The sequence below is a fragment of the Pseudomonas sp. S31 genome (genome assembly GCF_016648105.1).
Lineage (GTDB): Bacteria > Pseudomonadota > Gammaproteobacteria > Pseudomonadales > Pseudomonadaceae > Aquipseudomonas.
On sequence record NZ_JACVVE010000026.1, the window covers coordinates 1 to 56,719 of the forward strand.

Sequence of the window (56,719 nt, forward strand, 5' to 3'; positions counted from 1 at the left end):
GCAAAAATCCTTCCTATACTCCCCCTGGCATCCCACATGCCGTCTGCCCAAAAAAATCGCGAAACCTCACATAACAACAACCGAGGTGGCAAATGGTCTGGCAGCAAATCTACGATCCGTTCGCAAGCCCCTGGCTCTCCACCCTCATGGCCGCCGTCCCGGTGGTGGTCATGCTCGCGGCGTTGGCCTTCTTCCATATCAAAGCCCATATCGCCGCGTTGCTAGCCCTGGGCTCGGCGTTGGTGATCTCGATCCTGGCCTTCGACATGCCGGCCAACATGGCCGGCTCGGCGGCGCTCTACGGCGCGGCCAACGGCCTGCTGCCGATCGGCTGGATCGTGCTCAACATCATCTTCCTGCACCGCCTTACCACCGAGAACGGCTCGTTCAAGGTGCTCCAGGGCTCCCTGGCGCGCATTACCGACGATCGCCGCCTGCAGTTGTTGCTGATCGCCTTCTGCTTCGGTGCCTTCTTCGAGGGCGCAGCGGGCTTCGGCACGCCGGTGGCGGTAACCGGCGCGATCCTCATCGGCCTGGGCTTCTCGCCACTGGCGGCCTCAGGCCTGGCGCTGATCGCCAATACCGCGCCGGTGGCCTTCGGCGCGCTGGGCACGCCGATCATCACCTTGGCCAAGGTCACCGGCCTGGACGAAATGGAACTGTCGGCGATGGTCGGCCGGCAACTGCCGTTCTTCTCGGTCATCGTGCCGTTCTGGCTGATCTGGGCGTTCGCCGGGTGGCGCAAGATGCTCGAAGTGTGGCCGGCGATCCTGGTCGCCGGAGTCAGCTTCGCGGTACCCCAGTTCCTGGTCTCCAACTTCCACGGGCCGATGCTGGTGGACGTCATCGCCGCGCTGATCTCCATGGCCTGCCTGACTGCCTTCCTGCGCGTGTGGAAACCGGCCACGGTGCACACCTCGGCAGCGCTGACCGGACGCGTCGACAACTCCAAGGTCGAGGCCGACGACGGCCCCGGCGGCGCGGCGGTCTTTGCCCAGAGCGACCAGCGCAGCGTGCTCAAGGCCTGGATGCCGTGGATCATCCTTACCGTGTTCGTCTTCGCCTGGGGCACCGCCAGCTTCAAGAACCTGTTCGACACCCGCCCGCAGCTCGACCCCACCAGCGGCGCGGCGATGCTCGACCCGCAGGGCAAGCCGCTGCGTGAAGCCAACCCGGTGTTCGCCCCGGTGTTCACCTTCGACGCGATCCACCAGCAGATCGAGAAAATGCCACCGGTGGTGGCCACGCCGAAGAAGGAAGATGCCCAGTACAAGTTCACCTGGTTCACCGCCACGGGCAGCGGCATCTTCCTCGCGGCGATCCTCGGCGGACTGCTGATGGGCTATTCGCCGCTTGGGCTGGCGCGCCAGTATTTGCGCACGCTGTGGGTGGTGCGCTACTCGCTGATCACCATCGTCGCCATGCTCGCGCTGGGCTTCCTCACCCGTTACTCCGGGCTGGATGCGACCATGGGCCTGGCGTTCGCCGCCACCGGCATCTTCTACCCCATGTTCGGCACCCTGCTCGGCTGGCTGGGCGTGGCCCTGACCGGCTCGGACACCGCCTCCAACGTGCTGTTCGGTGGCCTGCAACGGGTCACCGCCGAGCAGCTGGGGCTAAGCCCGATCCTGATGGCCGCGGCCAACAGCTCCGGTGGCGTGATGGGCAAGATGGTCGATGCCCAGTCCATCGTCGTCGCCTCCACCGCCACGCGCTGGTACGGCCATGAGGGCGAGATCCTGCGCTACGTGTTCTTCCATTCGGTGATCCTGGCGATCCTGGTCGGCGCCCTGGTCACCCTGCAAGCCTATGTCGCGCCGTTCACGTCGATGGTGGTCGGCGCCGGCTGAGCCGTGCCCCGGCACCTCGACCAGCCGGTAGGCGCCGATGGCCACCGCGCAGCACAGCGCGGTGGCCATCGGCGTCATCACGAAGTGCGATATGAAAACAGTAAGTTGATACAAATACGCCAGCACGGCAGCAAACAGGCAACTAGGCTATAGCGCTGTTTCAGCCCATTAACACAGTGTGCGTGCGCGAGCGAAAGCCTATGAGACAGACCTTTGCCCTGACCCTGATCGCCTTCGCCAGCCTGGCCCAGGCGGCACCGATGCGCTGGGGCGATGTGCGCGATGGCAGCCTGTACCTGCAACCCAGCCGCGCCGACACACTGCATGTCACCTGGGTACCGGCCTGGCAGACCAGCGCCAACGAAGAGCACCTCTACCTGCTCGACGGCCAGGGCCAGTTGCGGGCCGAGCGCTTCATCCCCGCCAGCGAGGGCCACGGCCTGCAGAACTGGCCGTTACCCGCCAGCCGCAGCAGCTACCGGGTCGAGGTGCCGGGCTACAGTTTCCGCCGCTACCGCTTCGAGCACGACGACAGTACCGTGGCCCTGTTCGAGCCGGCCAAGGTGCATTTCAGCGCTGAAGTCAGCCGCGACGTCGAGCTGTATTTCAAGATTCCTGCTGGCGAACATGCGGTGCTCGGCGGCAAGTACTTCGGCGGTGTTCGCGCCCTGCAGGCGCAGCGCCTGGGCGACGCCAAGGCCTTGGAGCTCAAGCTCACGCCCTACCCCGACTATCCACGCTTCGACCGCCTCGAACTCCCCGTCTCGGCCCAGGACCAGACCTGGCGCCTGCGCCTGCTGGGCAGCGGCAAGGCGGCGTTCTGGCTCGACGGCAGCGCCAATCTGTTCGCCCAGCGCCCGGAACACCTCCAGGCCCTGCGCCAGGAAGATGGCCGCACCGAGCTGACCTTGCACGGCGAGCAGCTCGGCCCCACCCCGCACCTGGGCGTCGCCCTGCCCTACGTGCTGCCGCCGCCAGAAAGCTACGCCGCCCTCGACGCCCTGCAACCCAAGGCCGCCGGCTTCTACAGCTCGGTCGACATCCTTGCCACCCGGCCCCACTACGAGGACGCGTTCCGCCGCTTCTACCAGGAGCGCGGCAAGATCGACCAGAACATCACCCTGCTGGCGGCCAGCGGTCGCAAGGCCGACCTGGCCATCGACCAGCAGAGCTTCAAGGGCCTGGATGCCTGGCTGGCCGGCACCGTGGCCCTGGGCGGCAAGGGGATTCACTACCTGTCGTTCGCCGACGAGCCCAACTACAACTACCCCGACTACGCCACCTACAAGGCTTTTTTCGATGCCATGGACCAGCGCGTTCGCGCCTACCCTGGCGCCCGCGAGGCCGGCGTGCGCATCGCCATGCCAGCCAGTTCGCGCTTCGTCAATGGCCCGTTCACCGCGCAGGGCGCCCAACGCCGTGGCATCGACTGGGCGAAACGCATGCTGCAGGAGTCCGGGCCGCAGATCGACGCCCTGGCCTGGCATGAATGGATGATCCGCGACCTGCTCGCCACCCGGGTGTACCGCGACAGCGTACGGCGCGCCGCCGAGGTGGTCGGCCTGGACGCCAATGGGCGGCCGCGCAAGGCCCTGTTGCTCGACCAGACCAACATCTCCAGCGGCGGCAGTGTCAGCCCCTACGACCAGGAAACCCACTTTGCCTCGCTGTGGTGGGCCTCGGTGGCGATCAACTCGGCGCAGGACGGCTTGCTGGACATGCTCAACTGGTTCCAGGCCGCCGACGACCCTCACCACCTCAAGGGCATGATCCGCATGCCCGCGCCCAACCGTTTCGAACTCAAGCCTGTTGGCCTGGCCCAGCAGTTCATGCAAGCGCACTGGCTGGACCAGGTGCAGCGCCTGGACAACAGCGCCTTCGAGGTCGACGCCCTGGCCATGGCTCGCCAGCAGCAACGCAGCATCCTCGGGGTGAACAAGGGCACGCGCCTGCAGCATGTCAGCCTGAGCGGCACCGCCGGAGCCTGCCCGGCACTGGCCCTGTTCGGCCCCGACAGCCGCAGCCGCACGATGCAGCCAACCTGCAGCGGCGACCGGGTGGCCTTCGAGCTGCCGGGTGAAACCCTGTTCGCCCTGACCTGGCAGGCCCCCTGAGCCGGATTACTGGATGCGGTAGGTGAAGATGTTCTTCACATTGGCCACCGCCACCGCCTGACCGTTGACGACGCGAGGCTGGTAGCGGAAACGCTTGGCCGCCGCCAGCGAAGGCTTGATGAACAACGGGTGGCAGTTGCCGACTACCTGGGGATCGTTGACCCGGCCAGTGGCGTCGACCGTATAGACCACGGTGCACTCGCCTTCGATGCGACGATCCAGCGCCCGTTGCGGGTAATCGGGAGTCTCCTTGGCGATCGGCAGATACTGACGGCTGGCCGCATCGGCCTCGGCGCGGGCTCGGGCCGCAGCAGCCTGACGTTCGGCTTCGGCGTCACGGGCCTGGCGTTCCCGCTCCATGCGCGCCCGCTCGGCCTCGGCCTGCAGTTGCTTGTCCCGGGCCAGTTGTTCGCGACGCTCGACTTCCCGCTGCGCCTGCTCGACCCGTTGCTGCTCGCGCCGCTCCTGCTGTACCCGCTTGCGCGCCAACGCGGCCTCGTCGACCACCGGCGGCGCGGGTGCGGGCTTGGCCACGGGCGTTGGCTCGGCGAGCGCTGGCGGCGTCGCCGCGACTGGCTCGGGTACCGGGATCGGTGCCGGCCGGGGCAACTCGACCAGCTGTGTCTGGATGATCGCCGCCGGCGCCGGCGGCAACACTGGCGCCTGCGACAGGTTGAACAACAGGCAGGCTAGCCCGGCATGCAGGGCCACCGCCGTGCCCAGCGCGGCACCGTGTTCGCGCCAGGCTGGCCAGCGCGGTTGCAGCTGGGGGGGTGCGAAGGTCAGGCTGGTCATGGTCAGGGCGCCTCGGTGATCAGGCCCAGGCGGCTGACGCCACCGCGCTGCAACTCGGCAATCCCGGCGACCACCGCAGCGTAGTCGGTGTGCTGGTCGGCGCGCAGGTACACCTGGGTCTGCGGGTCCTCGGCGACGATGGCGGCGATCTTCTCGCGCATCTGTGCGGTATCCACGGCGCTGTCGGTCTGCGCCGTGGTGTCCACTTCACTGCCGAGGTTCCAGTAGTAGCTGCCATCGGCCTTGACCGACAGGGTCACGATGCGCTGCTGATTGGGCGTGGGCAGCGCCTCGGCAGCCACCTTGGGCAGCTCGATCTGCACGCCCTGCACCAGCATCGGCGCGGTCACCATGAAGATCACCAGCAGTACCAGCATCACGTCGATGTACGGCACTACATTCATTTCGGCCTTGAGGCCGTGCTTGCGGACGGGTTTGACCAGCATCTGCGTTCTCCTCAGGCGGCTGCGGCCAGCGCCGGGTTGGCGCCCTGCAAACGGCGTTGCAGGCGGCCCTGCAGCTCGTTGCCGAAGGCGTAGTAGCGGGTCAACAGTGCCTGGCTGCGCGCGGAGAGCCGGTTGTACGCCATCACCGCCGGGATCGCCGCGAACAGGCCGATGGCGGTAGCGATCAAGGCTTCGGCGATGCCGGGGGCGACGGTGGACAGGGTCGCTTGTTGCACCTGGGACAGGCCGAGGAACGAGTTCATGATCCCCCACACCGTGCCGAACAGGCCGATGTAAGGGCTCACCGAGCCCACCGTGGCGAGGAATGGCAGGCCTTTTTCCAGCCGTTCTTCCTGCTCGGCGATGGCCACCAGCAGGCTGCGCTCGACGCCGTCGAGCACGCTGTCCGCCTGCTGGCCCGGCTGCAGTTGCTGGAAGCTCTGGTAGCCGGCGACGAACAGCTGCTGCAGCCCGGCGTGCGGCGGTGCCGGCTGGCTTTTCAGGTCCTGGTACAGCTGGGCGGCTTCACTGCCGCGGAACTGGCGCAGAAAGGCGCGGCTGTGCGCTTCGGTGCGGCGCAACGCGGTGCCGCGCTGGATGATCAGGTACCAGCTGATCAACGAAGCCAGTACCAGGCACAGCATCACGGCCTGGACCACCAGGCTAGCCTCGCTGACCAGGCCCCAGACGGTGGTGTGTTCGAGCGGAGTTTGAGTTTGCATCGGTAGTGTCCTTCTAGTCGGTGCCGCCATTGGGTTCCATAGTCAATGGCAGCGAGGTTGCGTCTGCATGACAACGCCGGTTTTCTCTTGCGGCTCTCAGTCGATCTTCAGCGCCTTGGCGATATCCGCCCAGGACACGTACTTGTAGTTCTGGTTGCCCTCGGGCAGGCGCTTGCGCCCGTCCTGGACCACTAGCATCCCCTGGGCCCACTGCCCGCCGAGGTTCGCCGAGGTGACGTCCAGGCCATCGGTCTCCGAGGCTCCGTCAATGCCCCGCGCCGCATCCAGGCCCACCTGGAAGCTGCCACGCAGGCGGTACGGTGCCTGGGCCTCGACCACGACATAGCGGTCGTTGCCCTGGCTCGAGATCACCAGGTAATCGCGCTTGGCGCCGTGGTACAGGGCCAGGCCCTCGATGTCGTCCTTGACCGGCCCGCCGACAGCGATCACCTGCTCGAGCTGTGCCGGCGTCTCGGCGCGGGCGTCCAGGCTCCAGACCGCGACGTCTTCCTCGGCCACGAACAGGCGCTGGTTGCGGTCGTCGGCCACGCAGCCCTCGGACTGGGTGCGGGTACTGAAACTGCGCACCAACTCACCCGCGGCCTTGCCTGTGCGGCCATCGAGGCGGTACTGCACGAAGCGTCCATCCTTGTCGTTGGCGATGACGTGTATCGCCCCCGTGGCTTCCTTGAACAGGCACAGGCCGTAGATCGCCTCGAGCGGTGTCGGCACCTGGCCAATGTCGCTGAGGTCGCCGCTGGCCGGGTCGATGGCGAACAAGTGCAGGGTGTTGTGGTCGCGATTGCTGGCCACCGCCAGGTCGACCTGGCGCTCGCCCAGCTGGAAGCCGCTGCGTACATCGACGTTGTTCAGGCGGCCGACGCGCAGGTCTTGCAACTGCTTGCCCTGCAGGTCGTAGGCGAGCAAGCCGCCTTTCTTGTCGGTGCCCAGCACGCGGCTGCGTTGCGGTTCGCTGGGGTTGACCCAGATCGCCGGATCGTCCGCCGCGTCGCCCAGGCTCGGCACGCCGTCGGTCTGTACCTGCGCGCTCAGTTGCACCGGCGCCTGGGCGTTTGCTACAGGCTTGGGCAGCCAGCCCAGGCGTGCCCGGTGGGTGCCCTGGTCATCGGCAAGCAGCAGGTCCAGGCCCTTGTCGCGCACCCGTGCACTGACCCGCTCGGGTTCATCCAGGCCCGGCAGCGGCAACTGGCCGGCTCGCTGCCATTGGCCGTCGTCGCGCTGATACAGGTGCAAGGCGCCTGCGCCAGGGTCCAGTGCCAGCAGTCCACCGGGCACCACGGCCATGCCGGCGGCGGCCTTGGCCAAGCCGCCGAACGGTGCGCGCAAGTCCACCGGTTCGCGCACCAGCGGCGCCTCGGAGCCGGCTTCGTAGCGCCACAGGCCGACGTTCTCTTCGTTCACGTACAGGCTGTGGGTGCTGTCGTCGACCTGGCAGTACTCGCTTTGCGGCGGCAGGCTCAGCGCCCGCACCTGGCGGGCCTCGGCCAACGGCTGGCCGGCCTGGGCCACCAGCCATTGCTCGCCGACACCCTCCTCGCCGACCAGGAACAGAAAATCGTTACGGGCGCTGTCGCGGTACAGGCACAGCCCCTCGATGGCGTAGCGGGTCTTCGGCAGGTACAGCGGCGCGCGCCATTGGCCACCGGCGTCCAGGCGTGCCAGCAGCGCCTGCTGGCGACGCTTGTCGAGCGTGGCGATCAACACCCCGCGGGCGTCGGCCCGATGATCGAGCGCCTCGAAACGCCCGGCCAGCTCGCTGAGCACGCGGCCCTGGGCATCCACCAGTTGCAGCGCCTTGGCCGACAGCTGCACGCGCTCGGCCTGCTTCATGAAGGGCAGCGGCGCCAGCCACTGGGCCGCGGGATTGTCGCTCTGCCCTGGTTGCAGGGTCAGGCTCGGCGCCGCCTGGGCACCACTCTGCGCCAGGGCGATACACAGCCCCAGCATGGACAAGGTAAACATACGCATGGTCAAGCGTTATCCCTGAAGACGATGGATCAGAAATGGGTGAGGGTCAGGCCGAGCTTGTAGGTCGGGCCGTACTCTTCGTATTGGGCGTTGTAGCGGTGGTGGCCGGTGTAGACGTAGTAGGACTCGTCGGTGATGTTCTGCGCCTCGAAGGTCACCTGCAGCTCGGGGGTGATGAAGTAGCCGGCCTTGAAGTCGACATGCAGCGAGTCGTCGACGTACTGGTCGTGGGCCTTGTCGTCGATGGCGCCGACCTCCAGCAGGTAGCCGGACTTGTAGTTGGCGGCCAGGCGCATGTTGAAGCGGTCGTTTTCCCAGCCGACCATGAAGTTGCCGACCGTGTCGGACTGATTGGGCAGGTCGATGTCACGCTTGCCCCCTGGGCCCTTGAGCGTGGCGTCGGACTTGCTGAGGGTGAGGTTGGCGCCCACCAGCACACCGTTCCAGGGCGCTGGCAACCAGTCGAACTTCTGCGAGTAGGCCAGTTCCAGGCCGTAGAGCTTTGCGCCGTCGCCGTTCTCGTAGGTCAGCGCCTCGTCGAAGTCGACCCATTGGCCGCTGCCTGCCAGGTCGGTGCTGTAGATGAAGTGGTCGATGTCCTTGTAGAAAAGGAATGCCGAGGCCACGCCGGCCCGGCCCATGTAGTGCTCGATACCGAAATCCACGTTGCTCGACTCCAGCGGCTTGAGCTCGGGGTTGCCGAACTCGGCGTCGGTGTCGTCGATGACGAAACCGGGCGCCAGCTGGCCGAAGGTCGGGCGCACCACGGTGTTGGTCCAGGCGGCGCGAATGGCGGTCGACGGGGTCAACTGATAGCGCGCGTGCAGGCCAGGCAGCCAGTGGTCGTAGCGGTTGTTGCTGCTGATGCCTTCATAGACGCCGTCGCGCAGCCCGGTGCCCTTGGCCGAGAACTCGGTGCCCTCGTAGCGCAGGCCGGCGATCAGGCGCCAGTCGCCTATGTCGACGGTGTTCATCAGGTAGGCGGCATTGATGTCCTCGCTCATGTCGAAGTCATTGATGCGCGAGGCTTCCTCGTCGTAGAACGCCGCCTTGTCGAGGCTGCCGATCAGGCCCTTGATCGCACTGGCACTGATGCCATTGCCGAAATGGCCCAGGGCGTAGTCGACACTGCCGCTCTGGTAGTCGGCCAGGCTGATGTCGTCGAAGTCGTCATAGACCCAGGTTTCGGTGTCGCTGGTCTTGTCGCGGCGGCTGATCTTGCCACCGAACTTGACCTGGGACGCGTCGGCGAAGTCGTAGTCGCGGGCCAGGTCCAGGCGGATGTTCTTTTCCTGGTCCTTGCCGTCGACTTTCTCCCATTCCACCTCGTCGAGGGTGAAGCGCGCCGGGTCGTAGAAGCCGCTGCCTGCGCTGAGGCGTGGCTTGCTGGTGCCGTCGAAGCCGACATCGTCGAAATCGCCGACGAACTTGGCACCGGCGATGCCGCCCGGGTCGTGTTCGGTGGCCTGGCTGTAGCCGGCCTGGGCACTGACGGTCCACTGGTCGATGATGCGTTCGCCGCCGAGCACGTAGGACTGGATCTCCTGGGTATCCTCGCGCGACTTGATATCGCGCCAGCCTTCGGCCTCGCCACGCGCGCCGGAGGCTTGCGGGTCGGCGAACTCCAGGCCCATGGCATTGCGCGTCTCGGTGTCCTTGAACTTGCTGTAGAGGGTGCGCAGGTAGTAGCTGGAGAAGTCGTCGGGCTGGTAGTCGAAGTTCAGGCCCAGGCCGGTGCGCTCGCGGGTGATCTCGTAGTCGCGGGCTTCGACCTCCTCGAGCCGGGCGCCGTCTTCGAAGTCCCAGTTGCCGCCGGTCTCGACGTTGTCCGAACCGAACTTGCGCTTCTGCCAGCTGAACGCCGCCGCCACGCCGAAGTTGTCGATGCCGTCGCCCAGGCTGAAGCGGTTGCTGGCCGCGCCGGAGAACTTCGGGCTGTTGCGGTCGACGTTGGTGTCGTGGCTAGCTTCGCCGCTGAAGGTGTAGAACAGCCCGTCATGATCGAACGCCGAAAGGCTCTCGACCTCGATGGTGCCGCCCAGAGAGTTGGCGTCCATGTCCGGGGTCAGGCTCTTGACCACCGACAGCGACTGCACCAGCTCGGCCGGCAACACGTCCAGGGCCACCGCCCGGCGGTCGCCCTCGGGGGCCGGCACCAGGGTGCCATTGATGGTCACGCTGTTCAGGTCCGGGGCGATGCCGCGCACGCTGACGAAACGCCCTTCACCCTGGTCGCGCTCGACCGACACCCCGGGAATCCGCTGCAGTGCCTCGGCGGCGTTGTCATCGGGCAGTTGGCCGACGCCGTCGGCATGCACCACGCTCTCGATACTGTCGGAGCGTTTCTGCTCCTGCAGCGCCTTGTCGATGCTGGCGGCCTGGCCGATCACCTCGACCCGCTCCACCGCCTCTTCCTGGCCCCAGGCGGGAGCGGCGGTAATGGCGACGGTCAGCAGGCTGACCCTGAATCCGGCATTGCGGATGTGACGAAACGGCATTGCCACCTTGGAATCCTCGCTTGCAGTGGCCCGGTGACTCCGGGAATGGCTGCGAAAGCTAGAAATTGTGTGTGGCAGTTGCGTGACAGGTTGTTCGCCGCAGGCCCTGAAAATGGCGGTTTCAGGATGTTTCCAGAGGTTTTTGAGCTGATTTGACCCACCCCGGCGACGCAGCCCCTGTAGGAGCGGGTTTACCCGCGAACACCGGCTCCGCCGGTGCCATCCACCGCGTTGGCTTTTTCGCGGGTAAACCCGCTCCTACAGGGGATGGTTGCGCCTGGAAATTGGTATTTTTTTTTCAAAATCACCTGAGCTGAATCGACCCCCCACCCAGTCACCGAACCGTCATCTGGCTTTGTTTCCTTTGCGCCCCATCACGCCTTTCGGGCCTACCGAGGAAACCCCATGTATCGCCCCCTGCTGCTCGCCACCCTGCTCTGCGCCGCCCTGCCCCTGGCTGCGGCGCAGCCCGAAGCCCAGCCACTGCCACGTTCGGCGGGCCTGCCCTATGCCGCCAAGGGCCTGGCAGATCGAATCGTGCTCACTCCCGGTCAGAACGCCGCCACGCAGATGGCGGTCAGCTTCCGCACCGACCTGGCCCAGGCCGACGCCGTGTTGGAACTCGGCCCTGCCCTCGCTGGCCCGTCGCTGGCCGCCAAGGCCAGCCAGGTGGCCGGCAGCACCCAGCGCCTGGACAGCGACAACGGCCCCGCCTACTACCACCAGGTCCGCCTGGAGCACCTGCAGCCCGATACCGCCTACGTGTACCGGGTCAAGGGCAGCGCCGGCTGGAGCGAGTGGCACCAGTTCCGCACGGCCAAGGCGACCTTCGCGCCGTTCACCTTCGTCTACCTCGGCGATACCCAGAACGACATCCTCGCCATCGCCTCGCGCACCATCCGCCAGGCCTTGCGCAGCGTGGCGCACCCGGCGCTGGTGGTGCACGCCGGCGACCTGGTGGCCTCGCGCGACGACCTCGCCCACGATGACGAATGGGGCGAGTGGAACCAGGCCGGCGGTTGGTCGTACGCGGCCATCCCGCAGTTGCCGGCGTTCGGCAACCACGAGTACCTCGAAACACTCAACCCCGACGGCAGCGAAAGCCGCAGCCTCAGCCCCCATGTGCCGGCGCAGTTCGCCCTGCCGCGCAACGGCGCCCCCGGCGCCCAGGCCACCAGCTACTTCAGCGACTACCAGAACGTGCGCTTCGTGGTGCTCGACGGCACCTCGGCCCTCGACCTCGGCACCCTGCCAGCGCAAACCCGCTGGCTGCAACAGACGCTCGCCAGCAGCAAGGCACACTGGAACATCGTGGTGATGCACCAACCGGTCTATACCTGCGCCCGACCAGAAGACACCGAGGTACTCAAGGCCGCCTGGCAACCCCTGCTCGAGCGCTACAAGGTCGACCTGGTGCTGCAGGGCCACGACCACTGCTACAGCCGCTTGACCCACGCCGAGGGTCGCGCCGCCACCGAAGCGGCGCAACGCGGCAAGCGCGCCATCGGCCCGGTGTACATGGTGTCGGTCACCGGCTCGAAGATGTACGGCCTCAATGACCGCGCACATCGCCAGCCCGATCGCATCGCCGAAGACACCCAGCTGTACCAGACCGTCGAGGTCGGGCAGGACAGCCTGCGGGTGCGCGCCTACTCGGCCGACGACCGCCTCTACGACGCTTTCGACATCCAGCGCGACGCCGAGGGCCGCAAGTTCCTCCAGGCGCCGAAACTGGCGCTGGCCGAAGAGCGCTTCTGCCGCGAGGCCACAGGGCCCGACGGCCTGCCCTGCACCACGCGCGGCAAGTGAACGTCATCGGATTGAGATAAACGCCCGGCATGCTGCGCACACCTCCGGTGCTTGCGCAGGCAGCCCTGCCACGACCGGACTCGACGACAACAACGAAGGATTCTCCCGCACATGCGCCTTGCCCCCCTTCTGAAACAGCACGGCCTGACCCTGGTCGGCCTGGTCCTGGCTGCCAACTGTGGCCTGCTCATCTACCTGGCGGCCGGGACCATCAAGGCCTGGGCCGAAATCAACTGGATGGACGTGGCGGGCGAAGGCGGCACCTGCCTGATCCTCTGCGGCTGGCTGGTGATGCTGCTGCGCGGCCGCCCGGCCGGGCGGGTCACACGCCTGCTATCGCTGGGGCTGTGCTGCATCGCCTTCTCGATGTGGATGGACACCCTCGACGAATTCATCCGCCTGGCCCCCGATGCGGTCTGGGACAACTGGCTGGAGACGGCGCCGATGCCCATCGGCATGCTGCTGCTGACACTCGGCATGTACCACTTGCAGCAGGAACAACGCGCCATCACCGAGCAGATGCGCAAGCGCGAGCAACTGTTCCGCGAGCACCGCCTGTTCGACAAGCTGACCCCACTGGCCGGCGCCCAGTACCTGCGCCAGCACCTGCAGCAAGCCCTGGCGCAAGCGGCAGGCGAACACCAGCCCCTGTCGCTGGTGGCGATCGACCTCGACAACTTCAGCCAGGTCAACCAGCGCTACGGCCAGGACGAGGGCGACCAGGTGCTGCAGGTGGTCGCCCAGTTGCTCCTGCTCAACCTGCGCCAGCAGGACATGCTCTGTCGCCTGGCGGGCGACCGCTTCGTCGCGGTGCTGCCGAGCACCGGCGAACGCCAGGCCCAGGCCATGGCCGAAGCCCTGCGCCTGAGCATCGCCCACCTCGCCCACCACAGCCGCCGCCACGGCGAGCGTCTACAGTTGACGGCCACGGTGGCTAGCGTGATGGCCCTGGACGAAGACGAAGCACAACTGCTCAAGCGCCTCAACCTGGCCCTGAGCCGGGCCAAGCCACGCGAGGTACGCAGCGCATGAACGGCTACGAATGCGACAGCCGCTTCATCGCCGCCCATCACTTGCCGGCGGTACTCATCGACCTGGCACGCTCGCGGGGCATCGACACGCACCACCTGCTGCGCGGCTGCGAGCTGTTCTACGACGACATCATCACCGGCCACTCGCTGATCAGCCCGCAGCAGTTCCTGCGCCTTATCGGCAACGCCCAGCGCCTGCTGGACGCCACCGACAGCAGCTTTCTCTATGGCCAGCGCCTTTGGCCCGGGCACTACGGCTCGGCCAGCCTGTTACTGGAACAGGCCGATCACCTGCTGCAGGCCCTGGAGCGGATCAGCCAGTACCGGGCATTGCTGTCACCGCTGTTGACACCGGTGCTGCACTTGGACGAGCGCTACCTGCACCTGCATTGGCGAGAGAGCTGCGCAGTCGACGAGCACCGCGTGTTCCTGCTCGAAGCCAGCATGACCGCGGTGGTCGCCCTGGCCCGGCGCCAACAGCAGGCGCAACTGCCTTGGCGCTTCCAGTTCGCCCATGCCGAACCGGCCTATGTGGAGCAGTACTGGGTGCATCTGGGCGATGCGCTGAGCTTCGGCTGCCCTTCGACGGTGATGAGCCTGCCGCGTGAATACCTGTTGCAAGCCTGGCCAGGTGCAGGTTCCACCGCCCAGCAAGTGGCCAGACAGGCCTGCGAAGCGCAGCTGGCGGCCTGGGGTTGGCACAGCAGCTTGCTCGACCGTGTGCACGAACACCTGCTCGGCTCGATTCGCCAGCCACTGAACCTGGAACGCGTGGCCGCAGCGTTCGGCACCAGCCCGGCGTCGTTCAAGCGGCGGCTGGCCCGGCATGGCACGCATTTCCAGGAGCAGCTGGATCTGGTGCGACGGGACCTGGCGTTGTACCTGTATCAGATCAAGGGCTACGGCAACGACGAGGTGGCGCAATACCTGGGCTTCAACGACAACACCAACTTCCGGCGCTCGTTCAAGCGCTGGACCGGGCGGGTGCCCAGCGAGCTCGGGCTACTATGGCACGCCCCCTTGGAACAACGCTGACCCTGGACCTGAAAATTGATCCGAAACCACCGGGGCCGCTGCGCGCCCCATCGCGGCACGAGGCCGCTCCTACACAGCCCATAGGCAGGCACGCGTCGCTCGGATAAAGTTCGCTGTATGGACAAATACACCCCACGACAGTGGCTCCCCCACGAGAAACCCAGCCTCCCCGGCTCACCTTCGACGCCCCTGCACAGCACGGCCAAGCGCCTGGCCTTCGGCGTGGTCGGGCTACTGGTGGCGATCACCGGCGGGCTGGGCAACGCCCTGGTCACCGCCAACCTGGTGTTCCTGCAAGGCGCGCTCGGAGCCACCAGCGCAGAAATGGCCTGGCTACCCGCCGCCTACGTGATGACCAACGTATCGATCAACCTGCTGCTGGTGAAATTTCGCCAGCAGTTCGGCCTGCGCGCCTTCACCGAAGTGTTCCTGGTGCTGTATGCCCTGGTCACCTTCGCCCACCTGTTCGTCAACGACCTCAACTCGGCCATCGCCGTGCGCGCCGCCCATGGCATGGTCGGCGCGGCACTGAGTTCGCTGGGCCTGTACTACATGATCCAGGCCTTTCCCGAACGCTGGCGGATCAAGGCCGTGGTCCTGGGCCTGGGCGCCTCGCAGCTGGCCCTGCCGCTGGCGCGGATCTTCTCCGAAGACCTGCTGCTGATCGCCGAGTGGCGCGGCCTTTACCTGTTCGAACTGGGCCTGGCCCTGACGGCGCTGGGCTGCGTGCTGCTGCTCAAATTACCGCCAGGCGACCGCTACAAGACCTTCGAGCGCCTGGACTTCCTCACCTTCACCCTGATCGCCGGCGGCACCGCCCTGTTGTGCGCGGTACTGTCGCTGGGGCGCATCGACTGGTGGCTGGAGGCGCCCTGGATCGGCATCGCCCTGGCGTCGGCCATCGCCCTGCTGCTCTGCGGTCTGGCCATCGAGCACAACCGCCAGAACCCATTGTTGATGACCCACTGGCTCGGCAGCGGCGCCGTACTGCGCCTGGCCCTGTGCGTGGTGTTGATCCGCATGGTCACTTCCGAGCAATCGACCGGTGCGGTGGGCTTCCTGCAGGCCCTGAACATGGGCAGCGAACAGATGCGCTCACTGTATGCGGTGATGCTGCTGGGCGCGGTGGCCGGCCTTGCCACCAGCGCGCTGACCATCAGCCCCCAACACCTGATGATGCCGCTGGCGTTCTCGCTGCTGGCCATGGCCACCGGCGCCTTCATGGACAGCAGCTCGAGCAACTTGACCCGGCCCGAGCAGATGTACCTGAGCCAGTTCCTGCTGGCCTTCGGCAGCACCTTCTTCCTCGGCCCGTCGATGGTGCTGGGCATCAGCCACGTGCGCACAAACCCGCGCAACCTGGTGAGCTTTTCGGTGCTGTTCGGTATCTGCAACAACCTCGGCGGCCTGATCGGCGCGGCCTTGCTCGGCACCTTCCAGACCTGGCGAGAGAAATTCCACTCCAGCCACCTGACCGAACAACTGACCTACCTCGAGCCATTGGTCAGTGCCCGTGTGCAAAGCGGCGGCGCGAGCTACGCCGGCATCCTTGCCGACCCGGCTCTGCGCAGCGAGGCCGGCACCCGCCTGCTGGCCACCGCGGCCACCCGCGAGGCCAACGTGCTGGCCTACAACGATGTGTTCATGTTGATCGGCAGCATCGCCGTGCTCACCATGATCTGGATCTTCCTTCGCGGCACCTGGCTATGGTATTCGGCCCGCCAGGCTGCCTCTTCCGACACCACCAGCGGCGCTGCCACCCGATGACCGAAGAAAACCGCACCACGACCACCAACGCCATCGCCGACACCCCCGAGGGCAGCCCCGTACCCAGTCAGCCCGGCCCATCGCCCCGTTCACGACGGAAACGCATCCTGTCTTCGCTGAGCTTCGCCGCCGTGGCCGTGATCGGCATCCTTGTGGTGCTCTACGCCTGGCGCCTGCCGCCGTTCAGCAGTGCCATCGAGAGCACCGAGAACGCTCTGGTGCGCGGCCAGGTGACGATCATCGGGCCGCAACTGGCCGGCTACATCGTCGACGTCCCGGTGCACGACTTCCAGTTCGTCAAGGCCGGCGACCTGCTGGTGCAACTGGACGACCGTATCTACAAGCAGCGCCTGGCCCAAGCCATCGCCCAGTTGCAACAGCAGCAGGCGGCGCTGGCCAACAACCTGCAGCAACGCAACAGCGCCGACGCCACCATCGCCCAGCGCCGCGCGGCCATCGACAATGCCGCGGCCCAGGCCAACAAGGCCACTGCCGACCTGCGCCGCAGCCAGGCGCTGGTCACCGATGGCTCGATCTCGCGCAGCGAGCTCGACCTGAGCCGCGCCAACCAGGCGGCCGCCGTGGCCAGCCTGGCCCAGGCCAAGGCGGCATTGGAGATCGCCCGCCAGGACCGCGAGACCGTGGTGGTCAACCGCGCCTCCCTGGAAGCGGCAGTGGAGAATGCCAAGGCTGCGGTGGAGCTGGCCCGCATCGACCTGGACAACACCCGGGTCACTGCCCCGCGCGACGGCCAGCTCGGCCAGATCGGCACCCGCCTGGGTGCCTACGTCAACATCGGCGCACAGTTGATGGCGCTGGTGCCCGACACCCTGTGGGTGATCGCCAACATGAAGGAAACCCAGATGGCCAACGTGCGCATCGGCCAACCGGTGACATTCAGCGTGGATGCGCTCAACCACTTGAAGCTGCACGGCCACGTGCAGCAGATCTCGCCCGCCACCGGTTCGGAGTTCGCCCTGTTGCAGTCGGACAACGCCACCGGCAACTTCGTCAAGATCGCCCAGCGCATCCCGGTGCGTATCACCGTCGACGCCGACCAGCCCGACGCCCGCCACCTGCGCCCGGGCATGTCGGTGGTGGTGAGCATCGATACCCACGTGCAACCGGACTCGCAGCCATGAACACCGCCCCATGCAGTTGAACAACCTCATCCGCCGCCTCGACCTGGTGACCCTGCAGTTGTTCGTGGCGATCCATGAAGAAGGCAGCCTGACCCGCGCCGCCACCCGCGAGGCGATCGCGCTGTCGGCGGCGAGCAAGCGCCTCAACGAACTCGAAGGCGCCCTCGGCACGCCGCTGTTCGCCCGCCAGGCGCGCGGCATGCAACTGACGCCCGCGGGCGAGACGCTGCTGCACCACGCCCGGCGCATGCTGTTCAACCTGGAAAAGATCGGCCTGGAGTTGGGCGAGCACCTGCAAGGGGTGCGCGGTTATGTTCGGATGCTGGCCAACCTGTCGGCCATCATCCAGTTCCTGCCCGAGGACCTGGCCGAGTTCTCTGCCCGTCACGAGCGGATCAAGGTCGAGCTGGAGGAGCGTCCAAGCAACGGCGTGGTCCAGGGCCTGCTCGACGGCGTCGCCGACCTCGGGATCTGCTCCAGCGACTGTGATACCCGCGGACTGCACACGGTCCGCTACCGGCGCGACCAGCTGGTACTGGTGGTGCGCGCCGGACACCCCCTGGCCGAGGCGCACCAGGTGGCGTTCAGCGACACCCTGGACAACGACTTCGTCGGCCTGCACGCCGCCAGCTCGATCAACATGCGCAGCGTCGAGGCCGCGCGCCGGGCCGGCAAGGTGTTGCGCCTGCGTATCCATGTGCCGAGCTTCGACGCCGTGTGTCGCATGGTGCAGGCCGACATGGGCGTGGGCATCCTGCCGCGCAAGGCCTTCGAGCTGTTCGGCGCGGCGCTGGGACTGCGCGCGGTGGCGTTGGGGGATGACTGGGCCGAACGCGAGCTGCTGCTGGTGGCGCGAGAGCTGGAGGCGCTGTCGCCGGTGAGCCGGCTGTTGTTCGAGCAGTTGCGGGGGGATAGAGATTGATTTTCTCCTGTTGCGGCCTCTTCGCGGCGGTTCGGCGCCCCGATGAACCCGCTCCTACAAGAGCGCACCCCCTGTAGGAGCGGGTTCATCGGGGCGCCGAACCGCCGCGAAAGGGCCGTTACAGGTCTGCACAAACCCTTCGCGTTTGGCGAACGGTTGTTGCCAACACAGGATTGGTGCTCAACCCGCCGCCTGCTTAGTCTCTACCTCAAAGTCCAAGAACAAAGAGGTACGCAGCATGCCTGCCCCATTAGAAGGTATCAGGGTCCTGGAAATCGGCACCCTGATCGCCGCCCCCTTCGCCGCTCGCCTGCTCGGTGAGTTCGGTGCCGAAGTGATCAAGATCGAAGCCCTGGGCCAGGGCGACCCCCTTCGCAAGTGGCGAAAGCTGCACGAAGGCACCTCGCTCTGGTGGTACCTGCAGTCGCGCAACAAGAAATCCCTGGCGTTGGACCTCAAGGCCGCCGAAGGCCTGGACATCGTCAAGCGCCTGCTCGCCGAAACCGACGTGCTGATCGAAAACCTGCGCCCAGGGGCCCTGGAAAAACTCGGCCTGGGCTGGGACGTGCTGCACGCGCTCAACCCCAAGCTGACCCTGGTGCGCATCTCCGGCTACGGCCAGAGCGGCCCGTATCGCGATCGCCCGGGTTTCGGCGCGATCGGCGAGGCCATGGGCGGCATCCGCTACACCACCGGTGAACAGGGCTCGGCACCGGCGCGTGCCGGCGTCAGCCTGGGTGACTCGCTGGCCTCGCTGCACGCAGTGATGGGCGCCCTGCTTTCGCTGTTCAACGTGCGCGCCAACGGTGGCGTCGGCCAGGTGGTCGATGTGTCGCTGGTCGAAAGCGTGTTCAACCTGATGGAAAGCCTGGTGCCCGAGTACGACCTGCTCGGCCATGTCCGCGAGCGCAGCGGCGGCTCGCTACCCGGTATCGCCCCTTCCAACACCTACCGCACCGGCGATGGCGCCTTCGTGGTCATCGCTGGCAACAGCGACCCGATCTTCCGCCGCCTGATGCAGGCTATCGGCCGCCCGGACCTGGGCGATGCGCCGGAATTCGCCCACAACGACGGCCGCGCCGCCCAGGCCGCGCTGCTCGACGACGCCATCGAAGCCTGGACCCGCCGCCACGGCATCGACCAGGTGCTGGCCGCGCTCGAGGTGGCCGAAGTGCCTGCCGGGCGCATCTACTCGGTGGCCGACATCGTCAACGACCCGCACTACAACGCTCGCGGCATGCTGCTCGACAGCCAGTTGCCAGACGGCACGGCGGTACGCATGCCCGGCATCGTGCCGAAGCTCTCGGCCACCCCAGGGCGGGTCGACTGGCAAGGCCCGGCGCTGGGCGAGCACACCGATGCGCTGCTCGGCGGCCTGGGCATGGATGCCGGGCAGATCGCCCAGCTGCGAGCCCAGGGGGTGGTGCAATGATCCCCGCCAACCCCGAGCGCATGCTGATCCAGGAAGTCGCCCCGCGCGACGGCCTGCAGATCGAGCCCACCTGGGTACCCAGCGCAGACAAGATCAAGCTCATCGACGGGCTGTCGCAGCTGGGTTTCAGCCGTATCGAGGCAGGCTCGTTCGTGTCGCCCAAGGCGATCCCGGCATTGCGCGATGGCGATGAGGTGTTTCGCGGCATCCAGCGTGCGCCCGGCATCGTCTATGTGGCCCTGATCCCCAACCTCAAGGGCGCCGAGCGGGCTTTGGCGGCCGGCGCGGACGAATTGAACATGGTGCTGTCGGCCAGCCAGTCGCATAACCTGGCGAACATGCGCATGCGCCGCGAACAGTCGCTGGCCGGCTTTGGCGATATCGTCCAGGCCGTGCAGGGCCAGGCGGTCAGCCTGAATGCCACGGTGGCCACGGCCTTCGGTTGCCCGTTCGAGGGCCACATCGATGAGGACCAGGTGCTGCGCCTGCTCGATGCCTACCTCGAGCTCGGCGTGCAGGGCGTGACGCTGGCCGACACCACCGGCATGGCCAACCCGCGCCAGGTCGAGCGCCTGGTGCGACGCTGCCTGGAGCGGCTGCCGGCGGCGATGCTCACCTTGCACTTCCACAACACCCGGGGCCTGGGCCTGTGCAACGTGCTCGCCGCCTTCGAGGCCGGCGCCCGGCGCTTCGACGCCGCGCTCGGCGGCCTCGGCGGCTGCCCATTCGCACCGGGGGCTTCGGGCAACATCTGTACCGAAGACCTGGTCAACCTGTGCGCCGAGACCGGCATTGCCACCGGTATCGACCTCGAGGGTTTGCTCGCCTTGTCCCGTGGCCTGCCCGCACTGCTCGGCCATGAAGTCCCAGGGCAACTGGCCAAGGCCGGACGCAATTGCGACCTGCACCCGCTGCCGGCTGGCTTGCCAGCCTGATACACCGCTGTAGATCGGGGCTAGCCCCCGCCAGAAAACAAGAACAACAGGGCCGCCCACGGGTGGCCCGACTGGAGAAACCTCCCATGAGTCTTACTGCTCTGCAGTCGGCCGCCGATGGCGTGGCCGACAATGAAAAAGCCCTGATCCGCAAAGTTGCCTGGCGCATCATGCCGCTGATCATGGTCTGCTACCTGTTCGCCTTCTTCGACCGCATCAACATCAGCTTCGCCAAGTTCCAGCTGCAGACCGACCTGGGTTTCAGCGACACCGCCTACGGCCTGGGGGCGAGCCTGTTCGTGGTGGGCTACGTGTTGTTCGAGGTGCCCAGCAACCTGATGCTGTACAAAGTCGGTGCGCGCCGCTGGATCGCCCGCATCATGATTTCCTGGGGCCTGGCCACCGCAGCGATGGTGTTCGTCACCACTGAATGGCAGTTCTATACCCTGCGCTTCATCATCGGCGCCATGGAAGCCGGCTTTGCGCCAGGGGTGCTGTACTACCTGACGCTGTGGTTCCCGCGCCATTATCGCGGCCGCATCACCTCGTTGCTGTTCCTCGCCTCGGCGTTCGCCGGGCTGTTCGGCGCGCCGATCTCCGGCCTGGTGCTCGGGCATCTGGACGGTGCCCTGCAGATGCGTGGCTGGCACTGGCTGTTCCTGCTTGGCGGCGTGCCCTGCGTGGCCCTGGGCCTGTTGGTGCTGACCCGGCTCAAGGACCGTGTCGAAGATGCCGGTTGGCTCGATGCCGGGGAAAAGCGCCTGTTGCTGTCGCGTATCGACCCGCCCCAGGCCGCCCATGGCCAAGGCTCGCTGCTGCAGGCGATCCGCATTCCCGGCTTCCTGACCTTGGGGCTGATCTACTTCCTGATCCAGATCGCTTCCTATGGCCTGAATTTCTGGGCTCCGCAACTGATCCGCAGCGCGGGCACCGAGAACCCTACGGTGATCGGCCTGCTGACCGCCGTGCCGTACATCTGCGGGGCCATCGCCATGGTGGTCTGCGGACGGTTGTCCGACGCTACTGGCGAGCGGCGCTGGTTCACCGCCGGGCTGATCGCCCTGGGTGCGGTGGGCTTCCTGTGCGCCGGCCTGTTCGACGACAACACGCCTCTGCTGCTGATCTCCCTGGGCCTGCTCGGTGCTGGCGTGGTCGCCTCTATCCCGAGCTTCTGGGCACTGCCGCCGAAGCTGCTCGCGGGTGCCGGCGCCGGAGCCGCAGGCGGGATCGCGCTGATCAATACCATGGGGCAGCTGGGCGGGATCGTCAGCCCGGTGCTGGTGGGGCGTATCCGCGACCTCACCGGCACTACCACGCCGGCGCTGTACCTGATTGCCGGGGCCTGCGTGGTGACGGCGCTACTGGTGATGTTCGCCTTGCCGGAGAAGCTGCGTAGCCGGGATGTGCCGAATCCGTAAATGCGTTTCCCCATTCGCGGGTAAACCCGCTCCTACACAGGTACACCACCGCTGTCGAAGGATGTGGTAGTCGTGTAGGAGCGGGTTCACCCGCGAACACGGGCATAGCCCGTGCCATCCCCACCGCCCTGACCGAGATGCCGTCCTGCCACGATTGCGCCGTCCTAGAGCCTGCGGTCTAATTCCGACCAACGCTCCATCTTCGTAATCCAAGGACGTTTCATCATGTATAGGAAGACCGTACCCCTTGCGCTGGTCGCTACCCTGGCAGGCTGTTCGGGCACCGACGACCCCAGCAAGGCCACGTTCCAATCGGCCGCCCAGGCCTACCTAGACACGCAGTATCCCCACTGCTTCGTCATCAGCGCATTCCCCACCCAGACCCAGGACTTCGACGTCAACGGCACCAACAAGGCCCTGCATGCCCTCGCCCAGGTCGGCGTGGTCAGTGAAAGGGAGATCTCCCGCACCGAAGTGCCGGCGCGCCTGTGGCAACCGGCCCGCACCGACATCTACTACGCCTACGACCTGACCGACGAAGGCCGCAAGTACTACAAGGCGAATGCCGCCAGCCAACCCGATGGCAAGGCCACCGGCGGGCTGTGCTTCGGCCAGGCCCAGGTCACGGCGGTGCAACAGTTCAGCGAACCGACGCACAGCAATGGCCGCGAAGTCTCGCAGGTGACCTACGCGTACAAGGTGGTCGGGCTGCCGCAATGGGCCAACAACCAGAGTGTGCGGGCCGGCATCGCCGACCTGAACAAGGCCGTGGCCAGTGGCGAGAAGCCGGTCACGGAAACCCATGCCATGGTGCTGACCGACCACGGCTGGGTCCATGAACGCCTGGTCACCCGCTGACAGGCCTGCACCCCTGCCGCTGGGCCTGCAGCCGTCAGAGGCTCCATGACAGCACCAGCGGCAACCAGGCGAACGACAGCAGCGTCGAGCACATCACCAGGTTGGCCACCTGTTCCGGCGCACGATTGGCCCGCACCGCCATCAGGTAGTTGAACACCGCCACCGGCATCGACGACTGCACCATCAGCACCGCCCGCTCCAGTTCCCCCATGCCCAGCGCCAGGCCGACGCCCCAGCCGACCGCCGCCCCCAGCACGATGCGCAGGCCGCCCAGCAGCAGGCCGCTGCCCACGTGCCGCATACGCAGGCTGGCCAGCGACACCCCGAGGGTCAACAACATCAGCGGAATGCTCATGCCGCCGAGCAGGTCGACGGTATTGGCCAGCAAACGCGGCAGCTCGACGCCCAGGAAGATGATCGGCATCGCCCCGGCCAGGCTGATGACGATGGGGTTGCGCACGAATGCCTTGAGCGATGCGGCCGTGCCGGAAATGGCCAGGCCCAGGGTGAACTGAAACACCGACAAGGTCAGGAAGAACGCCACGGCCAGCGCCAGGCCATGCTCGCCAAAGGCGTACAGGCTGATCGGCAGGCCCATGTTGCCGGTATTGGGGAACATGAACGCTGGCAACAGCACCCGCCATTGTTGCCCGGATGCCCGGCACACCACCCACCCGGCCAGGGCCATGCCGACCAGGCACAGGCTGCACGCCCCGGCCATGCCGAGGAACGCCTCGGGCTGCAGTTCGGTGCGACTCAAGGTCGACAGCACCAGCGAGGGCGTGCCGACGGTCATGACCATGCGCGCGACGAACTCGGTGGGATAGTCGAGCCCTTTGCGGGCCCAAAGGTAACCAATGCCGGCAACGATGAACACAGGTGCCAGAATGGCGGACAGCGAACCCAGCATTGACCTTGCCTCCCTTGCAAATGCGACATTATGCCGCAGCCAAAGCCCCACAGGGCAGCCTTTGTGGCCGTCGCCGACAGGTTTTTGCCTGGCGCAGACAGATTCCTGGCCACAATGCGACGCAACTCGTCGTGCGGCGTCTCGTCGCAGGCTTCAGCCCCTTGGGCAAATCGTTTGCAGGGCTTAGAATCGCGCTTCCTTTTCGCCCGTCGCCTTGAACGGTGGCAACCGGCAGCAACGACAGAGTCCGTGCCTGAACACATGCCCGTACATGTGCAATAGGCTCAACCGACCCCGCCCGACCTACTTCCTGACAGGTTTAGCGGTTGAGTCTTGCCCAGGTCGCATCCAGCCCAGGCACACCCGTGCAACTCTCCGGCCCTCGATGGTGCGGAGCGCTGTGCGTGTTCGAAGAGGCGCTCCTCCCGTCTATTCCAATTCGAGGTAACTATGTCTCCGCGTTTGCTGGCCATGGCGCTGGCACCCCTGCTCGGGCTGTTCATCATCGCCTTGGGCAATGGCTTCATGTCGTCCCTGACCACCCTTCGCCTGGGCGCCGCTGGCGAGTCGGCGACCATGATCGGTATCGTCTCGTCGGCCTATTTCATCGGCCTGACCCTCGGTGCGGTGTTCAACGACCGCCTGATCCTGCGCATCGGCCATATTCGCGCCTACAGCAGCTTCGCCTCGCTGATCGCCGCGACCATCCTCGCCCAGGGGCTGTTCTACGACACCACCTGGTGGATCGCGCTGCGCCTGATCAACGGCTGGGCAACGGTCGGCGTATTCCTGGTGATCGAGAGCTGGCTGCTGCTGGCCGGTGACGCGAAGATCCGCGGCCGCCTGCTGGCGCTGTACATGATCGCCTTCTATGGTGCTGGCGTGATCGCCCAGGCCACCTTGGGCGAAATCACCGGCTGGGGCGAAACGGCACCGTTCATGGTCGCCGGCATGCTCGCCGCGTTGTCGGTGATGCCGATCGTGATCCTGCCGCAGGTATCGCCGATCCTCGATCAGGTCGAGCCACTGAAGCCGCGCCAACTGCTCGGCGTGGCGCCGACCGGGCTGGTCGGCTGCTTCGGCTCGGGCGCGGCCATTGCCGGCATCTACGCGCTGCTACCGTTGTACCTGCAGCGGATCGGCATGGATGTGGGCGAGATCGGCAACATGATGGCCTGGGTGATCCTCGGCGCGATGCTGCTGCAGTACCCGGTAGGCCGCTGGTCCGACCGCAAGGACCGCCAGGACGTACTGATCGCGCTCGCGGCGCTGTGCACCGTGTTGTCGGTGATCATCGTGCTGCTGCCGGCCAACTCCATGCTGTTGCCGGCGATGCTGTTCCTGCTCGGCGGTGGTGTGTTCGCGCTTTACCCAGTGGCAGTCAGCAGCGCTGCCGACCGCGCGCCTTCCGACGCGCTGGTGCCGATGATCCAGGGCCTGCTGCTGATCAACTCGCTGGGCTCGGCGCTGGCGCCGCTGGCCATTTCGCCGGTGATGACTTCGTTCGGCGAGGTCGGGCTGTTCTGGGCCTTCACCGTGATCAACGGGGCGATGTTCTGCTTCTTCCTGTGGCGCCGAGGCAAGCGTCCGAAGGCCGAACACCCGGCCCCGTTCGCCGCCACCGCAACCTTCTCGCCCACCGGGGCCGAGCTGCGGGTGACCGAGGACCTGATGCACGCCGCCCAGGAACACCCGCCGCTGGAAACGTCGGAGGAAAACCCGCCACAGGGGGCGACGCGCGCCGAGCATCCGTAACTGAACAAGGGCCGCCATCGCGGCCCTTGTCACGACCATTTGTCGGGCAGACAGCACTGCGCCATCACTGCAAAGCCAAACCAATGACAGATCATTCCCATAGGAGATTGACCATGATCCGCATTCGTCCGCTTTCGCTCGGCCTTGCCCTGGCCTTGGGTCTGACCTCGGCGGCCAGCTTCGCCGCTGCCACCGACAGCACCGACACCCGCACGCCTGCTACCCAGTCGAGCGACCCTACTCCAGGCAAGACCGCAGGTGACGGCAGCAGCGTCAACACTCCGGGCGGTACCGGCGACAACGACAGCGCCGACACTGGCAGCGACAACGATGGCGCCGATGGTGCTGCCGGTGGCTCCAACAGCACGGGCGAAGCCACCGGCAGCGGCGCTGGCGCTTCGGGCGGGACCGCCGAGGATCAGGACAGCCGCTGAGGCGGCTGGTCTACACTGCGGCTCGACGCTCAATAGCCGCAAGGAACCGCCATGAACCTCAAGCCCTGGCTACTCGCCGCCCTGCTGCCCTGCGGGGCAATGGCGGCGAATTTTGATGAAGACACCTCTGCCGGCGCCTTGTCGATCAGTTCGACCTCGTTCACCGATGGTGGCACCATCGGCCTGGCGCAGGTGGGGCCGGACCCGGCGTGCGGCAGTGGCCAGGAGTTGTCGCCGCAATTGAGCTGGAAGAACCCACCGCAAGGCACCCGCTCGCTGGCGCTGGTGATGTTCGACCCGGACGGCGGCAAGGGGTTGGGGGTGGTGCACTGGATCGCCTACAACATCGACCCAGATGTGGACGGGTTGACCGAAGGGGCTGCGGGGCAAACCTCGCAGGTCGCCACGGTGGGGCGTAATTCACGTGGCACCCTGGCCTACCGTGGGCCCTGCCCGCCGGCTGGCGACAATCCGCACCATTACTCACTGACCTTGATCGCCACCGACCTGGAACCTGGGAAGTTGCCTGAGGGACTGGATCGTCAGGGGTTGCTGGAGCTGTTGCAAGGGCATGCCTTGGCGGCTCAGAGCCTGGTGGGGCGGTACGGGCATTGATTGGTTGTGCCTGGCCCAGGCTGCGCCTGGGTTCGCGGGTAAACCCGCTCCTACAGGAGCACCGATGCCTGTAGGAGCGGGTTTACCCGCGAACCCGGGCACAGCCCGGGCCACGCGCCTCAGGTCTTGCCTGCTTTACCGCCAATACCGCTTATCGTCCACCAACTGCTCATGGGCCAGGAACAACGCCGGTAGCTGCTCCTTGAGGTAATCGATCCAGGTCCGCACCTTGGCATCCAGGTAATGCCGCGACGGGTAGATCGCATACAGCATGCTCTCGCGCAGCCGGTACGGTGCCAGCAACCTGCACAGACGCCCCTGCTCGATGGCCTGGCTGGCGGTATAGAACGGCAACAGCCCGATGCCCATGCCCAGCTCGCTGGCCTTGAGCATGGCGTCGGCCACGTTGGTCAGGAAGCTGTCATGCGGGGCGATCACGCACTGGTCGACGCCCTGGGGGAATACCCAGTCACCCTCGTACATCGGGTAGGCCATGCGCAGGCAGCGATGGTCGTGCAAGTCTTCGGGACGCTCCGGCACGCCATGGGCATCCAGGTAGCTGGGCGCCGCGCAAGGGATGCTGAAGATGTTGCCAAGCGGCACCGCGATCAGCTGCGAGTCGGGCAACGCCTCGTCCACCGTGATCACCACATCGTGCCCTTCGGCCAGCGGGTCGGGGTTGCGCTGCGACAGCGTCAGCTCGACCACCACCTCCGGGCACAGTGCGTTGTACCCGGCCACCAGCGGCATCAGCAACATGCCCAGGCCATGTGGACAGTGCAGGCGCAGGCGGCCACGGGGCGTGAGATGCGCGCCGCGGGCCTCGTCCATGGCCTCGTCGGTCAGCAGCATGATCTGCCGCGCCCGCTCGAGGAACCGCTCCCCCGCCTCGCTCATGCGCAGGCGCCGGGTGGTGCGGTGCAGCAGACGCGTCTGCAACTGGTTCTCCAGTTCGGCAACGATCCGAGAGACCTGCGCAGCAGAGATATCCAGGGCATTGGCGGCCGCCGCGAAACTGCCACATTCGACAACCCGAGCGAAGGTGCGCATGGCGTGCAACATATCCATCAGGCCGGAATCCTCTTGTCATTCATACGCCAAAGGCAGGAATCTATCACGGCAAAGCCCATTTATTGAGGATCACCAATGAATACATCATAAGACACACACAAAGAAAAGGAGCCAGTCATGAAACGTTCGATCGTTGTTATCGCCCTTTCGGCCACCCTCGCCTCGTTCGGCGCCTTCGCTGCCGGGTCCGCGACCCAGCCGGCCGAAGCCAGCAGCACCTACCAGTACGGCATGCCCGTGGATGTGGCCAAGGTAGTCTCCATTACGCCCGACAGCACCGCCGCCGATTGCGAAGTGGGCACCTCGCACATGGTCTACGTGGACCACCAGGGTGAAACCCACGAAATCGCCTATCAGGAAATGGGTAACTGCTCGCGCCTGTAACTCAGGCCAGCACCTCTTCGATCCAACTGACCTGCCGCTCGAACTCGCGGATCTTGTGTTCCGGAACCGCTTCCCGGGCACGCTGGAAGTTCGCCAGGGTCTGTTGTTTCTGCCGCAGCATGCGCTGCCATTTGTTCAAGAACGCAGGGCTGCGCTGGCGCAGCAAGACCGGTCCGAAATACAGCTCCTGCGCGCTGTAGGCCTCCCCCTCGCCAGGCTCGGCGACCATGATCTCGTAATCGAAACGGTGTTCGCGCAGCAGCTCTTCGCTGACGATGCGGTAGCCGTTTGCCGCCAGCCACTCACGCAATTCGCGCTCATCGCCATTGGGCTGCAGGATCAGCCGCTCACGCCCGGACAGGTATTGGCGACCACGTTCGAGGATGTCACGAATGGTCTGGCCGCCCATGCCGCAGAACGTGATGACGGTAATCCGGTCACCCGCCTCGATCGCCGCCAAACCGTCGGCCAGGCGTACTTCGACACTGGCCTCGAGGCCGTTCTCGCGCACCGTGCGTTGAGCCGCAGCGAATGGCGTGTGCGCCACTTCACCGGCCACCCCGGCCTCGATCACCCCACGCAGGCGCAAGGCCACCGGCAGGTAGCCGTGGTCCGAGCCGATGTCGGCCAGACGTGCGCCCTGTGGCACGTGCGCCGCTACACGCTCCAGGCGCATCGACAATCTCTTTTCGTTCAAGGTAAGCCCCTTACTGCGGAATCGGCGCGATTCTGCCGTTCGCAGGGCGCCATGACAATGCTCGACCCACCCGCTACGCTCGCGTAGGCTTGCACTTTTCCCACGTCGCAAGGCAAAACGACCCATGGCAAACGCAGATATCACCTTCACGCCCGACTCCGACACCGAGTCCATCTCTTCCGACGTCGCCGAATTCAATGGCGTGCTGGTCACCACCCAGGTCCCGATCCGCGCCGATGGCAGCCTGGAGCTGGGCGACATCGTCACCCAGTGCGAATGCACCCTGCAGGCCCTCAAGGATGCCCTGGAAAAAGCCGGCAGCAGCATGGACCGCGTACTCCACCTGACCATCTACCTCACCGACATGGCCGACCGCCCGGCCTTCAACGAGGTGTACCAGCGTTTCTTCAGCAAGCCGTGGCCAGTGCGCGCCGCCGTTGGCGTGGCCTCGTTGGCCTATGAAGGGATGCGAGTGGAAGTGACCGCGATGGCGGCCAAGGCCTGATCCGACTCCAGGAACGCTGCACGCGCAGGACGCCCGATGCCCGATACCTTTCCCTACCGCAAGGCGCTGGCCGCCTTGCTCCCCGGCCTGGGCCTGTGCTCGCCGGCCCAGGCTGAACCCGCGAGCAGTTTCCAGTTGCTCGAGCCGGTGGTGATCACCGGCACCTACGTGCCCAACCCGACCTTCGACCTGCCGTACTCGATCGATACGGTCGACCGTGCGCAGATCGCCGACGGCCAGCTGGGCGTGAACCTTTCCGAGGCGCTCAACCGGGTGCCGGGGCTGGTGGTGCAGAACCGCCAGAACTACGCCCAGGACCTGCAGATTTCATCGCGCGGCTACGGCGCCCGCTCGGCGTTCGGCATCCGTGGCATCAAGCTGCTCAGTGACGGCATCCCGGCCAGCACGCCGGATGGGCAGGGCCAGGCAGCGTCGCTCAACCTCGATGTGGCCGACCGCATCGAGGTGCTGCGCGGCCCGGCCTCGGCCATCTATGGCAGCAACGCCGGCGGTGTGATCCAGATGTTCTCCCGCGACGGCTCCGGCCCACCCAAGGTCGGCGCAGAAACCACCTTCGGCAGCGACGGGTTCAACAAGAACCACGTGTACAGCGAAGGCGGCGATGACCAGGCCGGGTTCCTGGTGGATGCTTCGCGCATGGACACCGATGGTTACCGCGACCACAGTTCGGCCCGCCGCGACCAGACCTTCGCCAAGGTGCATGTGCGGCCCGACGAGGACAGCCGGCTGGCGCTGATTCTGAGTACGCTGGAGCAGAATGGCACCGAGGATCCGCTGGGGCAGACCTGGGACGCGTACAAACATGATCCAAGGTCGGTGTCTGCGGCAGCCGAAACTTACAATACCCGAAAGAGTATCCACCACCAGCAATTGGGTATGAACTACGAGCGTTCGTTTGGGGATGCGACACTTCAGTTCAATTTGTATGCCGGTAAGCGCAGCGTGATCCAGTATCTATCCATTCCGAGGTTCACGCAGAACGGACGCCCCAACCCCGCCAACGAGCGCGGCGGTGGCGTGGTCGACTTCGACCGCGAATTCCATGGCGGCACCTTGCGCTGGATCCAGCCCGTCACCGCCGCGCCCGGCAACCTCACCGTGACCGTCGGCGCCGACTACGATCGCAGCAGCGACGACCGCCGTGGCTACCAGAACTTCAGCGGCGACACGCTGGGCGTCAAGGGCGAACTGCGGCGCAAGGAAAAGGACACTGCCACCAGCCTCGACCCCTATGTCCAGGCCCATTGGGAACTGGACCGCTGGACCGTGGATGCGGGCCTGCGCCACAGCACCATGGAAATGGAAGTCGATGACCATTACCTGGCCAATGGCGACTCCAGCGGTTCGAAGAAGTACCAACGCACCACCCCGACCCTGTCGGTGATGTACGCCTTCACCCCTGACCTGCACGGCTACATCAGTGCCGGCAAGGCTTTCGAAACCCCGACCCAGGCCGAAATGGCCTATGCGCCGGGTGCGGTGGAAGGTTTCAACTTTGGCCTGGATCCGGCCACCAGCACCCAGTACGAGCTTGGCCTGAAGGCCCGGACGGATGAACGCACGCGGATCAACGCCGCGATCTTCGAGATTCGCACCAAGGACGAGATCGTCGTGGCGGCATCGGAGGGTGGTCGCACCAGCTACCGCAACGCCGGCAAGACGCTGCGCCGCGGCTTCGAGCTGAGCGTGCAGCGCGAGTTGAACGCTCAGTGGCAGGCCAACCTGGCCTACACCGTGCTCGACGCCACCTATGACGAGGCGTTCAGCCAGGGCGGCACGACCATCGACAAGGGCAATCACCTGCCGGGTGTACCGCAGACCAGTCTGTTCGGCGAATTGATCTGGAAGCCGCGCGATGGCATCAGCATGGGGCTGGAGGGGCAGTACCGGAGCAAGGTGTATGTCGAGGACACCAACGACCAGCACATCGCGCCGAGCTATGCGGTGTTCAACTGGCGTACCCGTTTCGAGCAGCACTACGGGCCGTGGACGTTCCACCAACTGGTGCGGCTGGACAACCTGCTGGACCGGCAGTACGTCGGCTCGGTGATCGTCGGCGACAGCAACGGGCGCTATTACGAAGCGGCACCGGGGCGGTCGTGGTATGCGGGGGCTGGGCTGGAGTATCAGTTCTGATGCGGGGGCGCTGTGCGCCCCCAGCCATCCCGAATCTAACGCCGTACTTCCATCCGCAACAACGCCGCACCCAGACACTTGCCATGGGCATCCAGCGCCAGCGAGCGCGTCACCCCGCCCCGCAATAACCCCGGCAAGACGAAGTTGAGCGCTTGCAACTGCGGCATCTCATAACGCCGTACCGGCCCCGCACTGGCATCGCGCAAATGGGCGAACCACGCCTCGACCTTCTCCGCCGTCACCTCGCGCACCAGCACCGCATAGTCTTCCGAGCGATAGGCAATCAGCGAAATGTTCGAGGTATCGCCCTTGTCCCCGGTACGGGTATGGGCAATCTCATGCAAGGTAACGGTCATGGGCAAACCTCCAGGTGAACATGGGGAGTGGCGAACTCGCGGGGCAGGTACAGGCTCGCCACGGCCAGCACTTCACGCACCTGGCGGGTGGCGCCACCGCCACCGGCCGGGCCGTTGGTGTAGAGGGTCTCCACTTCGTTGGCCAAGGCCTGGGCGGCAGCCCGCGTCGCACAGCGCCCGGCCACCCGCAAGCGAACCTCCCAAGGCTCGCCGGGCTGGCCGAAAGTACTGCCATGCAATGAGTCAACGCCCATCAGCTCGCAGCGCAACTCCTCGAGCGGCACCCCGGTGATGGCCAGGCGCTGCTCGACGATCTGCCCGGCCAGGCGAGCACGGGCCACGGCATTGGGGCCACCGTAGGAAATCTGCCCCTCACCGATCCAACCGTCGCGATAGCCCACGGTCACCTTCAACTGCTCCGGCCGCTGGGTCCCGGTGGCGCCACTGACCTGTACCGAATCGGGGCTCTGCAAGGCAAAGTGCACAGCGGAAAAGTCGGCCACCACATCGGGGGTCAGGTAGCAGCGCGGATCGTGTACCTCGTACAGCAACTGCTCGGTACAAGTCGCCACATCGATGCGCCCGCCACTACCCGCTACCTTGGTGATACGCGCCAGTCCATCGGCATCGATCTCGGCGAGCGGGAAACCCAACCGTGCGAGGTCCGGGACATCCTTCACCCCGGGATCGGCAAAATAACCACCGCTGACCTGCCCGGCGCATTCGAGCAGGTGCCCGGTAAGCGTGCCGCGGCCCCGCCGCTGCCAGTCGTCCGCCGCCCAACCGAAGGCATGCAGCTGTGGCGCGAGGAACAACGAAGGGTCGGCGACTCGCCCGGTGATCACCACATCGGCATCCAGCGCCAGGGCCTGGAGAATGCCTTCCACGCCCAGGTAGGCATTGGCCGAGACCATGCGTTCGCCCAGGGCCCCGATGCTCAGGCCGTTGTCCAGTTGCCAGTGCGGATGCTGGCGCAGCACGGCGAGCACATCATCGCCCTCCACCGCCGCCACCTTGAGGCCATGCAAGCCGAGCTCGGCGGCGATCGCCAGCACCTGGCGGGCTGCGGCGCGCGGGTTGGCGGCGCCCATGTTGCTGATGATCCGCAAGCGCCGCTGGCCCTGGCGGATGAAGGGCAACACGGCGCGCATGCGCGTGGCCAACAAAGGGTCGAAGCCGGCTTCGGGATCGGCCAGGCGGGCTTGCTGGGCCAGAGCGATGGTGCGTTCGGCCAGGCATTCGAAAATCAGGTAGTCGAGCTGGCCGTCACGCGCCAACTCGATGGCAGGCTCCACGCGGTCGCCGGAGTAGCCGGCGCCAGCGCCGATGCGCAGGGTGTTCATCGTCAGAATACTCCCAATGCCAGCGCGGTCAGGGTCATCAGCACCGACGCGGCAAACAGTAATGGCAGGGTGAAACGTTGGTGGTCGGCCAGCTCCAGCTTGCACAGGCCCACCAACAGGAAGGTGGCCGGCGTCAGCGGGCTGACCGGGAAGCCGGTGGTGTGCACGCCCAGCAGCGAGGCCTGGGCCACCTGCACGGGATCGACGCCCAGCGAGCGACCGACTTCGGCGATCACCGGCATGACGCCGAAGTAGAAGGAATCAGGATCGAACAGCAGGCTCAGCGGCATCGACACGAAGCCCACCAGCGCCGGGATCAGCTTGCCGTGCCCCGGCGGGATCTGCTGCACCGCCACCTCGGCCATGGCTTTGAGCATGCCGGTGCCCTGCATGATGCCGGTGAACACGCCCGCGGCCAGGAGGATGCTGGCCATGGTCAGCGCGGTCTTGGCGTGGGCATCGATGCGCTCGCGCTGATGATCGACACGCGGGTAGTTCAGGCACAACGCGGCCACGGTGCCGAGCATGAACATCACCACCGGGTCGACCCAGCCGGCGATCATCACGGCCATCACCAGCACCGTCAGCAACAGGTTCGGCCAGAACATGCGCGGGCGGCGCAATGCCTGTTCCTCGGCGCTCAGCACCCGCTGCGGTGCGGCGACGTCGCTGCCGGCATGCAGGCCCAGGCGCTTTTCCTCACGCCGGCCCAGCCACCAGGCACAGGCGAAGACGAAGGCCAGGCCCACCACCTGCACCGGGATCAATGGCTGGAACAGATCGGCCACCGGCACGTGCAAGGCCGCGGACGAACGCAGCACCGGGCCGGTCCAGGGCAGGAAGTTGACCCCGGCGGCCATTGCCGCGACACAGGCCAGCACGCGCCGGTCGATGCCCAGGCGGGTATACAGCGGCAGCATCGCCGGCACCGTCACCAGAAAGGTCACCGCGCCCGAGCCATCGAGGTGCACCAGCAGCGCCAGCAGCGCGGTGCCGCAGACGATGCGCGTGGGCCGGGTACCCACGGCGCGCAGGATGCGGTCGATGATCGGGTCGAGCATGCCGGCGTCGGTCATCACGCCGAAGAACAGGATGGCGAAGATGAACATGCCCACCACGGGGGCGACGTTCTTGATACCGGTGAGGATGAACCCGCTGGTTTGCAGGCCGAAGCCGGCCAACAGAGCGGCGACCACGGGGAAGGCGATCAACGCCACCAAGGGCGAGATGCGTTTGCTCATCACCGCGACGAGCAGGGACAGGATGGTAATGACGCCGTAGAGGGCGAGCATGGGCGACTCCAGCTTGTGTTTTTTGTTGTTGCCTGGAGTATCGGGAAGGCGCGGCTTGCGTGTAAATTGCAATTTAAAGCCAGGCACATTCGAAAAAACAAAATGAAGAACGCCCTTCAGCACATCCGCGCCTTCATCACCGTCGCCCAGCGCGGCAACTTCGCCCGCGCCGCGGACGACCTGCACTTGTCGCCCTCGGCGCTCACCGTGCAGATCCGCCAGCTCGAAGGCTGGCTGGGGTCGAGCTGCTCGAACGCAGCCCGCGCCACGTGGCCTTGACTGCGGCGGGACGCGAAGCATTACCCGCCATGGAGAAGCTGCTGCTGGACCTGGGCAACATCGTCAGCGCCAGCCAGGGGCTCGCGGCAGTGCGCCGCGGCGTGGTCAGCGTCGCCGCCCTGCCCTCGCTATGCGCTGGCGCCCTCCCCGAGCGCCTGGCGGTGTTTGCTCGGCAATACCCCGGCATCGAAGTGCGGCTGCGCGATCTGGTGGCCGAGCGCATCGTCGAGCGGGTACGCGACGGCGACGTCGACTTCGGCCTGGGGGTACGCGCCAAGCTCGGCCATGGACTGGCCTTTACCCCCTTGTTGCAAGACCGCCTGTGTCTGTTCGTGCCGACGGAGCATCCACTGGCCAGCGGCTCACCCAGCCTGGCCGATCTGGACGGCCAGCCGATGATCCTCACCGGGCGCGACAGCAGCGTGCGGGCGCAGATCGAGCAGGTGTTCCAGGCCCGCGGGCTGAGCCTGCGAGTGGCCATGGAGGCCAACTACATGTCTACCGTGCTGGCGCTGGTGCGCAACGGGCTGGGCATCGCCTTGCTGCCGGAGTCGGCGGACGACGGCGAGCGGCGGTTGGCCCGGCGGCAGCTGGACGAGCCAGGGCTGGAGCGGGAGCTGGGAGTAATCACCCGCAGCGAGGGCAGCCTGTCGCCGGCGACGTCGCGGTTGGTGGAGTGTTTGAAAGGGATGGGGCTTTGATCGTTGGGCCTATTCGCGGGTGAACCCGCGAATAGGCCCGCGCTGACGAAACACCTCCCGCCAGCCAAAGATGCCACCGCCCCATTTCACCGGTACAATACCGCGCTAAACCGTGACCGCCCGAAACCATAACGATATGTCCCTTCCAAAGAATCACCTGGAACTGCTCAGCCCTGCCCGTGACGTCGCCATCGCCCGCGAGGCGATCCTGCACGGCGCTGACGCCATCTACATCGGCGGCCCAAGCTTCGGCGCGCGCCACAACGCCTGCAACGAAGTCGGCGATATCGCCGAACTGGTCGAGTTCGCGCGGCGCTACCATGCACGCGTGTTCACCACCATCAACACCATCCTCCACGACAACGAGCTCGAACCTGCGCGCAAGCTGATCCATCAGCTGTACGACGCCGGTGTCGACGCCCTGATCGTCCAGGACCTGGGTGTGATGGACCTGGACATCCCGCCGATCGAACTGCATGCCAGTACCCAGACCGACATCCGCACCCTCGAACGCGCCAAGTTCCTCGACCAGGCCGGTTTCTCCCAGCTGGTACTGGCCCGCGAGCTGAACCTGCAGCAGATCCGCAGCATCGCCGCCGAGACCGATGCCGCCATCGAGTTCTTCATTCATGGCGCGCTGTGCGTGGCCTTCTCCGGCCAGTGCAACATCTCCCACGCCCAGACTGGCCGCAGCGCCAACCGGGGCGACTGTTCCCAGGCCTGCCGCCTGCCGTACACCCTCAAGGACGACCAGGGCCGTGTGGTCGCCTTCGAAAAGCACCTGCTGTCGATGAAAGACAACAACCAGACCGCCAACCTGGCCGATCTGGTGGATGCCGGCGTGCGCTCGTTCAAGATCGAGGGCCGCTACAAGGACATGGGCTACGTGAAGAACATCACCGCCCACTACCGCCAGCAGCTGGACGCCATCCTCGAAGGTCGCCCGGAGCTGGCCCGTGCCTCCAGCGGGCGTACCGAGCACTTCTTCCTGCCCGATCCGGACAAGACCTTCCACCGCGGCAGCACCGACTACTTCGTCAGCGAGCGCAAGGTCGATATCGGCGCCTTCGACTCGCCGACCTTCACCGGCCTGCCGGTGGGCGTCGTGGAAAAGGTCGGCAAGCGCGACATGCTGGTGGTCACCGAAGTACCGCTGACCAACGGCGACGGCCTCAACGTGCTGGTCAAGCGTGAGGTGGTAGGGTTCCGTGCCAACATCGCCGAGCCTCGTGGCGAGTTCGACGAAGACGGCCAGAAGCGCTACCGCTACCGCGTCGAACCCAACGAGATGCCTGAAGGCCTGTACAAGCTGCGCCCCAACCACCCGCTGTCGCGCAACCTCGACCACAACTGGCAGCAAGCCCTGCAGCGTACCTCGGCCGAGCGCCGCGTGGGCGTGCAGTGGCAGGCGGTGCTGCGCGAGGAGCGCCTGGCGCTGACCGCCGTCAGCGAAGAAGGCATTAGCGTGCAGGTGGGCCTGGACGGCCCGTTCGGCGTCGCCAACAAGCCCGAGCAGGCGCTCGACCAACTGCGCGACCTGATCGGCCAGCTGGGCACCACTCAGTACCACGCCAGCGCCATCGAGCTCGATGCGCCAGAGGCGTTCTTCATCCCCAACTCGCAGCTCAAGGCTCTGCGCCGTGAAGCCATCGAGGTGCTGACCGAGGCGCGGATCAAGGCCCACCCGCGGGGTGCGCGCAAGGCCGAGACCACACCGCCCCCGGTGTACCCGGAGGCGCACCTGTCGTTCCTGGCCAACGTCTACAACCAGAAGGCCCGGGACTTCTACCACCGCCATGGCGTGCAGTTGATCGACGCGGCCTACGAGGCCCACGAAGAGCACGGCGAGGTGCCGGTGATGATCACCAAGCACTGCCTGCGCTTCTCGTTCAACCTGTGTCCCAAGCAGGCCAAGGGCGTTACCGGCGTGCGCACCAAGGTGGCACCGATGCAGTTGATCCAGGGCGATGAGGTGCTGACCTTGAAGTTCGACTGCAAGCCGTGCGAGATGCATGTGATCGGCAAGATGAAGAGCCATATCATCGACCTGCCGACCCCAGGCAGCGCCGTGGCCCAGGTGGTGGGTCACATCAGCCCGGAAGACCTGCTCAAGACCATCCCCCGCGCGCCGCATTGAGCCGAGGCGAGGACTCGCCCGCCCCCTCCCCCGGCACTGGAGCGGTCAATCCCCAACATTGCCCTCGGCGTCGCGCAGGCGACGCTCGATGGCCTCGGTGGTGTCCTCGAGCTCCTGGGTCGAGGTGGGAGTGATCACCTTGTCCACCGCCTCGGTATCCGGATCAGGGCGCTCCAGTACCGGCCTCGGCGCGTGTTCCCCCCTCTGCGCCTGCTCCGATGACACCACGTGCGGCACCTTGTCAGCGGGCTTGGGATCGTTGTGCTTCATGGTTGTCTCCAGGAAAAGATACATGTCTTTCTGAAGAGCCCTGCATGGCGAGAAAGTTTGATCGGTTCGCCTGTACGCATTCGAATATGAGCTTATCTGTACAAAATGGGCAGCGTTGTACAACCTGTCCTGGCACAGAACCCCGCACGCCGCTGGATGATTCCGTGGCAATGGAGCCGGCATGAAGAAGAGCTTGCTGAGTCAACGCAAGGACGACCATCTGGACACCGTGCTGACCCCGGGCAAGTCCACCTCCAGCGTGGACCCGGGCTGGTCGGCGATCCGCTTCGAACATTGCGCATTGCCTGAAATGGCGCTGGATGAGGTCGACCTCGGCACCTCGCTGCTGGGCATCGAGCTGAGGGCGCCGCTGTTGATCAGCTCGATGACCGGCGGGGCCCAGCGCGCCGAACACATCAATCGCCACCTGGCTGAAGCTGCCCAGGCCCTCGGTATCGCCATGGGAGTGGGTTCGCAGCGGGTCAGCCTGCGCGGCGGGCCAGACCAGGGGCTGACTGGCGAACTGCGGCGCCTGGCGCCGAGCATTCCGTTGCTGGCCAACCTGGGCGCGGCGCAACTGCGCGAAGCCGACGGCCTCGACCTGGCTCGCCGGGCGGTCGACAGCCTGCAAGCCAATGCCCTGATCATCCACCTCAACCCCTTGCAGGAAGCGGTACAGCCTGAAGGCGACCGCGATTGGCGCGGGGTGCTGGCACGCATCGAAAGCCTCACCGAGCGCATCGGCGTACCCGTGATCGCCAAGGAGGTCGGCGCCGGCCTGTCACCCAGCGTCGCCCGGCAACTGGTGCATGCCGGCGTACAGATGATCGACGTGGCTGGGGCCGGCGGTACCAGCTGGGCAGCGGTCGAGGCGCAGCGTGCCCAAACCCCTGCGCAGCGAGCGGTGGCCATGGCTTTCAGCGACTGGGGGATCCCCAGTGCGCAGTGTCTGCTGGCGGTGCACCGGGCCCTCCCCGAGGTCGGCCTGATCGCCTCGGGCGGTATCGCCAACGGCATCGACGCGGCCAAGGCCATTCGCCTTGGCGCCGACCTGGTCGGGCAGGCAGCGGGGGTGCTGACGGCGGCCACTACCTCGAGCGAGGCGGTCATCCAGCACTTCGAGATCCTCTTGCAGCAGCTGCGCATCGCCTGCTTCTGTACCGGCTCGCGCAACCTGGCGCAACTGCGCCGGGCACGCTTGCTGGGCCCCGGGCCGCAACCGGGATGAACACGCCGACAGGCGCCGATGCTGCAACGGAGTGTCGCGCGGACGCAGGCGCTCCACTGCCGTTGGGCGATCCGACTGAACAGCGGCGTGCAGGCCAGGGCCTACAGCAAGTCATTGTAGAGGAGCCAGGCCATGTCAGATCCCAACCATCCAGACCCGTACGTCGACGACATCCCGCATAACCCAGGCGAACCCGTGCCCAAGCCCGAACCCGAACAGGAAGCGCCGGACTGGCCGGAAGGACAGGTGCCACCCGAGGAGCAATCCGACGGTTGAGCCGGTTCGGGCGCCAGCTGTGGCATGATTGCCGCCACCGCCATTCGAGGCCCCTGCATGCTGATCGACGAAGAACTGACCCTCAAGAAGCTGGAGACCTTTCTCGCCTTCATGCGCAGCGGCAATCTGGGGCGCGCGGCGGCAGAGCTGTCGACCAGTGCGGTCAGCGTGCACCGGGCCATCCATTCACTGGAAAACGCCCTGCGCTGCCCGCTGTTCAAACACGAAGGCCGCCAGCTGATTCCGCTGGAAAGCGCCTACGTGCTGGAAAAGAAAGCCCGCCAACTGATCCAGGACGCCGAGCAGATGGTCCGCCAGACCCGCGAGGCGGCGGGCTTCTACGCCGAGCGCTTTCGCCTTGGCGCGTTGTACTCGCTCACCGTCAAGACCGTGCCCAAGCTGGTCATGGGCTTGAAGCTGCGCCGCAGCGAGCTGAACATCGACCTCAACCTGGGCTCCAACGTCGACCTGCTGCAGCGCCTGAAGAACCATGAGCTGGAAGCGATCCTGGTGTCGCTGGACGACAGCATCAACGATCCGTCCTGCGCCCAGTTGCCGCTGTTTTCCGACGATATCTTCCTCGCCGTCCCCACCGACTCGCCGTTCGCCGGGCAGGCCGAGGTAGACCTGGCCGACTTCGCCGACTCAACCTTCATCACCCTGACCCAAGGCTTCGCCACCCACCGTGATGGCGCGCGGGTGTTCCAGCAGGCGGGGTTCGAGCCGCAGGTCGCGATGCAGGTCAATGACATCTTCACCTTGCTCAGCATGGTCAGTTCGGGGGTGGGCTTCGCGTTGCTGCCCGGCAGGATCGCTGCGGTGTACGAGAACCGGGTGAAGTTGATCGCGCTGCAGCCGCGTTATCGGCTGCAGCAGCATATCGGGGTGGTGTTCCTGAAGGCTCGGGAGCGGGAGCCGAACCTGCTGGCGTTGCTGGCTGAATGCAGGATGTACAGCCGGGAGAATTGAGTAGCGGCCTTCGCGGGGCAAGTCGCAGCGGCGAACCGCCGCTCCCACAGGCATTCCAGCCTGGTGCCATACCTGTGGGCTTGCCCCGCGAAGGGGCCGGAACTAACCCACCAAGCCTCGAACGCAGAAATACAGGATCGAAGGCCCCATCAGACATCCCAGCCCGGTATGGAAGGTCGCCGTCAGCGCGCCATAAGGCACCAGCCGACGGTCAGTCGCCGCAAGGCCAGCCGTCACTCCCGACACGGTCCCGGCCAAGCCACCGAACACCATCGCCGAACGCGGGTTGTCCAACGCCAGCAGACGCGCCGAAACCGGGGTGAACACCATCACCAGGATCGCCTTGATCAACCCGGTGGCAATCGACAACGCCATCACCTCGGAGCTCGCGCCCAGCGCCGCGCCCGTCACTGGGCCGACGATATAGGTCACCGCGCCCGCGCCAATGGTGGTCATGCTCACGGCATCGCGGTAGCCGAACGCGTAGGCCACGCCAGCACCGACGATGAACGGCAGCACCGTACCCAACAGCAGGGAGACCGCGCCGATCATCCCCGCCTTGCGCGCCTCGGTGGCCTGCACCTCGAACGCCGTGGCGACGATGGCGAAGTCGCGCAGCATGGCCCCGCCCATCAGGCCGATGCCAGAGAACAGCGCCATGTCGGCCAGGCCTTTCTGCCCACCGGTGATGGTGCCGCCGACCCAGGCCAGGACCAGGCCGATGACGATGGCGATGGCCGAGCCGTGCACGCGGCCGAAGGTCAGGTACTTGGACAACAGTACCGACAGCCACATGATTCCACCGACCACGGCGAACGCGGTGATCAGGCCGTTGTGTTCCAGCGCATTGTCGATCAGCGACCACATGTCAGCGGCCTCCCGCAGGTGCTACCTGCGCCGGGGTGGGCGGAGTGTCTTCGAGTGCAGGCAGCGGCTCGCCGCGATGGCTGCGGCTGATCAGGGCGATGGTCAGGCCACACACCAGTACCGCGCCAATCGCCGCCAGCAGTGCCACCGGTCCGCCATGCAAGGCAGTGACGACGTTCTGCTGGGCCGCCATGGCCACCACGACAGGAATGTACATCGCGCCCCAGAAACCGACGCCGAATTCGCATTCCTTGCTCATGCCGCCGTTGCGCTGCATGTACAGCCGCGCGCAGATCAGCAGGATCATGGCGATGCCGACCCCGCCGACATTGGATTTGACGCCCAGCAGGACGCCCAGGAAGTCGCCGACGATAACGCCGGCCAGTGTGCACACCGCCAACAGGGCCACGCCATAGATGATCATTGTTGTTGTCCTCAGCTTTATGTCGAAGTTGCTTGTTGTTGTTCTTCGAGTTGCCGTGCCGTCATCGGTTGTGAGCCACCTCCTGGCGCAGCAGCGCGTCGAGGGTGTCGGCCCGGGTCGACTCGATGGGCAGCACCCTGCCTTGCTCGAACACCGACCGGGCCAGGCCGCTGAGCACGCTGCCCGGCGGCATTTCAAGATGCAGGCGCACGCCGCGTTCATAGGCGTTGCGCAACGTAGCACGCCAGTCGACCACTCGGGCCATGTTGCCGGCCAGGTCATCGCGCAGGCGCTGTGGATCGAAGATCGGCCGTGCGCTGCTGCCGCTCAGGTAGGTGATGCGCGGGCGGCGCAACGCGACACTGGCAAAGGCAGCTGCCAGCTCCGCCGCCGGGCCGTCGAGCAGCGCGCAGTGCGACGGCACACTCACCGCCAGGCGCCTTGCCACGCCCTGGCCACGGCTACGGGCACGCGCCGCCACCTCGGCCATGGCCGCGTCGGCGCCGGCAATGACGATCTGGTTTTCGCTGTTGAGGTTGGCGACGAACACCTCTCCGTCAACCTCGGCCAGCAGCCGTTCGACGCAGCCCAGGTCGAGCCCGCTCAGGGCTGTCATGCCGTACCCCTGCGGGTAGGCACGTTGCATCAGTTCACCGCGCAGGGCCACCAGGCGCACGGCGTCTTCGAAATCCAGGGCATCGGCCACCACCGCCGCCGGGTAGGCGCCGATGGACAAGCCGGCCACGTAGTCCGGTGCCGGGCTGCGTTGCATCAGCCAGCGCGCCCAAGCCACCCCGGCGAGCAGCAGGCACAACTGCACGGCACGGGTGGACTGCAAGGCCTGCTGGCTGTCGAGGGCCAGTACCGGCTCGCCAAGGGCGTCGCTGGCGGCCTCGATCAGCGCCTGCGAACCTTCGGGCAAGCGCTGCAGCATGCCCGCCTGTTGCGCGCCCTGCCCCGGGAAAGCGAACAGGCTGCTCATGCTGCCTGCTCCGCGCCATGCCAAGGGTCGGCCAGCAAACGTGCGCCGTGGTTGGACTTGAGCAGTACCCGCGCGGCGCCGCTGGCCCATTCACGCAAGGCGATGGCGCCGGCCGGGGTTTCCAGTTGCACATCGATCCGGCACGGGCCGCGGTCGAGGATGTCCAGCAGGTCACGCGCCACACCCCGTGCCAGGTACCGCGGCGTGCGCAGCACCAGGTCGAGGTCGCTGCCCAGGTGCAGCACGTCGCTGCCGGTGGCCAGGTGGTAACCCACCCCGCCGGTCGGTCCCCAGGCCAGGCCCGTGGTATCGAGCACCGGCGCGGCACTGGCCAGTGCCTGGAGTGCCGGCCAGGGGCTCTCGCCCTGCCAGCGCAACGCTTCCGGGCCTAGCTGACGCTGCAGGTCGGCCAGGCGCAGGTGGACGCCGAGACGCTGCTCGCGCCCTTGTCCACGCACGCCCACCGCGACCCAACCGGCCGCGCACTGCGCCCGACGCACCACCACCGGCATGCCCGCCGCCAATACCTGCTGCGCCCAGGCAGGGCTGTGGGCAGGCAAAGCGGCTGCGGGCATGCCCCAGAGCAGGTCGTGCGGGCGCGGCATGTTCATTTCAGGCCTCCTGCCACTGCTGGCGCAGCAGCGCACGCACTTCACGCGAGGCACGGCGGTTTTCGCCGGCCAGGCGCGAAGTCAGGTCGCGAGAGGCGCCGATATCGCGCACCGCATCGGCCAGGCAGGCGCGCACCTGAGCCAGGTCGGCCTGGCTCGGCGAAACGGCATTGTCGACGCTCAAGCGGCGCCACAACAGGCCCAGCGAGGCGTAGCTGTCGAGGTCGTAGGCCATTGGCGGGATCTCGGCGGCCAGGGCTTCCAGCTCTTCGACGCTGCGCAAGGTGATGCGCGCCGCTGCGGCCTTGCCCATGGCATGCACCAGCACGCCGCTGTCATCCAGGGCGATCAGCCGTTGCGCCTGATAGCCATGGGCCAGGAAAGCGCCGGACATGGCCTTGCCTAGCAGCAGCCCGATCACCGGGTGGCCGGCCAGGCGCGCCTGAGCATAGGCCTCGACCGCTCCGGCCAGGGCCTGGTGAATGCCCAAGGCCTCTTCCCGGCGACCATAGGCCTGGCTCGGCACATCGATGAGGGCGACGATGGCGCGCTTCTCGCCGTGCTGGTCGGCGGCGACCGCTTCGCTGACCGCCTTGGCCAGGCCCCAGCCTTCGAGCAGGCCTACTTCACCACCACGGGCCCGCGGGAACGGGTTGTCAGCGTCCGGCACCACGGCGATGAAGCGTGCCAGACGGTTGTCCAACTCGCCGTCGATGACCCGCACGGAAGCGGGATAGCCTGGCAGGCACTGGCCGGCGGCCAGGCCGGGCAACCAATTGAGGGCACGGTTCATCAGGCATCTCCTTGATAGAGGTCGCGCACAGCGGCGCCATCGAGTTGGGCCACGTCATCACCCAGGCGCGACAGACGTTCGAGGAACCAGGCGTGACGGCTGGCACGGGCGGCACTGGGCGTTTCCAGCAGTTGCAGCACTTGCTGGCGGATGAGTTGCAGGTCATCGGCCACGTAGGCGTCGGCCAGGCCGCTGGCATGACGCTGCTCGCCGCCGCTCAGGCTCCAGATGAACGGGCGGTCCTTGGCGTCGTACTCGCCGATGCCGGCCTCCTGCTCGATCACCTGCGGGCCATTGAGCCCCAGGCGCGCTTCACGGGTGACCAGCAGGTGGCTGCACAGCCCCGCCGCGATGGACATGCCACCGAAACAGCCGACCGAGCCTGCGATCAGGCCGATCACCGGTTGCTGGGCCCGCAGTTCGACGATCGCAGCCTGGATCTCAGCGATGGCCGCCAGGCCAAGATTGGCTTCCTGAAGGCGCACGCCGCCCGTTTCCAGCAGCAGCACGGCGCAGGTGGGGATACCGTTGCGGTTGTCCTCAATGGCCAGCTCCAGGGCACCGGCGATCTTGGCACCGCCCACCTCGCCCATGCTGCCACCCTGAAAATTGCCTTCGATAGCAGCCACCACGGCACTGCGCCCACCCAGGCGACCTTTGGCGATGACCACGCCGTCATCGGCCTGGGGCACGATGCCCTGGCGTGGCAACCATGGCGACATGCAGCGATCGAACGGGCCCAGCAGTTCGCGGAAGGTGCCGGGGTCGAGCATTGCCTGGGCGCGCTGACGAGCCCCCAGTTCGACGAAGCTGCGGCTTTGCAGCAAGCGTTCGGTATCAGTCATGGGCGATCTCCTCGAAACCTTGCTCCAGACGCAGGCGCACCACACCTGGGGTGGCACCGAAATCATGGATGTCGATCTTCAAGGCCGGCAGCGTACGGCCTTCGAACAGGCGCTCGAAAAGCTGGGTCCAACGGGCTGCGCTACCGTTGACCGAGGTCACCACCTGGATGTCCAGGGTACCGGCGTTGCCCGGTTCGATCAGCACTTCGAGGTCGCCGGAACTCACGCAACCGACCAGGGTGCGGCCGCGTCCGGGTTCGGCGGCGGGGTATTGAAAGGTCAGGGTTTCCATGTCACAGGCTCCCGGCTTTGTCGAGGAACAGGCAGGCGGCCAGCAGATCGGCGGCGCCCCCCGGAGAAGCGTTGAGTTGCAGCAGTTGGGCGTCCAGCAGGCGCAGTTGGCGGCGGCCATCGAGCGAGGCGCTGCCGCCCGCGGCCAGGACTGCACGGGCCCCAGCCTGCAAGGTTTGCAGGCCTTGCGGCCCGGCACGCCAGAGTACGCAGGTGTCGCTGAGGGCGCTCATGATCGCCAGCAAGGCATCCAGGCGGGCGTGGCTTTCGCTGGCACCATTGACGCGGCTGCGGTGCAACTGTGGAAGGCCGTGTTCGAGCACGACAGGGAAGCCTTGCTGGGCCTGTTCCCGGGCACCACTGGCGCCGTAGCGGCGACGGACCTCGGTGCCATGGCTGTGCTGTGCGGGCACCGCAGGGTCGTCGATCAGGGCAATGCGTCCAGCGCGGGCGGCCACGGTATTCGCGGCGTCCCGAGGGCCTAGTGCCTGCGCGGCGACCAGCAAGCCAAGGGCCCAGATCGCGCCGCGATGAGTATTGATGCCGCCCGTCGTGGCGAGCATGGCGGCCTCGCCTTCGCGACCGATGCGGCCCAAGTCAGCGCGCAGCAGTTGGCTGACCTGGCCGTGGGCCTGGGCGGCTTCGGCCATCTGACGCAGGCACGGCCACAGGGCCAAGGCCGAGGCGTGCATCAGGGCCAGGGTCATGTCGCTATGGGCGCCGCTGCTGCGGCGGTCGACCAGGCCGGGTTTTGGGGACAGGTCGGCTTCGTCGATCAGCGCTTCGGTGGCCAGATCGGCCAAACGCTCAGCCAGAGAGAGCTGGGTTTGCTGGGCCGGCCTCTTCGCGGCTGAAGCCGCTCCTACAGGGATCGCGTCAGATTCAGACGTACCACGATAGCTGTGCCGAAGCGGTTGCAAGTCGTGCGCATTCATTTACCAACTCCTGAACCGTGCGGGCGGGTTGTAGAGACCGCCGGACCACTCGACCAGGTCGGCAATGCTGCGCGCGGCCAGCAACTCGCGGCTGGCATCGGTGCGGCGGATGCCGAGATCTTCGGGCAAGGCCACCAGGCCTAGCTGGCGCAGGCGCAGAGTGTCCTTGGGGTCGTGACGCAGGCCGATGGCGGTAACACCCGCCACGGCGGCGATCATCTGCTGGCGTTCTTCAAGGCTACGGGCCTTGTACAGGTAGGCGATGCCTTCCTCGGTGAGCAAGTGGGTGACGTCATCGCCGTAGATCATCACCGGCGCCAGCGGCATGCCGGCTTTCTTCGCCACCTCGACCGCGTCGAGGGTCTCGACGAAGGTGGGCTTGCCGCCTTCCTGGTAGGTCTCGACCATCTGCACCACCAGCTTGCGACCGCGTTCGAGCATCGTCTCGGGCACTGTCATGTCGAGCCAGGCCGGGGTCGCATGGCGCCGCCCGCGCGGGTCGTGGCCCATGTTGGGGGCGCCGCCGAAGCCCGCCAGGCGGCCACGGGTCACGGTCGAGGAATGGCCGTCGCCGTCGACCTGCAAGGTAGCGCCGATGAACAGGTCGACCGCGTACTGCCCGGCCAACTGGCACATCATGCGGTTGGAGCGCAGCGAGCCATCGCGGCCGGTGAAGAACACGTCCGGGCGCTGGGCGATGTAGTCCTCCATGCCCAGTTCGGTGCCGAAGCAGTGCACGCTTTCCACCCAACCGGTCTCGATGGCGGGGATCAGGGTCGGGTGCGGGTTGAGGGTCCAGTTGCGGCAGATCTTGCCTTTCAGGCCCAGGGACTCGCCGTAGGTCGGCAGGATCAGTTCGATGGCCGCGGTGTTGAAGCCGATACCGTGGTTGAGCGACTGCACCTGGTGTTTCTCGTAGATGCCGCGGATCGCCATCATCGCCATCAGCACGTGCACCGGCTTGATATGGCGCGGGTCACGGGTGAACAGTGGCTCGATGTAGAACGGTTGGTCGGCGACCACCACGAAGTCCACCCAGGATGCCGGGATATCGACCCTTGGCAGGTCGTCGACGCGATCCACCAGCTGGTTGACCTGGGCGATGACGATGCCATCGCTGAAGGCTGCGGGCTCGACCAGTGCCGGCGTGTCCTCGGTGCTGGGGCCGGTATACAGGTTGCCGTCGCGGTCGGCCATGAAGCCGGCGACCAGGGTGACGTTGGGAATCAGGTCGACCAGCAGGCGCGAGTACAGCTCGATGTAGGTGTGGATGGCACCGACTTCGAGCAGGCCGTCCTCGAGCAACTGGCCGATGCGCAGGCTCTGCGGCCCGGCGAAGGAGAAGTCGAGCTTGCGCGCGATACCCCGTTCGAACAGGTCGAGGTGCTCGGCGCGGCTGACACTGGGCATGATCATGTGCAGGTCATGCAGGCGCTCAGGGTCGGCCTTGGCCAGCGAGCGGGAGAGAAAATCGGCTTGCTTCTGGTTGTTGCCTTCCAGCACCACACGATCGCCAGGCGCGATAAGAAGCTCCAGGGCCTCGACGATGCGCTCGGTCGGCAGCACCACGCCCTCGGCGAGGTGGCTGACCCGGTCGAGGCGGCGCTGCTTCTCGGCACGCCGCCGCGACCATTGCGGCGGTGGATTCTTCGTTGTGGTCATTGGTGACTCCACGGGTTCGCTGTCGTGGAGGCACATTAGGCGGGGGTAGGTGGGGGATCAATCAAGGTGGATGTGCGATCATTACGGTCAGGCTAACGATGTGGCGAATGGCCCCTCAGGCAAAAATGCAAGAAGGCCCTGCACTTTTATTCATTGTGCAAGGCATTTGCGCATGCCAGGATCGAGCATCCTCCAGCGCACGCCAAACTCACTTGGAAAATAACAAAGCAGGGAGAACGCGATGACCGCGCACGCTCACATCTCGGCAACGGATCATGTACTGGCCGAGGTTCGCAACCAGATTGGCCACCTCACCCTCAATCGCCCCGCTGGCCTCAATGCCCTGACCCTGGACATGGTCCGCAGCCTGCGCCAGCACCTCGACCGCTGGGCCGCGGACCCGCAGGTGCGCGCCGTGGTACTGCGCGGCGAAGGCCCCAAGGGCTTCTGCGCCGGCGGCGACATCCGCTCGCTACACGACAGCTACAAGGCCGGCGACGGCCTGCATGACACCTTCTTCGTCGAGGAATACGCCCTTGACCTGTGCCTGCACCACTACCGCAAACCGGTAATGGTATTGATGGATGGTTTCACCCTTGGCGGCGGCATGGGCCTGGCCCAGGGCTGCGACCTGCGCATCGTCACCGAACGCAGCCGGCTGGGCATGCCGGAAGTCGGTATCGGCTACTTCCCGGACGTGGGCGGCAGCTACTTCCTGTCGCGCATTCCCGGTGAGCTGGGCACCTATCTCGGCGTCAGCGGCAGTCAGATCCAGGCCGCCGATGCGCTGTACTGCGGGCTGGCCGACTGGTACCTGGCCAGCGACAAGCTCGCCGCGCTGGACCAAGGGCTGGATCGGGTGCAACTGGGTGACCATCCGCTCAAGGACCTACAGAGGCTGCTGGCAGGTCTCGGCTCGCAGACCCTGCGCGACGCGCCACTGGAACGACTACGCCCAGTCATCGACCACTTCTTCGCCCTCCCCGACCTGCCGGCGATCATCGAGCAGCTGCGCGCCGTGACCATCGGCGACAGCCACGCCTGGGCCCTGGCCACCGCCGACCTGCTGGAAAGCCGCTCGCCGCTGGCCATGGCAGTGACCCTGGAAATGCTCCGCCGTGGCCGTCACCTGTCCCTGGACGCGTGCTTCGCCATGGAATTGCACCTGGATCGCCAGTGGTTCCAGCACGGCGACATCATCGAAGGCGTGCGCGCCCTGATCGTCGACAAGGACAAGCAACCACGCTGGAACCCGCCAACCCTGGCGGGCCTCGACCGGCAGCGGGTGGACCAATTCTTCGAAGGCTTGTGAGCCGGGAGTACACAGATGCAAGACCTGGAACTGAGCGAAGAACAGATCATGATCCGCGACATGGCGCGGGACTTCGCCCGTGGCGAGATCGCCCCGCATGCCCAGGCCTGGGAAAAGGCCGGCTGGATCGATGACGGTGTGGTGCGCAAGATGGGCGAACTGGGCCTGCTGGGCATGGTGGTCCCGGAAGACTTCGGCGGCAGCTACACCGACTATGTCGCCTATGCCCTGGCGGTCGAGGAAATCGCCGCCGGATGCGGCGCCACCGGCGCGATGATGAGCATCCACAACTCAGTGGGCTGCGGGCCGCTGCTGGCCTATGGCACGCCCGAACAGCAACAGGCCTGGCTGCCACGCCTGGCCAGCGGCGAGGTGATCGGCTGCTTCTGCCTCACCGAACCGCAGGCCGGCTCCGAAGCGCACAACCTGCGCACCCGCGCTGAGCTGGTCGATGGCCACTGGGTGCTCAACGGCGCCAAGCAGTTCGTCAGCAATGCCCGACGCGCAGGCCTGGCTATCGTTTTCGCGGTCACCGACCCGGAACTGGGCAAGAAAGGCCTGTCGGCGTTCCTGGTGCCGACCGACAACCCAGGGTTCAAGGTCGACCGCAGCGAACACAAGATGGGGATTCGCGCCTCCGATACCTGCGCGGTGACATTCGATGACTGCCGCATTCCCGCCGCCAACCTGCTCGGCGAGCGCGGCAAGGGCCTGGCGATCGCCCTGTCCAACCTGGAGGGTGGCCGTATCGGCATCGGCGCCCAGGCCCTGGGCATCGCCCGGGCGGCATTCGAGGCAGCGCTGGCCTATTCGCGTGAGCGCATCCAGTTCGGCAAGCCGATCAATGAGCACCAGAGCATCGCCAACCTGCTGGCCGACATGCAGGTGCAGGTCAATGCCGCACGTTTGCTGATCCTGCATGCGGCGCGCCTGCGCAGCGCCGGCAAGCCGTGCCTGTCGGAGGCTTCGCAAGCCAAGCTGTTCGCCTCGGAAATGGCCGAGCGGGTGTGCTCGATGGCGATCCAGGTGCACGGCGGCTACGGCTATCTGGAAGACTACCCGGTAGAGCGCTACTACCGCGATGCGCGGATCACCCAGATCTACGAAGGGTCGAGCGAGATCCAGCGGATGCTGATCGCCCGGGAGCTCAAGCACTATCCGTTATAATCCTCATCCTGTAGGAGCATTTCGCAGGGAAAATCAATCGCCGCAATAGTATTTAACCATTGAACAGCCCGGGCGACCTGCAGTAAGCTCGGGCTCAATCACTGGAGAGCAACATGTCGAAACACACCAGCAACCACGCCAACCACACCGGTCGCCCTCAGCGCCGCGTGCTGGCCGTTGCCGGTCGCAAAGCTCCCGTGAGCTTTTATTTTGGGTATTGGTTTAGCCACTAGGCGCCGCTGATACCCACACGGCGCCCACCTTCGAGGGGCCGCCGAACATGAGAATACTCAAACCCCCGGTCGGCTCCCCGACCGGGGGTTTTGCTTTTCAGGCTTCTACAAAACATCGATTCGCACCGAGGACAGATTCATGAACTACGCCACCTATTACTACGCAAGCACCTACGCCTGGCGATTTAGCCAATCCCGCTCGGGCCAGCCTGCCGCCTCCGATCGGTCCATCTCCGGTGGCAACGCTGCAGCCAACGCGCAATCAACGATCAGTCGAACACCTCGATAGGGCCGACCGCGCGGGACAGAACCCGCCGTCCGCCCAGGGAATCCAAACGCCATGCAAGCTTCCAACCTCGCCCTGCCCCTGAGCCAACCGCAAGCTGCCAACACCTCCGTCAGCCAGCGTCTTCCCAGCCCGCACCTGCTCAAGCAGCAGATGCCGCTCGCCAGCGAACTCACCCACCAGGTCCAGCAGCACCGCCTGGCCATCCGCGCCATCCTCGAAGGCCGCGACCCACGCCTGCTGGTAGTGGTCGGCCCGTGCTCGCTGCACGACCCGCGCGCGGCCGTCGAATACGCCGACCGCCTGGCCGCACTCAGCCGCGAGGTCGACGACCAACTGCTGCTGGTGATGCGTGCCTACGTCGAGAAGCCGCGTACCACCGTTGGCTGGAAGGGCCTGGCCTACGACCCGCACCTGGATGGCAGCGACGACATGCACGCGGGCCTGGCGCTGTCGCGTGGGTTGATGCTGAACATGATCGAACGCGGTTTGCCGGTGGCCACCGAGCTGCTGCAACCGATGGCCGCCGGCTACTTCGACGACCTGCTGGGCTGGGCGGCGATTGGCGCACGCACCACCGAGTCGCAGATCCACCGCGAGATGGTCAGCGGCCTGGAGTTGCCGGTCGGGTTCAAGAACGGCACCGACGGCGGCGTCGGTATCGCCTGCGACGCCATGCGCAGCGCCGCCCATCCGCATCGCCACTTCGGCATGGATGCGCAGGGCTACCCGGCGATCATCGAGACCCTGGGCAACCCCGACACCCACCTGGTGCTGCGCGGCGGCCACAAGGGCCCCAACTACGATGCGGCGAGCATCGCCCAGGCGGGCCAGGGCCTGGCCAAGGCTGGGCTGGACGCTCGGATCATGGTCGATTGCAGCCACGCCAACAGCGGCAAGGACCCGATGCGCCAACCTGCGGTGTTCGAGGACGTGCTTGGCCAGCGCCTGGCGGGTGACCGCTCGATCGTCGGGGTGATGCTCGAAGGCCACCTGTTCGACGGCTGCCAGGCACTGGGCAAGGGCCCGCTGAAGTACGGCGTGTCGATCACCGACGGTTGCCTGGGCTGGGAGGCCACCGAAACGCTGCTGCGCGATGCCGCCGTGCGCCTGGAGACAGCACCCCGCCAAGTGCGTTAGGCTTGACCCTTTCAACCCAAGGAGCAGTAACCCATGGCACGCGCAACCGCCCGTCACATCCTCGTCGCCACCGAAGACAAGTGCAACGAGCTCAAGGCACAGATCGAAGCCGGTGCCGACTTCGCGGAAATCGCCAAGGCCAACTCCACGTGCCCATCCAGCCGCCAGGGCGGCGACCTGGGCTCGTTCGGCCCAGGCCAGATGGTCAAGGAGTTCGACACCGTAGTCTTCAGCGCACCGGTCAACACCGTGCAGGGTCCGGTCAAGACCCAGTTCGGCTACCACCTGCTGGAAGTGACCAGCCGCCAGGACTAAGCATCGGCAGTTGCTGATGTCTCCCGTCAGGGCGGGGTTTCTCGGGGTGGTCGGCTTGTGCATGAGTGTCATGGCACAAGCTGCCCCCACCCACGCCCTCACCGTCTACGGCGAAGCGCCACGCTACGCTGAAGGCTTTCGCCACTTCGACTACGCCAACCCCGACGCCCCCAAGGGTGGCAGTCTGCGTCGCTCGGCACTGGAAATCGGCCAGTTCGACCACATTCTGCCGTACATCGACAAAGGCATCGGCGTCAGTGAAGTCGACGGCTGGCTGTACGCACCGCTGGCGGTACGTTCGTTCGACGAGCCCTACACCGTCTATGGCCTGATCGCCCGGCGCATGGAGCGCGGGCCCGATGATGCCTGGTTGCGCTTCGAACTCGACCCTCGCGCCACCTTCGCCGATGGCAAGCCGGTGCGCGCCGAGGATGTGCGCTTCACCTTCGACCGCCTGATGAGCCAGGGCAGCCTCAAGTACCGCACGCAGTTCGCCGACGTGCGCGAGGTCACGGTGGAAGGCCCGCGGCAGATCCGTTTCGACTTCAAGCAGCCCCATGGCCGCACCCTGGCTCTGGACCTCGCCACCCTGCCGGTACTGCCCGAGCACGACTGGCACGACCGCGACTTCGCCAACGGTGCCGGCTTCGACAAGCCCGTCGGCAGCGGCCCCTACCGCATCGCCCGGATAGACAACGGCCGCAGCATCACCTTCGAACGCGACCCTGCCTGGTGGGCCAAGGACCTGCCGGTCAACCGTGGGCGCTACAACTTCGAGCGCCTGCGCATCGAGTACTTCGGCGACACCGAGGTCGCCCGCCAGGTGCTCAAGGGCGGCGGCTACGACTACAACCGCGAGTTCTCCGCCACCGCCTATACCCTCGGCTACAACGGCGTGCAGCTCGACGATGGCCGCCTGCGCCGCGCTCACCTGGCGCCTGCCAAGCCGCAGCCGGCACAAGGCTTCGTGTTCAACCTGGACCGGCCACAGTTCAAGGACCGCCGCGTGCGCCAGGCACTGGCCATGCTCTGGGACTTCGAATGGAGCAACCGGCAGATGATGCGCAACCTGTACATCCGCCAGCAGAGCGTGTTCTCCAATACCCCACTGGCTGCCCGCGAGCTGCCGGATGCCGCCGAACTGAAGCTGCTCGAACCCCTGCGCGGCAAGGTCCCTGACGAAGTTTTCAGCCAGGTGTTCGAGGCACCGGTCACCGATGGCTCGGGTATCATCCGCGCCCAGCAGCTGCAGGCACTGGCCTTGCTGCAACAGGCCGGCTGGCACCCCGAGGGTGATCGCCTGGTCAACGCAGCGGGCGAACCGCTGGAGTTCACCTTCCTCAATGGCCAGTCCGGTCTGGAGCGCCTGTTGCTGCCCTGGAAGCGCAACCTGGCGCAGATCGGTGTCACCTTGAACATCCGTAACGTCGACTCGGCGCAGTACGTCAATCGCCTGATGGCCCGCGACTACGACATGATCGTCACCGGCTACCCGGTGACCCTGTCGCCCGGCGCAGAGCTGTACAACTACTTCGGCTCGGCGGCGGCCAACGACCCCGGCTCGAACAACCTCATGGTGCTCAAGGACCCCGCCGTGGACAGCCTGGTCGATGGCCTGGTTCGCGCCGACAGCCAGGCCGACATGCTGCGCCACGCCCACGCCCTGGACCGCGTGTTGCAGTGGAACTACTACTGGATTCCCAACTATTACCCGCCGGGTACCTCGACCGTGTGGTGGAACCGCTTCGGCCTGCCCAAGGTGCCGCCGGCCTATGACGAAGGCCTGGACAGCTGGTGGGAGATCAGCCCCAAGGCATTGACCGCCGAACAGATGGCCGAACGGCTCAAGGGCTCGCCATGACCGCCTACATCCTGCGTCGCCTGTTGTTGATCATCCCGACCCTGCTCGCCATCCTGCTGGTCAACTTCGCCATCGTCCAGGCCGCCCCCGGTGGCCCGGTGGAGCAGGCGGTGGCCCGCTTGCAAGGTATCGGCGGCGGCGCACCCGGCGCACGGGTCGAGGCTGTGCAGGGGCAGTCGCGGGCCACCCGTGGCCTGGACCCGAAGCTGATCGAAGAGATCAAGCGCCAGTATGGCTTCGACAAGAGCGCTCCCGAGCGGCTCTGGCTGATGCTCGGCCAGTATGCCCGGCTGGATTTCGGCCAGAGCTTTTTCCGCGGCGCCAAGGTCACCGACCTGATCCTCGACAAGCTGCCGGTCACCCTGTCGCTGGGCTTCTGGGCCACGCTGATCACCTACCTGGTGTCGATCCCGCTGGGCATCCGCAAGGCGGTGCGCCATGGCAGCCGCTTCGATGCCTGGAGCAGCGCCTTGATCGTGATCGGTTATGCCCTGCCCTCGTTCCTCTTCGCCCTGTTGCTGATCGTCGTGTTCGCAGGCGGCACCTCGCTCGACTGGTTCCCGGTGCGCGGCCTGGTTTCGGACGACTTCGACCAGCTGAGCCTGCTGGGCAAGGTCGCCGACTATTTCTGGCACCTGGTCCTGCCGGTCGGCGCCCTGGTGATCGGCGGCTTCGCCACCCTGACGCTGCTGACCAAGAATGCCTTCCTCGACGAAATTTCCCGCCAGTACGTGGTCACTGCCCGCGCCAAGGGCCTGAGCGAGCGCCGCGTGCTGTACGGCCACGTGCTGCGCAACGCCATGCTGCTGGTGCTGGCCGGGCTGCCGCAGGCGCTGATCACGGTGTTTTTCGCAGGTTCCTTGCTGATCGAGGTGATCTTCTCGCTCGACGGCCTGGGGCGCATGAGTTATGAGGCGGCGGTATCGCGCGACTACCCGGTGGTGTTCGGCACCCTGTTCATCTTCACCCTGGCCGGGCTGCTGATCCGCCTGGTCGGCGACCTGTCTTACACGGTGCTCGACCCGCGCATCGACTTCGACGCGAGGGCGCACTGATGTTCTCGCCAATAGCCCGTCGCCGCCTGCAGCGTTTTCGCCGCAACCGCCTGGGCTGGGTGTCGTTGTGGCTGTTCGCCGGGCTGTTGCTGCTGAGCCTTGGCGCAGAGCTGGTGGCCAACGACAAACCGCTGCTGCTCGGCTACAAGGGCCAGCTCTACGTCCCGGCGCTCAAGCGCTACAGCGAACAAGCGTTCGGCGGCCAGTTGCCGTTCCAGCCCGACTACCGCAGCGCCTACGTGCGCCAGCTGATCGAGGGCCAGGGTGGCTGGATGCTCTTCGCGCCCATCCCGTTCAGTGCCGACACACCCAACTATGACCTGCAGGTGCCGACGCCGAGCCCGCCGAGCGCAAGCAACTGGCTGGGCACCGACGACCAGGGCCGCGACGTGCTCGCCAGGGTGCTGTATGGCACCCGTGTGTCGCTGTTGTTCGCCTTCGCCCTGACACTGGTCAGCGTGTTCATCGGCGTGGCGGCGGGCGCGCTGCAGGGCTACCACGGCGGCTGGGTCGACCTGCTTGGGCAGCGTCTGCTGGAGGTGTGGTCCGGGCTGCCGGTGCTGTACCTGCTGATCATCCTCAGCGGCTTCGTCGAGCCGGACTTCTGGTGGTTGCTGGGCATCATGGCGTTGTTCTCGTGGCTGACCCTGGTCGACGTGGTGCGCGCCGAGTTTCTTCGCGGGCGCAATCTCGAATACGTCAAGGCCGCTCGGGCCCTGGGCCTACCGGACAGCCAAGTGATGCTGCGGCATATCCTGCCCAATGCGCTGAATGCCACGCTGACGCTGGTGCCGTTCATGCTGACCGGCGCCATCACCACACTCACCGCGCTCGATTTCCTGGGCTTCGGCATGCCCGCCGGCAGCGCCTCGCTGGGCGAGCTGGTGACCCAGGGCAAGCAACACCTGGAGGCGCCCTGGCTGGGCTTCACGGCGTTCTTCGCCTTGGCGCTGATCCTCTCGTTGCTGGTGTTCATCGGTGACGCCTTGCGCGAGGCCTTCGACCCGCGTCGCTAGCCGCTTGACCGGGCACCGGCGCTGGCAGCTTCTACACTACCGGCATCGACCAAGGAGCGACCCATGACCCTCAAAGGCAAGACAGCACTCGTGACCGGTTCCACCAGCGGCATCGGCCTGGGTATCGCCCAGGTACTGGCCCAGGCGGGGGCCGACATCCTGCTCAATGGTTTTGGCGACCCCGCCGAGGCCCTGGCGCGGATCCGCCAGCATGGCGTGAAGGCCATTCATCATCCGGCGGACCTGGCGGACGTCACGCAGATCGAAGCCCTGTTCGCCTTGGCCGAACGGGAATTCGGTGGTCTCGACATCCTGGTCAGCAATGCCGGCGTGCAGCATGTGGCGCCGGTCGAACAGTTCCCTGTCGAGGCGTGGGACAAGATCATCGCGCTCAACCTCTCGGCCGTGTTCCATGGCACCCGCCTGGCCCTGCCGGGCATGCGTGCGCGCAACTGGGGGCGGATCATCAACATCGCCTCGGTGCATGGCCTGGTCGGTTCCACCGGCAAGGCCGCCTATGTGGCGGCCAAGCACGGCGTGGTCGGGCTGACCAAGGTCGTCGGCCTGGAAACCGCCACCAGCAACGTCACCTGCAACGCCATCTGCCCCGGGTGGGTGTTGACGCCGCTGGTACAGAAGCAGATAGACGAGCGCGCGGCCAACGGCGGCGACCCGTTGCAGGCACAGCACGACCTGCTGGCCGAAAAGCAGCCGTCCCAGGCATTCGTCACGCCTGAACACCTGGGCGAGCTGGTACTCTTCTTGTGCAGCGAGGCCGGCAG

The 56,719-nt window shown here is 66.3% G+C and carries 51 protein-coding genes and 1 pseudogene (1 of these 52 cut by a window edge); 31 read left to right on the forward strand and 21 right to left on the reverse strand.

All coding sequences use genetic code 11. The annotated features are described in order from the left end of the window. Positions 1 to 92: 92 nt before the first annotated feature. Both IAE37_RS18615 and IAE37_RS18620 read left to right on the forward strand, forming a co-directional pair. On the forward strand, positions 93 to 1,850 hold the full coding sequence (locus IAE37_RS18615) for an L-lactate permease (RefSeq protein ID WP_201175871.1): 1,758 nt from the start codon (positions 93 to 95) through the stop codon (positions 1,848 to 1,850). Positions 1,851 to 2,050: 200 nt separating this feature from the next. Next, positions 2,051 to 3,964 carry a hypothetical protein gene (locus IAE37_RS18620; RefSeq protein WP_201175872.1) on the forward strand — a complete coding sequence of 638 codons (1,914 nt, stop codon included), beginning with the start codon at positions 2,051 to 2,053 and terminating at the stop codon, positions 3,962 to 3,964. Positions 3,965 to 3,970: 6 nt separating this feature from the next. Here IAE37_RS18620 and IAE37_RS18625 read toward each other — a convergent pair whose 3' ends face one another. From IAE37_RS18625 to IAE37_RS18645, 5 genes are all read right to left on the reverse strand, one after another. Beyond that, positions 3,971 to 4,759, reverse strand: coding sequence for a TonB family protein (locus IAE37_RS18625; RefSeq protein ID WP_201175874.1), 789 nt, complete (start codon positions 4,757 to 4,759; stop codon positions 3,971 to 3,973). Between the two features lie 2 nt (positions 4,760 to 4,761). Next, a complete protein-coding gene (gene tolR / locus IAE37_RS18630; RefSeq protein WP_201175876.1) occupies positions 4,762 to 5,205 on the reverse strand; it encodes a protein TolR in 444 nt (147 codons plus the stop codon). Positions 5,206 to 5,216: 11 nt separating this feature from the next. Beyond that, entirely contained in the window at positions 5,217 to 5,927 is a 711-nt protein-coding gene (gene tolQ, locus IAE37_RS18635) for a protein TolQ (RefSeq protein ID WP_201175878.1), read from the reverse strand. A 96-nt stretch (positions 5,928 to 6,023) separates the two neighbouring features. Further along, on the reverse strand, positions 6,024 to 7,916 hold the full coding sequence (locus IAE37_RS18640; RefSeq protein ID WP_201175880.1) for a phytase: 1,893 nt from the start codon (positions 7,914 to 7,916) through the stop codon (positions 6,024 to 6,026). 29 nt (positions 7,917 to 7,945) lie between these two features. After that, entirely contained in the window at positions 7,946 to 10,414 is a 2,469-nt protein-coding gene (locus IAE37_RS18645) for a TonB-dependent receptor (RefSeq protein ID WP_201175882.1), read from the reverse strand. A 405-nt stretch (positions 10,415 to 10,819) separates the two neighbouring features. Here IAE37_RS18645 and IAE37_RS18650 point away from each other — a divergent pair, with 405 nt between their 5' ends. The 10 genes from IAE37_RS18650 to IAE37_RS18695 all read left to right on the forward strand — a co-directional run bounded on the left by IAE37_RS18650 (position 10,820) and on the right by IAE37_RS18695 (position 22,763). After that, the gene (locus IAE37_RS18650) at positions 10,820 to 12,223 is read left to right on the forward strand and encodes a purple acid phosphatase family protein (RefSeq protein ID WP_201175884.1); all 1,404 of its coding nucleotides are present in this window, start codon (positions 10,820 to 10,822) and stop codon (positions 12,221 to 12,223) included. A gap of 111 nt (positions 12,224 to 12,334) precedes the next feature. Beyond that, entirely contained in the window at positions 12,335 to 13,255 is a 921-nt protein-coding gene (locus IAE37_RS18655) for a GGDEF domain-containing protein (protein WP_201175886.1), read from the forward strand. Continuing rightward, positions 13,252 to 14,289, forward strand: coding sequence for an AraC family transcriptional regulator ligand-binding domain-containing protein (locus IAE37_RS18660; RefSeq protein ID WP_201175887.1), 1,038 nt, complete (start codon positions 13,252 to 13,254; stop codon positions 14,287 to 14,289). Before IAE37_RS18655 ends, IAE37_RS18660 begins: the two co-directional genes overlap by 4 nt. Positions 14,290 to 14,406: 117 nt before the next feature. Beyond that, on the forward strand, positions 14,407 to 16,056 hold the full coding sequence (locus tag IAE37_RS18665) for an MFS transporter (RefSeq protein ID WP_201175889.1): 1,650 nt from the start codon (positions 14,407 to 14,409) through the stop codon (positions 16,054 to 16,056). Next, a complete protein-coding gene (locus tag IAE37_RS18670) occupies positions 16,053 to 17,198 on the forward strand; it encodes an HlyD family secretion protein (RefSeq protein WP_201175891.1) in 1,146 nt (381 codons plus the stop codon). Before IAE37_RS18665 ends, IAE37_RS18670 begins: the two co-directional genes overlap by 4 nt. Before the next feature lie 10 nt (positions 17,199 to 17,208). Then, positions 17,209 to 18,120 (forward strand): LysR family transcriptional regulator, encoded by a 912-nt coding sequence (locus IAE37_RS18675; protein WP_201175893.1) that lies wholly within the window; start codon positions 17,209 to 17,211, stop codon positions 18,118 to 18,120. A gap of 238 nt (positions 18,121 to 18,358) precedes the next feature. After that, complete coding sequence (locus tag IAE37_RS18680; protein ID WP_201175895.1) at positions 18,359 to 19,552, forward strand: CaiB/BaiF CoA transferase family protein; 1,194 nt, start codon at positions 18,359 to 18,361, stop codon at positions 19,550 to 19,552. Next, a complete protein-coding gene (locus IAE37_RS18685; RefSeq protein ID WP_201175897.1) occupies positions 19,549 to 20,487 on the forward strand; it encodes a hydroxymethylglutaryl-CoA lyase in 939 nt (312 codons plus the stop codon). Before IAE37_RS18680 ends, IAE37_RS18685 begins: the two co-directional genes overlap by 4 nt. A gap of 86 nt (positions 20,488 to 20,573) precedes the next feature. Next, positions 20,574 to 21,905, forward strand: a complete 1,332-nt coding sequence (locus IAE37_RS18690; protein ID WP_201175898.1) for an MFS transporter — start codon at positions 20,574 to 20,576, stop codon at positions 21,903 to 21,905. Between the two features lie 225 nt (positions 21,906 to 22,130). Next, positions 22,131 to 22,763, forward strand: a complete 633-nt coding sequence (locus IAE37_RS18695) for a hypothetical protein (protein ID WP_201175900.1) — start codon at positions 22,131 to 22,133, stop codon at positions 22,761 to 22,763. A gap of 34 nt (positions 22,764 to 22,797) precedes the next feature. Here the strand turns inward: IAE37_RS18695 and IAE37_RS18700 are convergent, their stop codons facing one another. Continuing rightward, complete coding sequence (locus IAE37_RS18700) at positions 22,798 to 23,673, reverse strand: AEC family transporter (RefSeq protein ID WP_201175902.1); 876 nt, start codon at positions 23,671 to 23,673, stop codon at positions 22,798 to 22,800. A gap of 450 nt (positions 23,674 to 24,123) precedes the next feature. Between IAE37_RS18700 and IAE37_RS18705 the strand changes: the two genes are divergently transcribed. The 3 genes from IAE37_RS18705 to IAE37_RS18715 all read left to right on the forward strand — a co-directional run bounded on the left by IAE37_RS18705 (position 24,124) and on the right by IAE37_RS18715 (position 26,477). Beyond that, positions 24,124 to 25,428, forward strand: a complete 1,305-nt coding sequence (locus IAE37_RS18705) for an MFS transporter (RefSeq protein WP_201175903.1) — start codon at positions 24,124 to 24,126, stop codon at positions 25,426 to 25,428. A 113-nt stretch (positions 25,429 to 25,541) separates the two neighbouring features. Continuing rightward, positions 25,542 to 25,862 carry a hypothetical protein gene (locus IAE37_RS18710; protein ID WP_201175905.1) on the forward strand — a complete coding sequence of 107 codons (321 nt, stop codon included), beginning with the start codon at positions 25,542 to 25,544 and terminating at the stop codon, positions 25,860 to 25,862. 51 nt (positions 25,863 to 25,913) lie between these two features. After that, positions 25,914 to 26,477, forward strand: coding sequence for a YbhB/YbcL family Raf kinase inhibitor-like protein (locus tag IAE37_RS18715; protein WP_201175907.1), 564 nt, complete (start codon positions 25,914 to 25,916; stop codon positions 26,475 to 26,477). A 135-nt stretch (positions 26,478 to 26,612) separates the two neighbouring features. Here the strand turns inward: IAE37_RS18715 and IAE37_RS18720 are convergent, their stop codons facing one another. Further along, positions 26,613 to 27,545 (reverse strand): LysR family transcriptional regulator, encoded by a 933-nt coding sequence (locus IAE37_RS18720; RefSeq protein ID WP_201175909.1) that lies wholly within the window; start codon positions 27,543 to 27,545, stop codon positions 26,613 to 26,615. A gap of 120 nt (positions 27,546 to 27,665) precedes the next feature. On the opposite strand from IAE37_RS18720, the gene IAE37_RS18725 reads away from it, so the two are divergent. Next, entirely contained in the window at positions 27,666 to 27,932 is a 267-nt protein-coding gene (locus tag IAE37_RS18725) for a DUF2790 domain-containing protein (RefSeq protein ID WP_201175911.1), read from the forward strand. 1 nt (position 27,933) lies between these two features. Here the strand turns inward: IAE37_RS18725 and IAE37_RS18730 are convergent, their stop codons facing one another. Next, positions 27,934 to 28,629, reverse strand: coding sequence for a tRNA (adenine(22)-N(1))-methyltransferase (locus IAE37_RS18730; RefSeq protein WP_201175913.1), 696 nt, complete (start codon positions 28,627 to 28,629; stop codon positions 27,934 to 27,936). Positions 28,630 to 28,753: 124 nt separating this feature from the next. On the opposite strand from IAE37_RS18730, the gene IAE37_RS18735 reads away from it, so the two are divergent. Together IAE37_RS18735 and IAE37_RS18740 are read left to right on the forward strand one after the other, a co-directional pair. Next, complete coding sequence (locus IAE37_RS18735; RefSeq protein WP_201175915.1) at positions 28,754 to 29,134, forward strand: RidA family protein; 381 nt, start codon at positions 28,754 to 28,756, stop codon at positions 29,132 to 29,134. Positions 29,135 to 29,170: 36 nt separating this feature from the next. Next, positions 29,171 to 31,291 carry a TonB-dependent receptor family protein gene (locus tag IAE37_RS18740; protein ID WP_201175917.1) on the forward strand — a complete coding sequence of 707 codons (2,121 nt, stop codon included), beginning with the start codon at positions 29,171 to 29,173 and terminating at the stop codon, positions 31,289 to 31,291. Between the two features lie 35 nt (positions 31,292 to 31,326). On the opposite strand, the gene IAE37_RS18745 is transcribed toward IAE37_RS18740, so the two are convergent. Genes IAE37_RS18745 through IAE37_RS18755 form a run of 3 tightly spaced genes read right to left on the reverse strand, consistent with a single transcriptional unit; the run spans position 31,327 to position 34,282 of the window. Next, a complete protein-coding gene (locus tag IAE37_RS18745) occupies positions 31,327 to 31,647 on the reverse strand; it encodes an AtuA-related protein (RefSeq protein ID WP_201175920.1) in 321 nt (106 codons plus the stop codon). Then, a complete protein-coding gene (locus IAE37_RS18750; RefSeq protein ID WP_201175921.1) occupies positions 31,644 to 32,990 on the reverse strand; it encodes an acyclic terpene utilization AtuA family protein in 1,347 nt (448 codons plus the stop codon). Before IAE37_RS18750 ends, IAE37_RS18745 begins: the two co-directional genes overlap by 4 nt. 2 nt (positions 32,991 to 32,992) lie before the next feature. Next, on the reverse strand, positions 32,993 to 34,282 hold the full coding sequence (locus IAE37_RS18755; RefSeq protein ID WP_201175922.1) for a CitMHS family transporter: 1,290 nt from the start codon (positions 34,280 to 34,282) through the stop codon (positions 32,993 to 32,995). Positions 34,283 to 34,384: 102 nt separating this feature from the next. On the opposite strand from IAE37_RS18755, the pseudogene IAE37_RS18760 reads away from it, so the two are divergent. Further along, positions 34,385 to 35,262 (forward strand): annotated as a pseudogene (locus IAE37_RS18760) (LysR family transcriptional regulator). 136 nt (positions 35,263 to 35,398) lie between these two features. Then, the gene (locus IAE37_RS18765) at positions 35,399 to 37,399 is read left to right on the forward strand and encodes a peptidase U32 family protein (RefSeq protein WP_201175924.1); all 2,001 of its coding nucleotides are present in this window, start codon (positions 35,399 to 35,401) and stop codon (positions 37,397 to 37,399) included. A gap of 45 nt (positions 37,400 to 37,444) precedes the next feature. On the opposite strand, the gene IAE37_RS18770 is transcribed toward IAE37_RS18765, so the two are convergent. Continuing rightward, positions 37,445 to 37,669: a hypothetical protein gene (locus tag IAE37_RS18770; RefSeq protein ID WP_201175926.1), complete on the reverse strand. Its 225-nt coding sequence runs from the start codon at positions 37,667 to 37,669 to the stop codon at positions 37,445 to 37,447. A gap of 181 nt (positions 37,670 to 37,850) precedes the next feature. On the opposite strand from IAE37_RS18770, the gene fni reads away from it, so the two are divergent. From fni to IAE37_RS18785, 3 genes are all read left to right on the forward strand, one after another. Then, the gene (gene fni / locus IAE37_RS18775; RefSeq protein ID WP_201175929.1) at positions 37,851 to 38,897 is read left to right on the forward strand and encodes a type 2 isopentenyl-diphosphate Delta-isomerase; all 1,047 of its coding nucleotides are present in this window, start codon (positions 37,851 to 37,853) and stop codon (positions 38,895 to 38,897) included. Positions 38,898 to 39,029: 132 nt separating this feature from the next. Beyond that, positions 39,030 to 39,173 (forward strand): hypothetical protein, encoded by a 144-nt coding sequence (locus IAE37_RS18780; protein WP_201175932.1) that lies wholly within the window; start codon positions 39,030 to 39,032, stop codon positions 39,171 to 39,173. A 57-nt stretch (positions 39,174 to 39,230) separates the two neighbouring features. After that, a complete protein-coding gene (locus tag IAE37_RS18785) occupies positions 39,231 to 40,142 on the forward strand; it encodes a LysR family transcriptional regulator (protein ID WP_201175934.1) in 912 nt (303 codons plus the stop codon). 102 nt (positions 40,143 to 40,244) lie between these two features. On the opposite strand, the gene madM is transcribed toward IAE37_RS18785, so the two are convergent. The 9 genes from madM to mdcA all read right to left on the reverse strand — a co-directional run bounded on the left by madM (position 40,245) and on the right by mdcA (position 47,552). Continuing rightward, the gene (gene madM / locus IAE37_RS18790) at positions 40,245 to 41,009 is read right to left on the reverse strand and encodes a malonate transporter subunit MadM (protein ID WP_201175935.1); all 765 of its coding nucleotides are present in this window, start codon (positions 41,007 to 41,009) and stop codon (positions 40,245 to 40,247) included. Between the two features lies 1 nt (position 41,010). Further along, positions 41,011 to 41,433: a malonate transporter subunit MadL gene (gene madL / locus IAE37_RS18795; RefSeq protein ID WP_201175936.1), complete on the reverse strand. Its 423-nt coding sequence runs from the start codon at positions 41,431 to 41,433 to the stop codon at positions 41,011 to 41,013. 61 nt (positions 41,434 to 41,494) lie between these two features. Then, the gene (gene mdcH / locus IAE37_RS18800; protein WP_201175937.1) at positions 41,495 to 42,415 is read right to left on the reverse strand and encodes a malonate decarboxylase subunit epsilon; all 921 of its coding nucleotides are present in this window, start codon (positions 42,413 to 42,415) and stop codon (positions 41,495 to 41,497) included. Next, a complete protein-coding gene (locus IAE37_RS18805) occupies positions 42,412 to 43,026 on the reverse strand; it encodes a malonate decarboxylase holo-ACP synthase (RefSeq protein ID WP_201175938.1) in 615 nt (204 codons plus the stop codon). The genes mdcH and IAE37_RS18805 overlap by 4 nt, the downstream gene beginning before the upstream one ends. A 1-nt stretch (position 43,027) precedes the next feature. Next, positions 43,028 to 43,819, reverse strand: a complete 792-nt coding sequence (gene mdcE / locus IAE37_RS18810) for a biotin-independent malonate decarboxylase subunit gamma (RefSeq protein WP_201175940.1) — start codon at positions 43,817 to 43,819, stop codon at positions 43,028 to 43,030. Continuing rightward, on the reverse strand, positions 43,819 to 44,664 hold the full coding sequence (locus IAE37_RS18815; protein ID WP_201175942.1) for a biotin-independent malonate decarboxylase subunit beta: 846 nt from the start codon (positions 44,662 to 44,664) through the stop codon (positions 43,819 to 43,821). The genes mdcE and IAE37_RS18815 overlap by 1 nt, the downstream gene beginning before the upstream one ends. Further along, entirely contained in the window at positions 44,657 to 44,956 is a 300-nt protein-coding gene (locus IAE37_RS18820; protein WP_201175944.1) for a malonate decarboxylase subunit delta, read from the reverse strand. The genes IAE37_RS18815 and IAE37_RS18820 overlap by 8 nt, the downstream gene beginning before the upstream one ends. 1 nt (position 44,957) lies before the next feature. Then, entirely contained in the window at positions 44,958 to 45,890 is a 933-nt protein-coding gene (locus IAE37_RS18825) for a triphosphoribosyl-dephospho-CoA synthase (RefSeq protein WP_201175946.1), read from the reverse strand. Continuing rightward, on the reverse strand, positions 45,891 to 47,552 hold the full coding sequence (gene mdcA / locus IAE37_RS18830) for a malonate decarboxylase subunit alpha (RefSeq protein ID WP_201175948.1): 1,662 nt from the start codon (positions 47,550 to 47,552) through the stop codon (positions 45,891 to 45,893). It abuts the gene before it with no gap. A 241-nt stretch (positions 47,553 to 47,793) separates the two neighbouring features. On the opposite strand from mdcA, the gene IAE37_RS18835 reads away from it, so the two are divergent. From IAE37_RS18835 to hbdH, 8 genes are all read left to right on the forward strand, one after another. Continuing rightward, positions 47,794 to 48,864 carry an enoyl-CoA hydratase/isomerase family protein gene (locus tag IAE37_RS18835; protein WP_201175950.1) on the forward strand — a complete coding sequence of 357 codons (1,071 nt, stop codon included), beginning with the start codon at positions 47,794 to 47,796 and terminating at the stop codon, positions 48,862 to 48,864. Positions 48,865 to 48,879: 15 nt separating this feature from the next. Further along, positions 48,880 to 50,031, forward strand: a complete 1,152-nt coding sequence (locus IAE37_RS18840; RefSeq protein ID WP_201175952.1) for an acyl-CoA dehydrogenase family protein — start codon at positions 48,880 to 48,882, stop codon at positions 50,029 to 50,031. A gap of 573 nt (positions 50,032 to 50,604) precedes the next feature. Then, positions 50,605 to 51,690, forward strand: a complete 1,086-nt coding sequence (locus IAE37_RS18845; RefSeq protein WP_201175954.1) for a 3-deoxy-7-phosphoheptulonate synthase — start codon at positions 50,605 to 50,607, stop codon at positions 51,688 to 51,690. A 33-nt stretch (positions 51,691 to 51,723) separates the two neighbouring features. After that, a complete protein-coding gene (locus tag IAE37_RS18850) occupies positions 51,724 to 52,005 on the forward strand; it encodes a peptidylprolyl isomerase (RefSeq protein WP_054884552.1) in 282 nt (93 codons plus the stop codon). A gap of 70 nt (positions 52,006 to 52,075) precedes the next feature. Beyond that, the gene (locus tag IAE37_RS18855) at positions 52,076 to 53,866 is read left to right on the forward strand and encodes an extracellular solute-binding protein (RefSeq protein ID WP_328822757.1); all 1,791 of its coding nucleotides are present in this window, start codon (positions 52,076 to 52,078) and stop codon (positions 53,864 to 53,866) included. After that, complete coding sequence (locus IAE37_RS18860; RefSeq protein ID WP_201175958.1) at positions 53,863 to 54,921, forward strand: microcin C ABC transporter permease YejB; 1,059 nt, start codon at positions 53,863 to 53,865, stop codon at positions 54,919 to 54,921. The genes IAE37_RS18855 and IAE37_RS18860 overlap by 4 nt, the downstream gene beginning before the upstream one ends. Next, entirely contained in the window at positions 54,921 to 55,937 is a 1,017-nt protein-coding gene (locus IAE37_RS18865) for an ABC transporter permease (protein ID WP_201175959.1), read from the forward strand. The genes IAE37_RS18860 and IAE37_RS18865 overlap by 1 nt, the downstream gene beginning before the upstream one ends. A gap of 63 nt (positions 55,938 to 56,000) precedes the next feature. Then, positions 56,001 to 56,719, forward strand: the 5' portion of a protein-coding gene (gene hbdH / locus IAE37_RS18870) for a 3-hydroxybutyrate dehydrogenase (protein ID WP_201175961.1). Its footprint extends 52 nt past the window's final position; only the first 719 of its 771 coding nucleotides appear in the window; it begins with the start codon at positions 56,001 to 56,003; the stop codon falls past the right edge of the window.

Coding starts and splice junctions, on each gene's coding strand:
- IAE37_RS18615 (WP_201175871.1), top strand. CDS start 93: ATGGTCTGGCAGCAAATCTACGATCCGTTCGCAAGCCCCTGGCTCTCC.
- IAE37_RS18620 (WP_201175872.1), top strand. CDS start 2,051: ATGAGACAGACCTTTGCCCTGACCCTGATCGCCTTCGCCAGCCTGGCC.
- IAE37_RS18625 (WP_201175874.1), bottom strand. CDS start 4,759: ATGACCAGCCTGACCTTCGCACCCCCCCAGCTGCAACCGCGCTGGCCA.
- tolR (WP_201175876.1), bottom strand. CDS start 5,205: ATGCTGGTCAAACCCGTCCGCAAGCACGGCCTCAAGGCCGAAATGAAT.
- tolQ (WP_201175878.1), bottom strand. CDS start 5,927: ATGCAAACTCAAACTCCGCTCGAACACACCACCGTCTGGGGCCTGGTC.
- IAE37_RS18640 (WP_201175880.1), bottom strand. CDS start 7,916: ATGCGTATGTTTACCTTGTCCATGCTGGGGCTGTGTATCGCCCTGGCG.
- IAE37_RS18645 (WP_201175882.1), bottom strand. CDS start 10,414: ATGCCGTTTCGTCACATCCGCAATGCCGGATTCAGGGTCAGCCTGCTG.
- IAE37_RS18650 (WP_201175884.1), top strand. CDS start 10,820: ATGTATCGCCCCCTGCTGCTCGCCACCCTGCTCTGCGCCGCCCTGCCC.
- IAE37_RS18655 (WP_201175886.1), top strand. CDS start 12,335: ATGCGCCTTGCCCCCCTTCTGAAACAGCACGGCCTGACCCTGGTCGGC.
- IAE37_RS18660 (WP_201175887.1), top strand. CDS start 13,252: ATGAACGGCTACGAATGCGACAGCCGCTTCATCGCCGCCCATCACTTG.
- IAE37_RS18665 (WP_201175889.1), top strand. CDS start 14,407: ATGGACAAATACACCCCACGACAGTGGCTCCCCCACGAGAAACCCAGC.
- IAE37_RS18670 (WP_201175891.1), top strand. CDS start 16,053: ATGACCGAAGAAAACCGCACCACGACCACCAACGCCATCGCCGACACC.
- IAE37_RS18675 (WP_201175893.1), top strand. CDS start 17,209: ATGCAGTTGAACAACCTCATCCGCCGCCTCGACCTGGTGACCCTGCAG.
- IAE37_RS18680 (WP_201175895.1), top strand. CDS start 18,359: ATGCCTGCCCCATTAGAAGGTATCAGGGTCCTGGAAATCGGCACCCTG.
- IAE37_RS18685 (WP_201175897.1), top strand. CDS start 19,549: ATGATCCCCGCCAACCCCGAGCGCATGCTGATCCAGGAAGTCGCCCCG.
- IAE37_RS18690 (WP_201175898.1), top strand. CDS start 20,574: ATGAGTCTTACTGCTCTGCAGTCGGCCGCCGATGGCGTGGCCGACAAT.
- IAE37_RS18695 (WP_201175900.1), top strand. CDS start 22,131: ATGTATAGGAAGACCGTACCCCTTGCGCTGGTCGCTACCCTGGCAGGC.
- IAE37_RS18700 (WP_201175902.1), bottom strand. CDS start 23,673: ATGCTGGGTTCGCTGTCCGCCATTCTGGCACCTGTGTTCATCGTTGCC.
- IAE37_RS18705 (WP_201175903.1), top strand. CDS start 24,124: ATGTCTCCGCGTTTGCTGGCCATGGCGCTGGCACCCCTGCTCGGGCTG.
- IAE37_RS18710 (WP_201175905.1), top strand. CDS start 25,542: ATGATCCGCATTCGTCCGCTTTCGCTCGGCCTTGCCCTGGCCTTGGGT.
- IAE37_RS18715 (WP_201175907.1), top strand. CDS start 25,914: ATGAACCTCAAGCCCTGGCTACTCGCCGCCCTGCTGCCCTGCGGGGCA.
- IAE37_RS18720 (WP_201175909.1), bottom strand. CDS start 27,545: ATGGATATGTTGCACGCCATGCGCACCTTCGCTCGGGTTGTCGAATGT.
- IAE37_RS18725 (WP_201175911.1), top strand. CDS start 27,666: ATGAAACGTTCGATCGTTGTTATCGCCCTTTCGGCCACCCTCGCCTCG.
- IAE37_RS18735 (WP_201175915.1), top strand. CDS start 28,754: ATGGCAAACGCAGATATCACCTTCACGCCCGACTCCGACACCGAGTCC.
- IAE37_RS18740 (WP_201175917.1), top strand. CDS start 29,171: ATGCCCGATACCTTTCCCTACCGCAAGGCGCTGGCCGCCTTGCTCCCC.
- IAE37_RS18745 (WP_201175920.1), bottom strand. CDS start 31,647: ATGACCGTTACCTTGCATGAGATTGCCCATACCCGTACCGGGGACAAG.
- IAE37_RS18750 (WP_201175921.1), bottom strand. CDS start 32,990: ATGAACACCCTGCGCATCGGCGCTGGCGCCGGCTACTCCGGCGACCGC.
- IAE37_RS18755 (WP_201175922.1), bottom strand. CDS start 34,282: ATGCTCGCCCTCTACGGCGTCATTACCATCCTGTCCCTGCTCGTCGCG.
- IAE37_RS18765 (WP_201175924.1), top strand. CDS start 35,399: ATGTCCCTTCCAAAGAATCACCTGGAACTGCTCAGCCCTGCCCGTGAC.
- IAE37_RS18770 (WP_201175926.1), bottom strand. CDS start 37,669: ATGAAGCACAACGATCCCAAGCCCGCTGACAAGGTGCCGCACGTGGTG.
- fni (WP_201175929.1), top strand. CDS start 37,851: ATGAAGAAGAGCTTGCTGAGTCAACGCAAGGACGACCATCTGGACACC.
- IAE37_RS18780 (WP_201175932.1), top strand. CDS start 39,030: ATGTCAGATCCCAACCATCCAGACCCGTACGTCGACGACATCCCGCAT.
- IAE37_RS18785 (WP_201175934.1), top strand. CDS start 39,231: ATGCTGATCGACGAAGAACTGACCCTCAAGAAGCTGGAGACCTTTCTC.
- madM (WP_201175935.1), bottom strand. CDS start 41,009: ATGTGGTCGCTGATCGACAATGCGCTGGAACACAACGGCCTGATCACC.
- madL (WP_201175936.1), bottom strand. CDS start 41,433: ATGATCATCTATGGCGTGGCCCTGTTGGCGGTGTGCACACTGGCCGGC.
- mdcH (WP_201175937.1), bottom strand. CDS start 42,415: ATGAGCAGCCTGTTCGCTTTCCCGGGGCAGGGCGCGCAACAGGCGGGC.
- IAE37_RS18805 (WP_201175938.1), bottom strand. CDS start 43,026: ATGAACATGCCGCGCCCGCACGACCTGCTCTGGGGCATGCCCGCAGCC.
- mdcE (WP_201175940.1), bottom strand. CDS start 43,819: ATGAACCGTGCCCTCAATTGGTTGCCCGGCCTGGCCGCCGGCCAGTGC.
- IAE37_RS18815 (WP_201175942.1), bottom strand. CDS start 44,664: ATGACTGATACCGAACGCTTGCTGCAAAGCCGCAGCTTCGTCGAACTG.
- IAE37_RS18820 (WP_201175944.1), bottom strand. CDS start 44,956: ATGGAAACCCTGACCTTTCAATACCCCGCCGCCGAACCCGGACGCGGC.
- IAE37_RS18825 (WP_201175946.1), bottom strand. CDS start 45,890: ATGAATGCGCACGACTTGCAACCGCTTCGGCACAGCTATCGTGGTACG.
- mdcA (WP_201175948.1), bottom strand. CDS start 47,552: ATGACCACAACGAAGAATCCACCGCCGCAATGGTCGCGGCGGCGTGCC.
- IAE37_RS18835 (WP_201175950.1), top strand. CDS start 47,794: ATGACCGCGCACGCTCACATCTCGGCAACGGATCATGTACTGGCCGAG.
- IAE37_RS18840 (WP_201175952.1), top strand. CDS start 48,880: ATGCAAGACCTGGAACTGAGCGAAGAACAGATCATGATCCGCGACATG.
- IAE37_RS18845 (WP_201175954.1), top strand. CDS start 50,605: ATGCAAGCTTCCAACCTCGCCCTGCCCCTGAGCCAACCGCAAGCTGCC.
- IAE37_RS18850 (WP_054884552.1), top strand. CDS start 51,724: ATGGCACGCGCAACCGCCCGTCACATCCTCGTCGCCACCGAAGACAAG.
- IAE37_RS18855 (WP_328822757.1), top strand. CDS start 52,076: ATGGCACAAGCTGCCCCCACCCACGCCCTCACCGTCTACGGCGAAGCG.
- IAE37_RS18860 (WP_201175958.1), top strand. CDS start 53,863: ATGACCGCCTACATCCTGCGTCGCCTGTTGTTGATCATCCCGACCCTG.
- IAE37_RS18865 (WP_201175959.1), top strand. CDS start 54,921: ATGTTCTCGCCAATAGCCCGTCGCCGCCTGCAGCGTTTTCGCCGCAAC.